This is a genomic window from Pseudoalteromonas sp. Z9A5, from assembly GCF_011378875.1.
Lineage (GTDB): Bacteria > Pseudomonadota > Gammaproteobacteria > Enterobacterales > Alteromonadaceae > Pseudoalteromonas.
In genome coordinates this window covers 230,685-288,355 of sequence record NZ_WTLC01000001.1, presented here as the reverse complement: position 1 = coordinate 288,355, position 57,671 = coordinate 230,685, and the positions used below count along the sequence as shown (strand labels likewise).

Below are 57,671 nucleotides of genomic sequence, written 5' to 3'. Positions count from 1 at the left end.
CTTAGTCCAGAAACACTCGCTTTTATAAACAAAAAAACCACTCAATGAGTGGTTTTTTGATATAACTCAGTAAATTACTCAGTTATTTATACTTGTTGATTAAGCATTGCCCGGATTAGGGTTAGACTTTTCAGCTTGTATACGCATATAAATCTCTTCACGATGCACTGATACGTCTTTTGGTGCATTAACACCGATTCGAACTTGATTTCCTTTTACGCCTAAAACAGTAACGGTTACTTCGTCACCAATCATTAGGGTTTCACCTACTCGTCGAGTTAGTATTAGCATTCTATTGCTCCAATGTTCTAGTAAAAATTATAAGATTCCGCTAAACATTTTAATGAAAATTAGACTGAAAAGTAAGTAAAAACTCCCAAACTATCTATTTTCTGTTAAAAATGCCTTATGTAATGCACGAACTGCCAACTCTAGGTACTTTTCGTCTATCAAAACTGAAATTTTAATCTCTGAAGTAGAAACCAAAACTACGTTAATATTTTCTTGCGCTAATGCATCAAAAAATAAACTAGCGACACCAGAATGCGATTTCATACCCATACCAACGGCAGACACTTTTGCCACCGTTGTTGATCCACTAACATGTTGAGCACTTAACTGAGCTTTTTGCTCAGTTACTAAGTCAAGCGCTTGCAGATAATCGTTCAGGTGCACAGTGAAAGCATAGTCTATTTTTTCAAAGTTATGATTAACTTGATTAATCATATCTATTTCGATGCCATTTTCGGCAAAAAGTTTCAAAATTTTTGCAATATATTGTGTACCACTTGGCACACCTTTTACTTCAATTAAACATTCATCACGATTAAATGCAATTCCTGATACTACATTGCTTGGCATATCGCTTTCCTCAAAACTTATTAACGTGCCATCGTCAGGACTAAAACTAGAAAGTACCCTAAGTGGCATATTATGCTTTCCTGCAGCTTCTACTGAACGAATATGCAAAACTTTTGCCCCTAAACTTGCCAGCTCTAACATTTCAGCAAATGTAACCTGGCTTAATCGTCTTGCATTAGGTTCAACACGAGGGTCTGTAGTATATACGCCGTCAACGTCTGTGTAGATCTGGCACTCGTCAGCTTTTATAGCTGCTGCAATTTCTACAGCCGATGTATCAGTACCACCGCGTCCAAGCGTTGTAATGTTACCTTCTACATCACGCCCCTGAAATCCTGCAATAATAGCAATGCGATTATGTTCAAGTTCATGCTTTAAACGTGTTGCAGCAACATCTTCTATGCGGGCTTTACCAAACATGTTGTCGGTAAGAATATTTACTTGATCGGCTAATAGGCTTACAGCTGAATGCCCACGTTTAATAATAGCCATAGCCAATAGAGAAATAGAAACCTGTTCTCCGGTGCTAATTAGTACATCTAGTTCACGGTTACTCGGGCGAGTATCGATTTGCTTGGCGAGATTAATTAAGCGGTTGGTTTCTCCCGACATAGCCGAAAGCACTACAACCACTTGATGTCCTTGTTGTCTGGTTTTAACAACAAGGTCGGCGACTGCTTCAATTCGCTCTATTGAGCCAACCGAAGTGCCACCGAACTTTTGAACAATGAGTGCCACTTAAACTTAAGTACGCTCAGTTAACCAAGCTGTTACGCTATCTAGTGCAGCAACAAGGTTTTGTGGCTCACTACCACCAGCTTGTGCCATATCTGGACGACCGCCACCTTTACCACCTACTTGACCTGCCATATGGTTAACTAACTCACCGGCTTTTACTTTGCCTGTTAAGTCTTTAGTTACACCGGCAATTAGGCTTACTTTGTCGCCACTGGCAACACCCAGTGCAATAACACCTGAGCCAATTTTGTTTTTAAGGTCGTCAACCATACCGCGAAGCGCTTTAGATTCAGTACCTTCAACGTTTGCTACAAGTAGCTTAACGCCGTTAATTTCTACTACTGAGTCAAGTAAAGACGCACCCGCTGCACTTGCTAACTTATCGTTAAGTTGCGCAATTTGCTTTTCAAGACCTTTAGACTTTTCAAGTAACGCAGTTACTTTTTCAAGTACCGATGCGCTATCGCCTTTAACTAAAGCAGCTACATCATGTAATTGTTGCTCTTGCTCGCTAACATAAGCAACTGCATCTGCGCCTGTTACGGCTTCAATACGGCGAACGCCAGCGGCAATACCGCTTTCAGATACAATTTTGAATAAACCAATATCGCCTGCGCGCTCAACGTGAGTACCACCACAAAGCTCAATAGAGTAGTCGCCAATGGTTACTACACGTACTTCGTCATCGTACTTTTCGCCAAACAACGCCATAGCACCTTTCGCTTTAGCATCATCAATAGCCATAAGCTCAGTATTAAGTGCAAAGTTACGACGAATTTCGTCATTAACTACACGCTCAATTTCACGTAATTCATCTTTTGTAACCGCTTCAAAATGCGAAAAGTCAAAACGTAAACGATCAGGTTGAACAAGTGAGCCTTTTTGACCTACATGGTCGCCCAATAACTGGCGTAATGCTTCGTGTAAAATATGCGTAGCTGTGTGGTTTTTCTTAATACTATCGCGGCGCGTATCATCAATAGTTGCGTCAACTTTATCGTTAACACCAATACGACCTTGTACAGTACCGTGATGAGCAAAAGCATTACCAAGCTTAGTTGTATTAGTAACATTAAATTCGCCACCAGCAACCGTAATAGTACCAGTATCACCCGTTTGACCACCTGATTCAGCGTAAAACGGTGTGCGGTCTAGTACTACAATACCTTGTTGACCATCTTCTAATAATTGTACAGCTTCGCCACCGGCAAAAATTTCAATAACGGTCGCGCTGTAATGTGTGCTGTCGTAACCTTTAAAGTCAGTGTGTTTATCAGATTTTAATTGGTCATTGTAATCAGCGCCAAATTTACCTGCTTGCTGCGCTGTTTTACGTTGTACAGCCATGCATTCTTCAAAGCCCTGATGATCAATCGTCATCTGGCGCTCACGCGCAACATCGGCCGTTAAATCAGCTGGGAAACCGTACGTATCGTAAAGTTTAAATACTAAGTCGCCTGGTATAATATCGCCTTTAAGGTCACTTAAGCTTTCTTCTAAAATAGCTAAGCCACGTTCAAGTGTTTTACCAAACTGTTCTTCTTCAATGCGTAATACTTTTTCGATAATTTCTTGTTGCTTAGCAAGCTCTGGGTACGCTTGACCCATTTGCTCAATTAGCGCAGCAACTAATTTATAGAAAAACGAACCTTGTGCACCTAACTTGTTACCGTGGCGCACAGCACGACGAATAATACGGCGTAATACATAACCGCGGCCTTCGTTAGATGGCATAACACCGTCTGAGATTAAAAACGCACACGAACGAATATGATCCGCCACTACGCGTAGCGACTTGTCGTCCATGTCTTGTGCATTTGTAACACTTGCAGCAGCGGCAATTAAGCCTTGAAATAAGTCGATTTCGTAGTTTGAATGCACGCCCTGCAAAATAGCAGAAATACGTTCAAGACCCATGCCCGTATCAACAGACTGCTTAGGTAATGGTTCCATTGTACCGTCGCTTTGACGGTTGTACTGCATAAATACAAGGTTCCAAATTTCGATAAAACGGTCACCATCTTCTTCAGGTGAACCAGGAGGTCCGCCCCAAATATGCTCGCCATGGTCATAAAATATTTCAGAGCAAGGACCACACGGACCAGTATCGCCCATAGACCAAAAGTTATCTGAAGTCGCAATACGAATAATACGATCCTCTGGCAAACCAATTTCGTTAGCCCAGTAACCAAACGCTTCTTCGTCATCGTGATAAATAGTTACTAAAAGTTTTTCTTGAGGTAGGCTTACTACCTCAGTTAAAAACTCCCATGCAAACTTAATCGCGTCTTGCTTAAAGTAATCACCAAAGCTGAAGTTACCCAACATTTCAAAAAATGTATGGTGGCGAGCAGTGTAGCCTACGTTTTCTAAATCGTTATGCTTACCACCAGCACGTACACAGCGCTGCGAGCTTGTCGCACGTGTATAAGGGCGGCTTTCTGCGCCTAAAAATACATCTTTAAATTGCACCATGCCGGCGTTATTAAATAACAACGTGGCATCGTTACCCGGAATAAGCGAGCTAGAAGGTACTATTTGATGTTGTTTACTGGCAAAAAAGTCTAAAAACTGTTGCCTAATTTGTGCGGTAGTCATGTGCTGCATTTGAAAGTCTCACCTGTATTTACTGTGCTTGCATTGCAAAATTAATTTCATCGTAGCTAAAACCTCGGTACATCAAGTAGCGCACGCGCTTGGCCTTGTCTTTGTACTCGAGATCTGGCGGTGTATTTGAATATTTTTTATTGTACGCATCCTGCGCAAGCTCAAACCAATCTACTTCAAGCTCTTCGACTACCATTTCAAGTAGCGAACGATCAATCCCTTTGCCCATAGCTTCGCTTTGTATTCGCTTAAGCCCGTGGCATTTAAATATATGTTTTCTTACAAAGCCTTCACAGTAACGCTGCTCGTTAATAAAATTGTGCTTTTCGCACCAATCAAGCAGCGTTTCAATAAACTCTTCTGTGGCTTCTTTTTGCTGTAATTTTAGCGTTAATTCACGGCGCGAATATTCTTGGCGCCCTAGTAGCCAAAGTACATAGTTTTTTAGTTTTTGCTTTAACTTATCATCCATTAAGCGTCAAAACGTCCGCTTTCTTCACTGCTAAGAGGTTTAACATTACTATCGTCACTTGGTGGAACAACAGGCATAAAAATGGCTTGATAAGATACAAAAAAGCTAATGTAGCAAATCGGCATTAAAATCAACAGTGGTAAGAACGATAAGAACATCGAAAGCGACATAAATATTGCGCAAATAACGCAGTAAACGCTCAGTGGTAAAATATTATAATAAAACACCATAAATGAGTCTTTAAGCGCATTTAATATACGTTTCTCTTTATTAAAATAAACAAGAGGAACCGCATAAGCAAATGCCGTAAAGTAAATCGACATCGCAATTAAAAATAAAATTACGCTAGCACCCGAAATACTTTCAACCATTTACTCAAGGGCGACATTAGGATCAACATTTGGCTGGGTCATAATAGCCACTGCATCGGCAAATAAACCATTTGCTAGCAAAGCCATTAAAATACCCGCACCCATTTGATACAGCGCTAAACGTAATAGTCCTAAGCGATTCCCTTTTGCCGTAAACGGCTTGAGAATATCAGCAAGCATAATTTTTCCGCCTTGCTGCTTTGTAAGTACCGCTTGGTAAAACCCTGCGGTTAAAAATGGCGTAGCAAGTGCTGCGACTACTTGCAGCAATGGTAAAAATAACGACAGTAGTCCTACAATACCAATAAACAAATGCATAAAAATAAAGGTTGCTGGTTGGGTTTTAAAAATAAGCCACCCTGCTTTAAACCACTTTAGCCCGGCATCGGCTTTAAAAACGCGTAATTGTGTAGACATACTTACTCTTAATTTATAACGAAACACGCCAAGTATAACTTGGCGCTGGGTGGGATCACAGGGTTGGAGTATTAATATTAAGGTTTTTTAATCTTTTTAATATCTAACATGTGCGCGCCATGCTTAATTTTAGTTTCTAAATATGCTTTATTACCCGCAACACCCGCTTTAATGTGCGCATGCGTCCCTACAACTGAGTCAACCTTAATACCGGCATCTCTCAGTGCGTTAAGCTTTTTAGGATTATTGGTCATTAATTTAACATGGCTTAAATTAAGCGCACCAAGCATTAACACCGCATCCGAAAAATCACGCAAGTCATCAGCAAAACCTAAGTGGTTATTAGCCTCGTAAGTATTCATCCCTTGCGATTGCAATACATAAGCGTCTATTTTATTGTACAAACCAATGCCGCGACCTTCTTGGCGCAAATACAACAAAACACCGCCTTGCTCGTGCATCATTTCAATACATTCATTTAGCTGCTCGCCGCAATCACAACGCGATGAGTAAAACACATCACCTGTTAAACACTCTGAATGCATACGAATAAGTGGAACATCCTGTTCTGTATCGGCGTTGTTAAACACCATAGCAACATGTTCTTTGCCATCTTTTAAATCACTAAACGAGATTATTTCTGCAGGAATATCACTATTTTTGCCAACATTAAGCTGGACTCTTGCTCTTACTTGCGCCACGACAAATCCAAATATTTAAGTAACTACGACACGTCAATAAAGTGATAATATCACAAAATAGGATTAATACACCGTAGTACAACACTGTTTATGCCAAATATATGGCGACGGCAGCCCCTATTTTCAATGCTTATAACGAATAAATAAGTCTATAAAAGCAGCTTTATACTCACTTTTATTTACCCAATTTCATGACAAAATCAATGCTATTTGCTAATGTACCTAAAAGTATAATTATAAATAATAGGGATCATTATGAAACGCAAACAACTCGCCTTAATTGTAGGTATGAGCTTATCTATTCTCAGTACTACAACATTTGCAAGCCAATCAACCGACTCTCAAGCTATTTTTTCACAGGCATACCAAGATTATTTAGCTGCAGTAAAAGCAAACGAAAACGTAAAACAAGCAGCTAAACTTGCTTATACAACAGGCTTAGATAATTACGAAAAAGACTCCGATAACATCGCAAGCCTTGCTATTAACTATGCAAAGTCTATTGATGCAATCAGTGATAACTACGATCAACGCTACGCTCTTTACAAACAAGCATACGATATTTTAGTTAAAAACAATGGTAAAAAATCAGTAGAAACAATTGATGCAATATTTGGCATGGCAAATAACACTCAATCAGCCCGAACAGCCCATAATCATTTAAAACAGGTGATTGAAATAGCCCTTGAGCAAGACAAGCCAAAATTTGTTGCAGATATGAAATTTGAAGCTGCATCGTTACTGACTCAAAAATTTGTAAGCAAAAAGTACCGCCAAGCTAAAAGTTACTTGGAAGAAGCCGACGAGTATTATCAAAAAAACTTACCAGAAAACTCACTGGATCGCATAAAAGCAGATTTTTTAATGGCTTCATTTGCACAAGGTCGTAAAAAGTACGACGAAGCAATTAGCCGATTAAACCGCGTTGTTAGTGTGTTTGATAACAATTTTGATTTTGATCATAGCGCAGAACTAAGTGCACATTCTAAGCTTATAGAACTTTACGAAAAACAAGGTAAAAGCGAAGAAGCAACAAAGCACTGCCTAGCTATAGCTAAAATGATGCCGTGGAAAGAATCGCAAGAGCAAACACCACTCTATCGTGTTAATCCTAGATACCCAGTGCAAAAAGCCAGATTTAGTACCGATGGTAGCGTTGTTATGGAGTTTGAGGTAGACGCAGCTGGCTTTGTAAAAAACCCAAAAGTACTTAGCTCTGAAGGCGGCAGCGCATTTGAAAAGTCAGCCAAAGCAGCGCTTGAGCAATGGCGTTACGCGCCAAAGTTTGAAAATGGCAAACCCGTTAGCGCTATTTCTCAGGTAAAACTCGACTTTAAAATTAACCGCCACTAAAAGCGGCTCATTAAAAAAGGCGCTTTATGCGCCTTTTTTAATACCAACTAATACAAATCCTACGTAGTTAAAATTCATAACTTACGCTAATACCGCCATCGGCTCTTTTTTCGTTGCTGTCGCTTGCTTTACCATAGCCCACATCTAGCTCTAATCTAAAACCAGCGCTGTTCAATCCATTAAAGTTATAGCTGTAAGTAAGCCCTATGCCGTTTGTTGTTTCTTCATCAAAAATACCGCCAATTACACAACCTAGCGTATTAGCAAAGTCAGTTGCTACATCATTTGTTAAACTTTCACACTCTTGGTCTGTATCTCTTGCGCCAATAGCACCCACAAGCGCGCCAAAAGCATGCTTTTTATTATCGCTAACTGCTTGTTCAAAACCCGCAGAAAATCCATCATCAAGACCTAGTTTATAGTTAGCATACCAGCGTTGTGTGTCGTCGTTAGCCGATAAAGACACTTCAGGTATAACCAAATAAGGATAACCACCCCCAATCGAAAAACTAACCTCGTTGGCAGCACTAGAGTAAGAAGCAATAGATAAAGTGAGTAGTAATATTTTTGTTTTCATTAAGTTCCCTTTGAGTAAGCATAAAATGTACTCACTTTAGGAACTTGATACAATACGAAAAAAGCCTAGTTATATTTTAAACTAGTCGTTATTGGTGATTAAATTTTTGACAGAATTTTATCACTCGCCGCTTCAATTAAATTGAGTACATTTTCAAAGCCGTCATCTCCGCCGTAATAAGGGTCAGGAATTGCACTAACGCTCTGTTCACCAAACTCTAAAAACAACGCTAATTTATACTGTAAATGCGCTGGGCAACGCTCTTTTAAATCAGTTAAGTTTTGCTTATCGGCGGCTAAAATTAAATCAAATTCAGTAAAGTCGCTGGTGCGTACTTTGCGCGAATAAATACCTTTAAAACTATAACCACGTTTTTCGCCAGCAGCCATTGAGCGACTATCAGGCGCTTTACCTTCGTGGTAACCAATAGTCCCTGCCGAATCGACTTTAACGTTAACGCCTAGCTTTTTAGCTCGGGCTTTTAATACCGCCTCTGCCGTAGGCGAGCGGCAAATGTTACCTAAACAAACTATGAGTACTTTTTTCATTAAGGCTCCTCTAACTAATTTAAAAACCTAAGCTTTAAAACTGTTTTAAAATACTTGCGTCGTAATCTTCAACGTTAAGCGTTACGTTATGCTGCGCTGCAACAGATTCAAGCTCAGCTTGTTTAATGGCTAAATCGTCCATAGTGATTAGGTTATCGTCTAGTTGCCACAATAACCGAGAGCCCGCGTAGCTATAATGAATCGCTAATAACGCATCGGCATTACCTTCACGACCAGCGGCTTTTAACTTAGCCATTTTACGAGTTATTTTATTAAGTGCTTTTTTAAGCTCCCACACATAAACAACTTCAGTCATAAACGTATGAGTACGGTATTTATGAAGTAACCATGCAAGCCCAACGCTAGTAATAGCAACACCTATTAAGTTCCAATGAAAATGACTACCACTTTCATCAGGAAATAAAGCAATCAGCGTTTGCGATATAGCCAAGCTGCCTACAGCCAAACCTACACCACAACCTGCAATAACACGGTTTAAATGTTTACGGTAACGTGCTTTATTTATTTCAATGAGTTGCATAACAGCCTAAAAATTTGAGTTTTAATATTTTCGAATGGCTATTGTAACTAAACCCCGCATTTTTTATAAAACTATTTCACCCCTTTTTGATTTGCCACCCGTTATAGCTTTGAAAACACCTTAATGAGTTAATTTGGAGCGGCTTATGCACACACTTGAAGTACCTAACAATCCAGTATTTATTAAAACATCGACCGCTGTTATTGGCGGCGCCGCAATGACCTTTGCTGCTTTTGCGTTTATGCAGTATTTAATCAGTGGCGAGCAGCGTGCACCGGTTAAACCTGTCGGCGATATTATAGTAGAGATTTTTCAGGCGCCTAAGGATTCAAAGCTAAGGCATATACAAAAAATACAGCCGCCACCGCCAATGCCTAAAGTGCCGCCTAAAGCACCACCACTCGATTCATCGCCCGATCCTGTTCTAGCAATTAGCGACTTTACGCCGGTTACAATTGACGATTTTGATGGCGACATTAACAACACCATTAATCGCCCAACGGGAGATGCAACACCCATTGTGCGCATAAACCCTAAATACCCAACTACAGCCGCGCGCGATGGTATTGAAGGTTGGGTGCAACTAAGTTTTAGTATTTCGCCAACGGGGGAAGTAATCGACCCAGTGGTCATTAACGCCGAGCCAAAACGTACCTTTGACCGCGAAGCAATAAGAGCCATTAAACGCTGGAAATATCGCCCCAAAGTAATTGAAGGTGTGGCACAATTACAAACAGGTCAAACCGTACAGCTCGATTTTAAATTAGATAACTCTATTTAACGGACTAAACGCCTATGCTACTAAGTATTAAGTCATGGTTATTTGAAACGCCAAGCAAGGACTGCATGGCAAGTTACGCAAAAAGTGGCGACAATCGTTACTTAGAGCAGCTTATTGCCCTCTACAGTAACGACTTATACCACTACCTTGTTACTCAATCTAATACGCATTTAGCATACGACGTAAGCCAACAAACATGGCTAAAAGTAATCGAAAAACGCCACCTTTACCAAGCGCAAACCACGCCAAAAGCGTGGTTATTTAAACTTGCCCGCAACACACTCATTGACGAATACCGCAGGCAACAACGCTTTGTAGAGTTTGACGAAAACACGCACTTACCAGCACAAAATGACAAAAGCGAAAACGACTTAAATAGTGGTGGCTTAACTAGTGGAGACTCGCATATAGATAACTTAAATATAGGCAGCTCAAACATAAGTTATGAAGCATTCAACATCGCGCTAAAACAACTTAGCTTTGTACAGCGCGAAGCCATTACTTTGCAACAAGAAGGCTTTTCGCTCGCCGACATAGAACTCATAACGCAAAGCAATACCGAAACCATTAAAACAAGGCTGCGTTATGCCAAGCAAAACCTTAAACGTTTATTAGGAGCAAACAATGAACAAGCCTGATGAGCCGTTTGATCAAAAGCTCACACAACACTACAAAGAGCGAAAAGCACGCACTACACTCAGCGCTGCCCAACAAAAAGCGTTACTTAAAAAAGCCACACACATAAAGCCTAAAAAGCCCACAAGGCTTAGTTTTACGCTACAACTAACTAGCCTAGCCTGCGCGCTTGGTGTGTTCGCCTTTATTGTGCTTAATAATAACGACGTAATAAATATAGAGCCTAAAACAGTGCTTAACACAAAGCTTAACACCATAGACATTCACGACTATTCATTTATAAAAACCCACGAAATAAACCAAGCTGGTAGCTATGCAAGTTCCATTACAGAGCAAAAGCACGCGCTCGACAGTCAATTAGCTAACGACTTACGCCGCCATCAACAACGCATTGTAGAATATGGCACGCTCGTAAAGGTCGATAACGACTGGTACATAGCCAGCTGTAATGACGAGGTGCTAGTGCAAATTAAGCATTCACTGCTCAGTGATTTAAAAGGTAAGCACGCGGTAGAAAGTAATATAAATACGGGTGATATGCTGGCTATGGCGCATAACGGTAAGGGGCAAATTATTGCACTTAAACATGCGAGGGCTGGGGTTAGGCAATGTGGGGCTTAGATTGCAATGAGTTTATTCATTTGAATCTATTTTCTAACATAGGTAGACCAAGGGTTCGAGAAGATTAAAAAATTTAATTTGTGTAAGATAAAGAAAACAACAGAATAAAAGTATAAATAAGCTAAAGGAAAACTATGGGTAAGTTCAAAATATGGTTTCAACGGTTAACATTTGCTAATTTTATTTTATTACTTTTAGTATTTATTTCCTATATTCTTTGGGTACCTAACGGAAGCTGGGGGACATTAAGCGATGTAATTATAGCTACATTCACTTTTATAATAGCGTACACAACTACATTACTTTTGGTCGCGGCTTACACAGCGGGAAACTCTTGGTTTGACCAATTTAAATATCAAAAAGAAAATGAATTTATCGAAACCTTAGTATCTATATTTATATTGAATCAGATTATCAGAGAGTACAACAATCGCTTAAGTATGTATCAAGACTTAATCAACAAAGTAGAAGGTGATCAAAAAAAATTTCCAAGTGAAGCTGAAGGTTTTTTACAAAGTAATGGGATAGATACTTCGGTAAAAATGTACTCAATATCAGATATTATTAATTTCAAAAAGAATTATGATTTCATACAACCTCGAAATAGAGAAAAAATTATCGAATCAATAGATGAGATTAACAATAAGAAATATAAAGCTATATCTTTAGCATCTACTTTAAAGCTTGGTATATCAAGTGAAGAACTTAATGATGATATAAGCCTACTTAGAAATTCAGAAAAAGAAGATGATCATTCATCATCAAAGAAAATTATAGAAAAATATGCATATAGTTTGGGCCTAAAAGACTTTACCTTAGTAACAACAAATAGATTCGAAGAATATAAAAAAGGTAGCTTTTAGTACCCACTTTTTAAAAACATAGACTTGTGTTCATCAATCTAGCAAAAACTGATTAAGTTTTTACGCACTTATTTCCGGCTAACGCCCGACGCGCCAGCAAGCTGTTCACCTACAATAAACACTACATATAACTAGCTTTGGGTGTACTCATTGCATTGGAGATCCGTTGGGTTTCGTGTCACTCAACCCAACCTACGTCCGTTAAAAATGTGATCTTAGCGCTAAATAAATCATTGTTAATAATTACTGCTTTAAAAGCCGCTTTTCTGGATTATTTAAGTACTTTAAGCCAATGGTAACTATGCGCGTATGTACCATTGTTATAACGCGTATTTGCACATTACCAATAACAACAATAGAGCCTTTACTGACTTCTCCTGAAAGCTTTTGGTTAATCACTTCTTCCAAGCTTATCTCTTCTGGGGCGTCTATTTGCATGTGATAAGAGTAAAATATATCGCCTACCAACGTCACCCCTTTTACTTTAAGCTCGTTGTGGGCTAAGTGGCTATCTTGATGGTTTGTTTTATCGGTTGCTGTAAAAACTAAATCAACAAAAGGTCTGTTATCTGGTTTTAAAACAACAAATAAGTGATCGTTTGCTTTTAACTTAGTTGAGCCTCGTGGCGGTATGATTGACGGACCCCGTGTGATCATAGCAACAACCACACTCTCAGGAAGTGCCGCATGTGACAAACTGCGCTCAGAAACGCGGGAAACGTCACTTAATGTGTATTCTACAATCTCTATATCAATATCGTTTAGCGCTGTAATTTCGAGCGTTGCAGCAGCTAAATCAGGTGGCGACTCTACTAAATTTAGTTTTTTAGCCATCCAAGACATTGTTGAGCCCTGTAACGTTGCTGAAATTAATACCACGAAAAAAACAACATTAAAAATAAGCTCAGCCCCTGAAAGGCCAAAGAGTAATGGGAATATAGCTAAAATAATGGGCACTGAGCCCCTAAGACCAACCCAAGATACAAACAAGGTTTCGCGATTGTTAAAACCAAATAGTTTTAAAATAGGCGCTACAGCTAATGGGCGAGCAACAAAAATAAGTGCCAGTGCAATAAGCAATCCTTCTAGCCATACATCAACCAACGACGATGGATTAATAAGAAGTCCTAATACAACAAACATGGTTATTTGCCCAAGCCATGCTAAACCGTCATGAAAAAGAAAAATACCGCGTTTATATACAAACTTACTGTTACCTAAAATTACGCCCGTTATAAATACAGCTAAAAACCCACTACCGCCGAGCGTTGCTGAAAGGCCAAAAGAGAGCAGTCCAAATGCTGTTACCATCACTAAATATAAGCCCGATGCATTTAGCTTAATTCGATTAATAAACCAAACAGATACCTTACCAATTAAAAGACCACAAATAGCGCCCACACCCATTTGTTGAGCAAATAATTGTAGTAAACCCAGCCCTATTGGCATGTCATTAACAAGCATTTCTAACAAGCCGACCGTTAGAAAAATAGCCATTGGATCGTTAGACGCACTTTCAATTTCAAGAGTAGACTTAAGCTTTTTATTTAAGTGAATGCCCGCACTTCGTAAAAGTGCAAACACTGCGGCGGCATCTGTAGAGCCGACAATAGCGCCCAGTAAAACACCTTGCAATATAGGCAGGTCTAAAATATAAGTAGCTACAAGGCCGGTAATTACAGCGGTAAATAACACCCCAACGGTCGCTAAAGCGGAAGCGGGTTTCCACACTTGTTTAATCGAACTAATAGGCGTTTGTAAGCCACCATCAAATAAAATAATGGCTAGTGCTAAAGTACCCAGAGCATGCGCTGCCTCTGCGTTATCGAATGAAATACCTGCAATACCATCTTCACCTGCGAGCATTCCTACAAGTAAAAATAGCACCAGCACAGGCAAGCCAACGCGTGCAGATAATTTACTCGATATTACTCCGAGTAAAATCAAAATAGCACTTACAAGAATGATATTATCAATTACAAACATAGTGTGGGTTTACAGCCTTATATAAGTTAAAAAGTAGAGTTGCCAGCTATTAAAAAGCTTAAAGCGCTTGCTATACAATAACCTAAAAAATATAAATATGGGTACTTAAGTCTATATTTAGATAGTTTAAATGGAAGTTAGATAATCGTTGGATTTAATATTACTCAGCTCAACTTAGCTCAACTTAGCTTAGCTTTATTTATTTTTAAAACAAAAAGCCTGCAATTAAGCAGGCTTTTCAATAACTGTAAGCAATAATAAAAGGTATAACGTGCTTTAGCGCATCATACGCGTTCTTTTAAAACGCTATTTACAGTCTGATTTTATGAAAATCCATGCTCAATATCTCGAAAATTCCATTGTCCGTTTGGATCTGCTATATCAATTAATTCACACGCTTTTTTATTCCAAGCAGCTAGCCATGTAATATAATTTGTTAGCTGATGGTAAGCTCGGTCTGGCGCATCAGAGCGAATTCTCGACATTGAAAAACCAGAATAAGTAGCACCACTTCCAATCCAGCCAACAATTGATGATACAGCTCCACCGCCTGGAACTATAAAGCCTGCAGTTGTTGTTACTAACCCTAATATAGTCGCTGTTTTTTCAACACTATTACCTGTTTTCATTATGTCGCCACTTATTACGGGGTGTAATAAAGCGAGTAAATTAACAGCTTGTGGTTGATTAGAAGCAATTGCAACATCGTTTGAAGTTTTTGAAGTGTTTGTAGGAGCTGCTCTTCCTCGCATTGCAGGAAGTAAGCTATTAAAAGATTTTTGGCTATTATTACTTGTAGAAAATTTAACTGATTCAGTACTCAAACCACCCGCTTTAACACGCTTTTGATCTCTTGGTGTTATATTTGATTTATAAGTTCTTTGTAATCGACGATAAACAGCTGCGCTACATTGTGTCATTTGTATTGCTAAAGCAGCTTGATCTTTAAAGGCTTTACCAATTGCACGTTCAGAAAGTTGCATTAATTGAGATTTTTTCTTAAGTGCGTGTTGCCCGATAATTATATCCACTAAAATATCCTTATTAATCATTTTATGGTCAAAATTATATCATGTTGGTCAATAATATTAATATCTAAAAACAAATATTTGGATTGTTTTTTATTCAACTTGTATAAATTGATATTAAATACTAAACAATTTTACAAACGTAATATTCTTCAAAGTATTACTGATATTTAGAGTGGAAGATTTTAACGCATTAAAAAGCCTGCATAGTTGCAGGCTTTTAGGTAATTATTATTGCTCGTTTATTAAAGCATTACTTCTATAGTACGCTCTTACAAAACAATTATGCTTGTAACTAAGTAGGCTACAAATGTAAGACCACCACCAAATAAGGCATACGGTAGCTGCGTTTTAACGTGTGTGAGTAAATCACACCCCGATGCAATAGCCGATACGGCGCTGGTGTCGGATATAGGCGAGCAGTGATCGCCAAATATACCACCACCCAAAATAGCACCAACAACAAGCGACGGCGGTAAACCTAGCGCTTGAATAAGTGGCACACCGATTGGGATTAATATAGCAAACGTACCCCACGATGTACCTGTAGTAAACGACATTACCGCGCCAGTTAGAAACAGCACCGGTACGATTAAGTAAATAGGTAAGTAGTCGCCAACAAGTGATGCTACAAATACGCCAGTGCCAAGCTCTTTAAGGCTTGCACCGAGTGTAAGCGAAAGCAGCACAATGGCGACTAGCGGCATTAATTCGCCCATACCTTTAAAACCGGTATCAACTAATTGATGGTGCGTAAATTTACGTGAGCCAATCATTAAAAAGTAAGCTACAACAATGGCTAAAACTGTTGCGTACAATACTGATTTAGAACCGCTACCCTCGGCAAGTACACCATTACCGGTGTAATACATAAAACCAACCATGCTGGTAATTAGCGTAATAAGCGGGATTAACATGTAACGCGCTTTAGAGGCTTTTATATCATCTTTTAAGTCGGTTGTTTGAAGCTCTAGTTTTTCTTCGGCTTCTTTCATTGGACCGTGCACTTTATCAAACGCGATTGTGTAAAAAACAATGGCAAGGGTAATTATGGCGTAAAAGTTATACCCTACGCTGCCCCACAATACCGATACAGCCGACTCACCTAGCTCGTAGTTACCTAACAAACCAAGTACAAATGCGCCCCAGCCATTAAGTAGTATTAAAATACACACTGGCGCACTGGTGCTGTCAATAATGTAAGCTAGACGCGCTCGGCTCATTTTAAATTTGTCGAATAAGCCACGCGATAAAATACCGGAGGTAAGTACGCTCAGGTTAGATTCTATAAATACTGCAATGCCGGTAAACATGGTTAAAAAGCCTACTTGGCGCTTACTTTTTGCAATGCCTTTATTCATTAGCATATTAACAGTTGCTGCAACGCCGCCAGATTCACGAATATAGGCAAGCAGTGCACCAATTAAAATACTAAATATTAATATGCGTGTATTACCTGGCGAGCTTGCAACCGAAATAATACGTTCAATGGTATTTAAAAAAGTGTCAAACAAGCTATTACCTTCGCCCTGAAAGGCGAGTAAAAACTCAGAAGAAGCAACAGCAACAAGTAGCGCCATAATTACTTCTTTTCGCCAAAACACGATAGCAATCGCTATCAACGGCGGTAAAATAGAATACCAATGCATAAAAAGTTAACCTTAATTATCAGCGAGTGATACTCGCTTTGTACGCGCTTTAACGCTTATTTGTTAAGCCTAACAACATAAACCGGCTTAGTTTTATAGACCGCTTAGCTTAATGGATTGCCTTACTCAAGTCACCTGTAAATAAATCACTTAAGGTGGCACAGTTAGCACGTTTTAACCTATACGATAGCTTATTGATTTAGTAACGCCTCATAAATAAGCGACACTACCGATCCGTACTGTGCGGTTTCGAATTGTTTACCTGTAAATTCGTAACGTTTTTGCGAACCTTTAATTGCGCTATGGCGAGCATTAGTAAGTAAAACAATAGCCAAATCGTAAGCGGGGTCGATTACGGTTACTGTCCCCGTCCAACCTGTGTGCCCGTATGCTTGTGCGCTTGCATAAGGACCAAAGTGCCAACGCCTCGCTTGGTTGTTACCAGCAAGCCTAAAGCCAAGCCCGTAGGTTTCATCGCTGCTTTGAGGCGTTAAAAATTGTGCTAAGGCACTGGCACTAAATAATTGTTGGTCGCCGTAACCACCGCTATTTAATAATAGCTGACAAAGCACGGCTAAGTCGTGGGCATTACTAAATAATCCCGCATGCCCTGCTACGCCATCAAGTGAGTAGTAAGCGCGCTCGTCATGTACTTGCCCTTGTAAAACACCGGTGCGAATATTATCAAACTTAATGCGCCCGTCTCGCGTGTTACCGCTAAGCTCGGTGGCTGCAAATTGATTATGCTTAAAGCCTTTTTTAAGTGGATTAAATAACGTGTTAGTTAGTTTTAATGGCGCATAAACTTGCTGCTCTAGGTATTCGTCAAGAGGCTGCCCAGTAATGCGCTCAATCAGCACGCCTAAAATCATGTAATCAATATCTGAATAAACATGCTGCCCAGATGATTTATTACTAAAAGGTACGCTGGTAAGTAATAGCTGTTTGGTGGTTTTGCTATTTTGAGAATAAAACGCTTCACCATAACGACCATCTTTGCGATGAAAGTCAAATACTGGTGGGTATCCGGCGCTGTGAGTGAGTAAATCTTTTATTGTACGCTCAGTTCGCCCTTCACCTTTATATTCGCTTAGGTAGCTTTGCACGGGTTTATTAATATTCAATAACCCTTCGCTTACTAATTTCATAAGTGCAAAGTTGGTTGCGAATATTTTGGTGTTTGAGGCAAGATCGAACAAGGTATTAGTTTGCATTGGCTCTGGCCGAAGTAACATTAAATCACTTTGCTGATATTGTTTTGCATCGCCATAGGCGGTTAATTTTATTAGTTCACCATTTTTAACAACAGCCAGTACAGCCCCAGGAAAACCCGCTTTTACATCACGCTCAATAAGTGCATCTACTTCACTAAAATCAACAGGCTTAACAGGCTGACTATTTAAAGTAGGGAATGCAAAACGCAGCGTTAAACTTGCGCCTTCAGGAATTATATTTTCAACCTTAAATGTATTAACACCATTGTGAGTGCTTTTTGCCAAGCTGTAATTATACAAAGTATTTGCGCTTAATTGGCTAACGTCGAGCTTTTGATTATTAATATAAATATCGGCGCTTTGTGCGTTATGGTTTTGTATCAATAATTGACCGCGCCCTTTGTAAGCTTTAAACGTTCCTCGGTTATTTACATAAAACCGACTACTTGGGTTTACCTCAGGAAACGTAACAACTACTTGTGCGTTAGGTAATTCTACAAGTTGGCTTTTTGTTAGTAGTGGCAGTGAGCTAATAGGCTGCGGTGGTGTAGTGCAACCCACGGCAATAAAGCTTAAAGCCACTATAAATGCTTTTTTAATGCAGCCACTCCTTTGGTTTTTTAAAGCAACGAACATGGGATGCCCTTATTTATATAGCAAGTAAGGCGCTCTTTGCGCTTTAAATTGCGAAAGCCCCGCCTGCCAGCTTTGTTTTATTTGCGCTTCTGATTGTCCTGCTTCAATAGCTAAGCGTAGTTTATTAGTACCCGCTAGTTTATCCATAAAGTCAGCACGCTCAAAAAACGAGATGTTGTTTTTACTAAGCTCCGTGTACACATTTATTAAGTAAGTTAAATTTAGACCTGTGATGTTTACTTGTCTTAAATCGAGCCCTTGCACGGTTTGGTTTTTAAATTTAGGGTTTAAAGCAGCGCCTTTAATTGCACGCGGCGTAAAATTAAAATCACCTAATGCAACTGGCGAATAGCCAATTACTTGAAACGCAAAGTCGGTACCTCTGCCAATACTGATAGGCGTTGCCTCAAAAAAGCAAAGCGACGGATAAAGCGCAATGGCTTGATCGTTAGGTAAGTTAGGACTTGGTTTTACAGGCAAACTATAAGCACTTTTGCGAGTGTAATGATCAACAGGGATCACGGTTAATTTTAAATCGGGCGCTTTATTGATCCAACCCTCGCCTTTGATCATTTTGGCAAGTTCGCCAACGGTCATACCGTGTAACACAGGAATTGGGTGCATGCCTACAAACGATTTAAATTGTGGCTCTAATATTGGTCCGTCAACGTAGGCAATATTTGGATTGGGTCTGTCGAGTACTAAAAATTCTATCCCCTGCTCTGCTGCGGCTTCCATCATGTAGTGCATAGAGCTTATGTAAGTATAAAAGCGCACTCCCACATCTTGAATATCAAAAATAATGACATCAACATCGGCTAAAGCAGCTTGGCTTGGTTTTTTATTTTTACCGTAAATAGAAATAAGCGGAATACCGGTTTTGCTATCAACGGCATTTTTTACATGTGCGCCTGCATCGTGATCGCCTCTAAAGCCATGCTCAGGTGCAAAAATTTTAGTTATATTTATGTTTTTAGTCAGCAGAGCATCTACTAAGTGAGTTTGCCCTACTGTTGATGTTTGATTAACTACCAGCCCTACGCGTTTATTTTTTAACTGCGGTAAATATTTAGCATATTGCTGCGCACCTACAACAAGTGAGTTATTAGCCTCGTTGGCTTGGGCACTGGAAATAAAAATAGCGCTAATAATAAAAAACAACGTAATAAATAGGGTTTTAAACATACTGTAATATCCTTTTAAACAAGACGTTTAAAGTAACATAGGTAATATTAAAGAGCAGCTTTAGAAAGGGGTTAAGTAGGCTTGAGTAGATATAGTGATTAGAAGCTGGCGCTTCTCACGCGAGCAAGCTCAGCGTCTACAACGAATGAATAAGCTCGAAGTTTAAATTAAAGATTAGAGCTGGTTTTATTTGTAGGCGTACAGCTTGCTGACGCGTTAAAGCGAAGCTCGTAAATAAAGTATCAGTTATATCGGTGGTAAGTAATTAGAAGCTAGCGCTTCTCACGCGAGCAAGCTCAGCGTCTACAACGGATGGATAGCTCGGAGTATGGATTTAAGGGTTAGGGCTGGTTCTACTTGTAGGCGTACAGCTTGATGACGCAACGAGCAACGCTTGTAAATAAAGTATCAGTTATATTGGTGGTAAGTAATTAGAAGCTACGCTTCTCACGCGAGCAGGCTCAGCGTCTACAACGAATGAATAAGCTCCGTGTTTGGATTTAAATATTAGAGCTGGTTTTACTTGTAGCCGTACAGCTTGCTGACGCGACGAGCAACGCTTGTAAATAAAGTATCAGTTATATCGGTGGTAAGTAATTAGAAGCTACGCTTCTCACGCGAGCAAGCTCAGCGTCTACAACGAATGAATAAGCTCGGAGTTTAAATTAAAGATTAGAGCTGGTTTTACTTGTAGGCGTACAGCTTGCTGACGCGACGAGCAACGCTCGTAAATAAAGTATCAGTTATATCGGTGGTAAGTGATTAGAAGCTGGCGCTTCTCACGCGAGCAAGCTCAGCGTCTACAACGGATGAATAAGCTTGGTATCTACAGGATAGCAATCTGTCAGCTTCACTTTATTTTAGGCACAAAAAAACCGACTTAATGTCGGCTTGTTATGAAAGTGGTGGGCGCAGGACGTATCTTGTAAGAGTGAACCTCCGACTTCTTGGTTCTCAATCCTCCTAAACTCTACACTTCACTTTATTTCAGTCACAAAAAAACCGACTTAATGTCGGCTTATTTATGAAAGTGGTGAGCGCAGGACGTATCTTGTAAGAGTGAACCTCCGACTTCTTGGTTCTCAATCCTCCTAAACTCTACACTTCACTTCACTTTATTTTAGGCACAAAAAAACCGACTTAATGTCGGCTTGTTATGAAAGTGGTGGGCGCAGGAGGATTCGAACCTCCGACCGCTCGGTTCGTAGCCGAGTACTCTATCCAGCTGAGCTATGCACCCACTTTCATAGATTGCTTATTTAAACTCTAAGCAGAGCGTATAAATTCAGACATAAAAAAACCGATTTCCATCGGTTTATTTTTCTTACACTTTAAAAGCGTATGAAAACATGAAAGTGGTGGGCGCAGGAGGATTCGAACCTCCGACCGCTCGGTTCGTAGCCGAGTACTCTATCCAGCTGAGCTATGCACCCACTTTCATTTTTACTTTACTCGTTTTTACTCTAAGTGAGAGTCTATAAAGTGGTGGGCGCAGGACGTATCTTGTAAGAATGAACCTCCGACCGATTGGCTTTAGCCAATACTTTACTTTTTTATACTCTAAGTATGAGTCTATAAAGTGGTGGGCGCAGGAGGATTCGAACCTCCGACCGCTCGGTTCGTAGCCGAGTACTCTATCCAGCTGAGCTATGCACCCACTTTATAGTTTACTTATTTTAACTCTAAGTAGAGCTTTTGCTTATTTAGACTCTAAGCGAGTTATTAAAGTATGGTGGGCGCAGGAGGATTCGAACCTCCGACCGCTCGGTTCGTAGCCGAGTACTCTATCCAGCTGAGCTATGCACCCATACTTTAAAACTTTACAAAACACGCCATTAAAAGAAATGGTGGAGAGGGAGGGATTCGAACCCTCGATAGAGCTACAAACTCTATACTCCCTTAGCAGGGGAGCTCCTTCGGCCACTCGGACACCTCTCCGTCTTGTGGGGCGTATAATAAAGATTTCAGAAAATATGTCAAACACTTTTCTACCAAAAGTGGCTATATGGTTATAGATTGTCCACAAGGTTGGCTTTTAAGTGTAATTAGTTTGAAAATTAAACGTTTCCTGAATTTTTATCGGTGTTATTTACACCTAACACAGGGATTAAATCATCCGATAAGTTTGCAAGGTACTGCTCTTGGTATCCTAATTGCTGAAACTCAGCAATGCAGGCTCTATAATAATTTTGTCGAGCTTGCTCTGTTGTACAAATATCTGGCAATTCTTCAACACGTTTGTTTTTCATTTTATTATTCTAAGTCCGTTTAGTATTTATATTTAAAACCCTGAACATCTGAGGGCATCTGAATTTCAGTCATAGTGTAGTCAAAATCGATACAAACACAATATTGAATTTGAAAATAGCTATACCAAAAAGTTATAAGTATCGTTGTCGCTGATTCTAAACAACTGCACATAACAATAGGCTAATGAAACTGAATGAAATATTAACTAATACCTATAACTACTTTTAATTATCTATCTCATTTTATGCAATGAAAAGTAATTAGGGTTAGTTAGAGAGATCTCTCACAACTAATAAATACTTCTCGTACAATTCTCTATTAAACACACACAAAAACGCCGCTATTAAGCGGCGTTTATTAACTTATTTTGTTTTACCTAAAGCTTAGTCGGCTTGCGGGCGCATATGCGGGAACAAAATAACATCTTTAATTGTTGATGAATCAGTAAACAACATAACTAAACGGTCAATACCAATACCTTCACCTGCAGTTGGCGGTAAGCCGTACTCAAGTGCGCGTATGTAGTCTTCATCGTAATGCATTGCTTCATCATCGCCTGCGTCTTTCTCTTCAACTTGACGAGTAAAGCGCTCAGCTTGGTCCTGTGCATCGTTAAGCTCAGAGAAACCATTTGCAAGTTCACGACCGCCAACAAAAAACTCAAAACGGTCTGTAACAAATGCATTGTCGTCGTTACGGCGAGCTAGTGGAGAAACTTCCCACGGGTAGCCAGTAATAAACGTAGGTTGAATAAGCATGTGTTCTGCTGTTTCTTCAAATATTTCACACAAGAACTTACCTGGGCCCCAAACACAATTTTCAGGAATTTTAACGTGTACTTGTTTAGCGTACGCTTTTAATTCGTCAAAATGGTTTTCTGGGTCGTTAAATACCGCAGCATCAAACTCAGGATTATATTTTAAGATTGCGTCGCTCATGCTTAAACGTGTAAACGGTTGACCAAAGTCGTACTCAACTGAGTCAATTACTTCGCCGTTTTCGTCTTTAGTTGTATTAACTACAACAGCGCTACCTAGTACGTTTTCTGCAACCGTACGTAGCATGTCCTCGGTGATGTTCATCAGGTCGATGTAATCAGCGTATGCTTGGTAAAATTCAATCATTGTGAATTCTGGATTGTGACGCGTAGATAACCCTTCGTTACGGAAGTTACGGTTAATTTCGAATACACGGTCAAAACCACCTACCACTAAGCGCTTTAAGTAAAGCTCAGGCGCTATACGTAAGTACATGTCGATATCAAGTGCATTATGGTGAGTTACAAACGGACGTGCAGATGCACCGCCAGGTATAACCTGTAGCATTGGTGTTTCTACTTCCATAAAGTCACGGTCTGCTAAAAAGCGACGAATGCCTTCAACTACTTGTGAACGAATACGGAATGTTTCGCGCGTTGCTTCGTTAGTAATTAAATCAACGTAACGTTGGCGGTACTTTGTTTCTTGATCCGATAAGCCATGGAATTTTTCAGGTAACGGACGAAGTGACTTAGTTAGTAGTTGGTACTCAGTCATTTCTACGTATAAATCGCCTTTACCCGATTTATTTAGTGCACCTTTAACACCAATAATATCGCCAGTGTCTAGTTGACCATATTTTTCTTTAAGATCTTTTTGAACGTCTTTAGATGCATACGCTTGTACACGACCTTTCATGTCTTGAATTACAAAAAACGGTCCACGCTTTGCTAAAATACGTCCAGCAATAGACACAACTTCTTGCATCTCTACTAATTCTTCTTTGCTCTTATCACCAAACTGGGCTTGCAAGTCAGCCGTGTAATGCTCACGACGGAATTGGTTTGGATGACCGTTGGCTGGGCAATTTTCGCGTATAGCATCTAACTTGCCGCGACGCTCAGCGATTAACTTGTTTTCGTCTTGGATTTTATCAGTCATTTTTTAGCTCTTTATTAGCTTGGTGGTTATAAGCCAGATTTAAGGCTGGCTTCAATAAATTTATCTAAGTTACCGTCAAGTACCGATTGGGTATTGCGGTTTTCAACGCCTGTTCGTAAATCTTTAATGCGTGCGTCATCAAGTACGTATGAACGAATTTGACTACCCCAACCAATATCAGATTTAGCATCTTCTTGCGTTTGTTTTTCAGCATTTTGCTGTTGTAGCTCAAGCTCAAATAATTTAGCTTTTAACTGCTTCATCGCTTGGGCTTTATTTTTATGCTGTGAACGCTCGTTTTGACACTGCACTACGGTATTTGTTGGTACGTGAGTAATACGAACCGCCGATTCGGTGGTGTTAACGTGCTGACCACCCGCACCCGAGGCACGGTAAACGTCTATACGTAGGTCTGACGGATTCATATCAATTTCAATGTTATCGTCAACTTCTGGGTATACAAACGCAGAAGCAAATGATGTATGACGACGACCACTTGAGTCAAACGGGCTTTTACGCACTAAGCGATGCACGCCAGTTTCGGTACGTAACCAACCGTAAGCATATTCGCCAACAAAGCGAACTGTTGCGCCTTTAATACCGGCTACGTCGCCGTCGGTCGCTTCAACTAGCTCAACTTTAAAGCCTTTAGCTTCGCCCCAGCGTAAATACATACGTAGTAAAATATTACACCAGTCTTGAGCTTCAGTACCGCCAGAACCCGATTGTAAATCAAGATAAGCATCGTTTGAGTCGTGAGGACCTGAAAACATACGACGAAACTCTAAACCTTCTAACTGCTCGTTTAAATCAGCAAGCTCAGTTTGCGCTTCAACAAAGGTGTCTTCGTCTTCAGCTTCTACAGCTAACTCAAGTAAGCCTTCTACATCGTCTGTACCGGCCACAAGGTTGTCGATTGTTTCAACAACCGCTTCTAATGCTGATTTTTCACGGCCAAGCGCTTGTGCGCGTTCGGGCTCATTCCATACGGCTGAATCTTCAAGTTCGGCGTTAACTTCTTCTAAGCGTTCTTGTTTAAGAGCGTAGTCAAAGGTACCCCCGAAGCAATTCAGTACGTTCGCGAATTTCCTTGATTTGATTAATCACAGGATTCACTTCAAACATGTACATCACTCCAAAATGGCTAGGTAATTGCGCCCATTTAAACGGGATTTTCGCAATAAATTATCGTCAAATGATAAAAACGCCCGATTTTAACAAAAAACCGCGCGCTTTATTAGCCTTTTATGCATGATATGTGCATATTTTTTAGTGCACTTTTTCAAGCTCTCGAACAATTAGTTGCAGGGTAAATTTACCTCTAAACTCATTTATATCGAGCTGGTACGCTACTTTTACAAATTTAGCCTCGGTATCTGGCCATTCTTTTACATCAATACCAAATGCGATGGCGTCAACTAATCGACCTGATTGATGTTTTAACACCAGCTTTAAATGCTTTTCGCCGACTATGCGTTGCTGTATTAATTCAAATGTATGCTCAAACACCGGTTCAGGAAATTGCTGCCCCCACGGACCTGATTGCTTTAACAGCTGTGCAAATTCCATCGTAAAACAGTCGTTTGGCAGCTCACCATCGGTAAACACAATACAGCGTTTACTTTCTTCGCTGAGTTGCGCGCTAACAGCAGCGTCAAACGCTTTTTTAAAGTCGTTAAAGTGTTGCTCGTTAATACTTAAGCCTGCAGCCATTGCATGACCACCAAATTTATTAATTAAATGCGGATCGGCAGTGTTAAGCCCTTCAAGTAAATCGCGCATGTGCAGCCCTTCAATAGAGCGGCACGAACCTTTTATTTCACCGTTTTCTCCACCAGCAAATATAACAGTCGGGCGATGGTATTTTTCTTTTAAGCGACCAGCTAAAATACCAATAACCCCTTGATGCCAATCATCTTGAAATAAACAAATGGCATCAGGAATGTTGCTGTCGTTAAATGCGAGTCTATCGAGTACAGCTTGCGCCTCTGCTTGCATACCCTGCTCTATTTCGCGCCTTGCAAAGTTTAAGCTATCGAGTTCGCCTGCTATGCTGCGAGCTTGATTTATATCAGTACTGAGCAAGCACGCTATACCCAAACTCATGTCGTCTAATCGCCCAGCTGCGTTTAAACGCGGGGCAAGCGAAAAACCAAAGTCGCTAGCACTTAAACGTGCAGCATTACGATTTGCCACTTCAATAAGCGCAGTAATACCTGGACGCGTTTTACCACTACGAATACGTGCTAAACCTTGATGCACTAAAGTACGATTATTTGCATCAAGCGCAACAACATCGGCAACCGTACCAAGTGCTACAATGTCGAGTAAGTTAGCTAAGTTAGGTGGCGATTGCTGCTCAAAATAACCTAAATCTCGCATTACGCTTCTCAGTGCTATTAACAAGTAAAAAGCAACGCCAACGCCTGCAATCGATTTAGACGGGAAATTACATTCATGCCTATTTGGGTTTACTATTGCATCAGCATTAGGTAATTGCTCACCTTGTAAGTGGTGATCTGTTACCAGCACTTTAATGCCAACCGCTTTTAAAATATCAATACCGGCAATACACGATATACCATTATCTACGGTGATCACTAAGTCAGGTTTTATTTGTACTATTTGCTCTGCAAGCGCGGGGCTCAAGCCATAACCTAAGCTAAAACGATCCGGAATTAAGTAATCTAAATGCTTAAAACCAAACATTTCCAAACCTTGCATTAAGGTTGCAGTACTGGTTGCACCATCAGCATCAAAGTCGCCAACTATTAAAATATGGCTTTGTGCTTTTAATGCCTCAATTAATAAGTCGCTAGCTTTGTCTATGTCTTTAAACAATTTAAAGTCATGAAGCGTTGCTACACTATTGTTTAGCTCATCGGCATTGAACACATTACGATTGGCATAAATTTGTTTAATTACAGGGTGTAAATGACTCGGTAAATGCGAATCGTCAATATTTTCTCGCGCAATGATCAATTTTTTCATGCAGGATTTTTACTTATTTAGTCGTATTTAAAAGACAAAAAAAGGCCATTAAGGCCTTTTTAATAATAACTAAGCGTTTAATTACGAAGCTTTGTTAGCTTCTAATGCCGCTTTTAGTGCTGCAGCTGGCTGATAACCTGGGATCATCGTACCATCTTCTAAAACAATTGCTGGTGTACCGCTAATGCCAAAGCTTTGACCAAGCTGATAATGCTCAGCTACAGGCGCGTTACAACCTTTAATTACTTTAGTATCTACGCCCGATTTAGCTTCTGTAAGTGCTTCTTGCTGATCTTTAGCACACCATACATTCATTAAATCTGCATAACCAGAACCTTGCAACCCACCACGTGGAAACGCAAGATACTTAACAGTTATGCCTTCATCAAGTAAGTCGTCTAGTTCACGGTGCAATTTACGACAATAGCCACAACTAATATCGGTAAATACAGTGATGCTGTGTTTTTCGTTTGGTGCTTTGTACACAATCATCGAATCTTCGTATTCTTTAAGACCTTCAACACGCACACCGTTAAGCGCTTGCTCTGTTAGGTTATTACGATTATTTAAATCGATGAGTGTACCTTGCATTAAAAATTGACCATCTGGGCTTGCATAAAGCACGCCTTTATTAGTGATCAGTTCTTTTAAACCCTCAACAGGGCTTGGATTAATTTGCTTAACGGTAACACCAAGCTCGGCAAATTTAGTAATAATAGGATCATTAGCATCTGGTGTTACAGCAACGCCATTTGCAAATGCACTAATACTTGTGCACAACATGGCACTTGCTAACATTAATTTTTTCATAATTCTCTCTATTCTAAAAATACTTATAAATTGACCGGCTTAGTGATAATAAATTTCAAATTAAGCGCGCGGATGATGCTGCGCGTGTACGGATTTTAATCGTTCATTAGCAACATGAGTATAAATTTGCGTGGTTGATAAATCGCTATGGCCCAACATCATTTGTACCACACGTAAATCTGCCCCATGATTTAATAAATGCGTAGCGAAAGCATGGCGCATAGTATGAGGCGATAATGGAGACTCAACCGATGCCAAAATAGCATAGTGTTTAATTCTATGCCAAAAAGTTTGTCGAGTCATGCCTACACCACGCTTAGACGGAAATACGAAATCGGTAGCGTGTTTTATCATTTGCGCACGGCCAACCTTTAAAAATTGCTCAAGCCAGTACATTGCTTCTTCGCCAAAGGGCACTAAACGCTCTTTATTACCTTTACCTTTTACAAACACTACCGCTTGGCGCAAATTAACTTGCTCCATTCTAAGCCCTACTAATTCGCTAACACGCAAACCCGTTGCATAAAGTAGCTCAAGCATGGCTTTATCGCGAAGTCCCATTGCTTCATCTGTATTTGGGGCAGCAAGCAATGCCTCTACCTCAGCCTCAGACAATGTTTTAGGTAACGACTGCCCCGCTTTTGGCTGTGAAATATTCAGCATAGGGGTGTCACTAATTACTTTTTCACGCACAAAGTATTGATAAAAGCGCTTTAGCGCACTAATGCTACGCGCAGTGCTACGAGGTTTTAATCCTAAATCGACTCGGTGTGCTAGGTAGCTTTCTACATCAAGCCCGGTTACCGTCATTAAGTTTTCGCCTTTTAAAAACAGGCAAAATTTATCTAAATCACTTCGATAAGCACTTAATGTGTTTTCGCTTACACCTTGCTCTAAGTACAGGCTGTCTAAAAAATTTTCTAGGTAGTCGCTGTTACTACTCATGCCACTATTATTTTCGGGGAAATTATCAGATAGCGTTGTCACATTGTGCTCTCATGCTTTGCTAAGGTATCAATTAAAAATACCTTACGGTAAACTTGAGCTTATCATATCAGGCAATTACACAGTGATAAATACGATGCAAATTGGTTTATTTTTTGGTTCTACTACGTGCTACACCGAAATGGCTGCAGAAAAAATTCGAGACATTATTGGCGCCGATATAGTTACCTTACATAATATTAAAGACGAACCACTAAAAAATGCAGAGCAGTACGACTTCATCATTTTTGGTATTTCAACATGGGATTTTGGTGAAATACAAGAAGACTGGGAGTCAAAGTGGGACGACATTGCAGACGTAAACCTAAATGGTAAAACCATTGCCTTATTTGGCATGGGCGATCAACAAGGTTACGGGCAGTGGTTTCAAGATGCGCTAGGCATGCTACACGATGAAATAAATACACAAACATTTACCCAACTTGGTTTTTGGCCAAACGATAGTAGCTACGAGTTTGAAGCTTCAAAAGCGCTAACGCCCGACAACAAACAATTTGTAGGGCTCGCACTCGACGAAGATAGCCAGTACGAACTAAGCGACGACCGCATTGCAACATGGGTTGAACAGGTAATGACTGAATATGGCGAAACGCTTTAATTAATAAGCTAATAAATAAAAAGCAAAAAGCAAAAAGCCCGCAACTAGTTTAGTTGCGGGCTTTTTAGTTAATATTAATTAAAAATTTACTTAAACGTCATCACGTTTGTTGTTTGTGGGTAATATCCATCAGCCATAACAATATACGGCACTAAATTACTTAACCATTTTTGCTGTACGCTTTCGCTGTAGTTTAAGTAAAGCTTATCTTCATGAATATAAAATGCTTCAGGGTCTATACCTACAGCGTTACCTTCATCAGCCATTGCATAAGCACACCATCCACCATATTGCGGTGCATAACGTTTTGGCTCTTTTTCAAATAGTGCTTTATTTTCTGCGCTTGCAAAATGCCAGTCGGCACCTAAATAGCTTACAGAGTAATTATCATTGCCTTTAACTGCTTTATTTTGCGTAAAGTAAGCAACGGTATCGTAGCCTTTAATGGCTGTGTTATTAAACCAACCTGTATTAACAGCGTCATCTTTTGCATTTGCTCCACCGCTTATTAACAGCGTGCTTAGCATTATTAAAGCAACTACGTACTTAATCATATTTTATCCTTTATTATTTGTTCAAAATTGAATGCCAATTAAATATAGCTGGCTTAAACAAGAAGAAAGGCAAAACGAATAAATGATTTCATACAGAGATTAATTTTTTATATAGCAGCAACTTTAAAGTCGATTTAAGAGTACCGAATAAACTTTCTTGTAATAAGCCTTATTCAACTTTTAACCAATATTGGTTACGGTAAAAAAAGCCAATATAGCCACGTACTTCAAGTGTTTTACCATCAGCTTGTGGCGTTAGTTGTACGGTGTAAGTTTTACCATTAGTGGGGTCAAGTATTTCTCCGTCGCCCCATACGCCATCATCCTCAGCTTTAACATCCTTAATAATAGTCATACCTAAAATAGACTGGTATTTTAAATTACCCTCGCACTCGGTGCATTTATCTTTTTGTTTTGTTGGATCAATGATTTTGTCAACGGTGCCGCTTAATACACCATCAGTTTGTGTAATACGCACATACGATTTAGCTTGGTTTGTATCCTCGTCAATCGTTTTCCAAAGCCCTACTGGAGTGGGTGCAGAAAACACGCTTTGACTTACAAAAACGATAGTTGACAATGCACCAACTAAAGCTACTTTATATAACATTTTCATTGTGTTGCCTTTGTTTTAAGTGGCTAATAATTCAATCATAACAGTCGTTATATAAATACACTACAAAAGAGCAGACTAAACAAAACACGGTATGTTTTGTTTAGGCTTAAATTTAAAGTACGTAAAATAAACTACCTAGACATTTCAAAATAAACATCACCTATTTTCAAGTCTGAATATTCGGGTTCAACTATAAATATTTCATCGTTATCAATAATAGTTTTAAGTAATTTAACGTGTTCTGGGTTTTCAACATTAATATATCTTGAGACCCAAACTCCAGAGTCGAGTGACCAAAAATATGCAGATGTATAGTCATTTCTCTCATTAATAAGGATAAATTCTAATTCGTCATCTTTATTTAAATCGATCCCAATAAAATAAAAGCTACTTTCTTTTAGTGAATTACGACCGTGAGAATAATACTCAGAAAAAGCCATCTCAATTAAATCTTGAGGAATTAGATCTCGTGAAGGCCAAAATGTACTTTGTTTAATAAAGTCATCGACAGTACCCATTTGTGTTGAGGTAAATTCATCATTTGCATACATTCTATCAATAGTAGTGTGCTGCTCTGGGTGACTCGTTTTAATCTTCTGTTTTAATAACTGCATAGCCAAATAACCTTGACGACCCAAGCTGTGCTCAAAATAATAATAATCAAACTCTTCAATTGTTACTTTACCGTCATCTAAGCGCCCTATTTGGCTTTGAGCAGATAAACTTTGAAAATTTAATAGAGGAGAATTAACAGCAAGCATACTTACAAGTACAACCCAGCCCATCACAATATTTATTTTGCTAAGCGGCTCTAGCCAATTGTCTCTTTTTGCTATAATTCCAACAAGATAACTAAACGAAAAACACGCCAACAAAAACCAAATTAAAATACCCCAACAACGATCTACCGTTAGCCCATGCTGTTCAATTCGCTGATAAATACCATAAGCCGAAATAACACTATAAACGGGAAGTAACGCAACGCTTATAAAAACAAGTCGATGTAATATTAGGTGATAAGGACGAACTGATGACTCATCTTTATAAACGGTATTAACAAAAAACAACGTAAGCACTTGCAACCACATGACTAATAAACTGCCACTTCCGGTTTCCCATAATTTACTGAGTCCGGTAAAAGGGAGTGTTGCTAAAAAACTAAGAGAAATAACCGATAAAACAGGCAGTAAAAACTTAATTAAAGTTTGCAGTAAAAAAGCGATATTATCTTCAACGTTCAAAAGCTTTCTAAATATGACACTCGCAAAGGCAAATGCGAGCGTTAAAGTCGGGATCCAAAACCACTCATTTCTTAATAACTCAGAGAAAAAATTAATATCTAAAATATCAAATAAAGCGGCACCTAAATTGAGTATTCCCCAAAAAATAAGTACAAACAGCCAACATTCTGCAAAAATTATAAAATTACGCCAAGACAGCTTAAATAAGCTGCTGTAGCTAATACTTACCGAGCTGCCAAATTGCTGTATGTACATTAAGCCTTTAAAGCCAGCTATAAGCACTGTAAAAATAAAAACAGAAGTTAAATCGCCATTGATCACATACTCCTGAGGTTCTTGCTGAAAACCAACATAGGCACCGAGCAAAGACAACAATAAAGAAAAGGGCAAAATTAAAATTAATGCACTTTTTATATTGCTCTTATTAACGCTCATCAACACTAATAAAGGAAAACTCATAGAAAATGTAATTAACGATATTAACCACACAGGGTTTGTTGCTGGCCACATATTGTTTTCTATACTGCTATACAAAAGAGTAAGCGCAATAGCTTGCAGTACTGCAAGTGTAATTATAAAGGGTTTAGGTAACTGATTGTCCATATCTGTTCTCTGTCATAAATTTTGATCAGTTTGCGTTATTTGTTCCTATTATACAATTACCCTACATTTTCAAATAAAATGCTTTGCACAGTGCTGTATAATCAACGCTATAGCTATTATCAATCTCTCGAATACAGAGGGTTGATTCACTTAAATCACCGTCAATATAACTAAATGTCATTAAACTGCGGCTAACGTCTTTATTAGGTGTGGCTTTTACTTGGCAGTGCGTATTTAAATAAAGCCCATTTTGACTAGCAAGCTCAATAAACAATGCACCTTCAACACTCGGTAATATTAAGCTAAAACGAGATTTATTATGGCTTAAACGTTTAAACGCATTTATTAACTCTTCAAAACTTAACCCATCAGTATGGCGTGCGGTATTACGCGCAGCATTATTGCCTTTTAAACTGTGATTAAAATACGGCGGATTAGAAATAACCACATCAAACAAAGTGTCACTGTTAAAACTTTGGATGGTTTGATGCTTAACATTTATTGTTGGCCACGGACTACTCGCTACATTTTGCAATGCTTGAGTATGGGCACTTTTGTCAATTTCTACTGCGGTGATAGCGAGTTCTGGATTGCGCTGTTTACACATTAACGCCAACAAACCCGTGCCTGTACCTATATCAAGTAACGACTTTGCATTGTTTAAATTAGCCCATGCACCAAGTAAAATTCCATCCGTAGAAACCTTCATTGCACACTGTTCGTGTTCAACCTTAAATTGTTTAAATGCAAAACCAGACATTTTTTCACCTTTTCGTTCACCAACTGGTGGATAGCGCGTATAATTGCAGGTAATTGTCCCTTATTTTAGACACTCTATGCAATTTTCTGACTTTGATCTTGATAACAAGTTACTCGACGCGATTAATAAAATGGGGTACGAAACCCCAACAAGTATTCAGCAACAAGCTATTCCTGAAGCGCTTCAGGGGCGTGATGTTTTAGCATCTGCACCGACTGGCACAGGTAAAACAGCTGCATTTTTAATTCCAGCTATTCAATATTTATTAGATTTTCCACGTCGTGATCCTGGTTTTGCACGTGTACTTGTAATGACCCCAACACGTGAGCTAGCTTATCAAATTCATGAGCAATGTGAGCTTCTTGCCAAGCGTACAAACCTAAAAGTAGGTGTGGTAACGGGTGGCATTAACTATGGCACGCACAAAGAAATTTTTGAAAAAAATAACGATATATTAATCGCCACACCAGGGCGTTTAATGGAATACCTAGAAACCGAAAATTTTCATGCTGAACATGTAGAGATGCTTATCATTGATGAAGCCGATCGCATGCTAGACATGGGCTTTAAAAAAGAAATGAAACGTATTTGTGACGAAGCTAGAAATCGTCGCCAGTGCTTTTTATTCTCAGCAACGCTTGAGGGCGATAGCGTTGAGCGATTTGCAGAAACAACGCTAAACGATCCAGCATTGCTTGAAGCAGAATCATCTCGCAAAGAAAAAGCAAAAATTCATCAGTGGGTACATTTAGCCGACGATTATCATCATAAGCTTGAGTTGTTAGTTAATACGCTCAAAAACCCTGACGTTACTAAAGCAATTGTATTTGTTAAAACACGTGAGCGCCTAGAAACATTGATTGGTGAACTTACAACCAATGATGTAAAAGCGGCTTGGTTACGTGGCGAAATGCCGCAAGACAAACGTATGAAAGCTATGGAAAACTTCCATAGCGGTAAAACACGTATATTAGTTGCAACCGATGTAGCTGCGCGTGGCATTGATGTATCTGACATTAGCCATGTTATTAACTTTGATTTACCACGTACTGCCGATATATACGTACACCGAATTGGTCGTACTGGTCGTGCTGGTAAAAAAGGCATCGCTATATCAATGGTAGAAGCACACGATATTGGCATTTTATATAAAATAGAACGCTATATTGAGCAAAAGCTTAAACGTCGTGTAATTAAAGGTGTGGAGCCCAAGCATAAAGAAGCTAAGCCACCTGCTAAAAAGCGTAAAGATCCAGTAAAAATGAAAGCCAAGAAAAAGGCTAAGGTTAAAAAGAAAAAATAACCTAAAACATTTTTATACTAAGCCGGCTTTTGTCGGCTTTTTAATGCGACTAGCTCATTTATTATAAGGTTTTTTCTGTCCACTTTTCAAAACGTTCAGCTGCTGACTCAGCAACAACTACTTCAACTGGATTAACCCAGCAAGGAATACGATTTCGATTAAGTATGGCTATTTCTAGCTTTTCCCCTGATACAGAAGTACACCGAGAGCCCCCAAGTCCTCTTAAATTTCGCAGCCATAATTCACCTTGAAAGTAATATGAATGCCCATTTTTAGTTAACTTTATGAGTTCAATAGTAACTTTTTTATTTTCCCAACCTATATAGGCTAAAAGCTCACGGTAATTATGCGCCATATAAATAATCCATTACATTGTATAAGCGTATATTTACACAAAGCTTTAGTGAAAAAAAGCTTGCCGTTAAAAGCTTCGTATCTACAGAGACAGTGCCTACAGAAACCGCATCTACAAATACAAAGCCTGTAAAAACAGTACCCACGAAGCCTACACCCATTATATTTGTACCTGTAACAAATGTAATCAGATCATGTAACCCATACTCACTTTTATGTAAAAATTGCCCACCTGAATTCTTCCTTAATAAAATGTCTTTTAATTTCAAGCAATTAAATGTGGCACTGAAATTGTAATAACAAGGATAACTCAGTCGTTAAAATTTAAAAGATGGCTGCACTCTTTAACCGTAATGTAAGGATTAAGTTATGAACCGCTTCAAGTTAACTATCGCTTTAGTATCATTTTGTTGTTTATTTTTATTAGCTTGCGCTACAAAAGTAAGTGCAGCAACAAGCGTGATCCTAGTAAGCACTGTTGCTACGCAACCTAACTTGCAGCAAACAATTACTCAGACCTTACGTACCAATCCTAACTTAGTGTTAAGCGATATTCGTGTGCAGGTAAAAAACGGTGAAGTAGATTTATATGGCGAAGCGCAAACCGGCTTTCAGCGCGCATTAGCTCAAAAGTTTTTAGAAAATATGGATGGGGTAAAAATCATTCGTAACAAAATTAGTGTTATTTAATATGCACCACATATACCTATTCGTAAATTAATTTATAAGCGCGGCTTGTTACTCCAACACAAGCGGCGCTTTTTTATTGTGTATAGTTATTTTAATTCTTCTAATTGTTTAGCCACATCACTTATTTTAAAGCTACTTTTTTGCGAATTAAAACTTTCAACTAAAACTTTTTCAAAACTGCTTACTGTAGAATCTTCATTTAGCTCAAAGGGAAAACCCTTAAGTTCCTTTGTTTTTGGGTTAAACTTATAAACAAAATTGTCACCACTTAAACCCGCTGAAAAAACGTAATGATGATTATCAACCCATCCTGCCGCGCCATGAAATAGAGCAATATTTATTTTATCGTTTTTAGTATGTACGCCAACTTTAACTACATTATTTTTATTGAATGCGGCTTTTGTTATTTCTTTACTGGGGATAAACCAAAACCCTTTTGTATTACCCACAAACACAGCTAAATATTCATTATCAGGTGACCAAGTGATAACGTTACTTTCATAACTTTTTCTAGGACATAAAACATCACCTGAGCTACAAAATTCTCGTAACTTCTGTTTTTCAATATATACCGCTTTATTTGGTAAGATTAATGTAGAGATAAGGTTTTTGTTTTTATCGAGAAAAAGTATTTCAGCGGTATTGTTATCTATATTTAATTTATAACTCACATCATATTTAGCATTATATTCGTTACCTACTGAAACAAAGCTAATAACTAGGCTTGAAAATAAAATTATTTTTGTAAACCATTTAATCTTTAACTTCATTTGTTTGTAATCCTAATATCTAAAAAATACACCTTGTATAACCAATAATTGCATAATAAATAGATAAAAGGGAAACTTACCTTATAAAAAATACGTAATAAAATCTGCTGGAGAAAATAATTAATGAATAAAGAAAAGTTACTTGAACTAATTACAAATCCGATTGAAAGCGATTACTTCCCTAGTAAATTTTTAGATGAATGCAAAGCATTTAAAGACTTAGATTATAATGAGCCTGTTACTCTTAAAAATGAAATATTTAACCAGTTTCGACAAACCGTAAACAATAAATGGCACTCTTGGCTAGAAGCATACATTCAGCTAAATAATGCTGGTAAGTTCCCTTTTCTATGGCCATTCAGTCAAAGTATGATTGGTTTTGACTTTAAATATGAATTAGACGACTTTAAAAGTGAAGACGAGTTTTTTTCTTTAGGCTCAGATCCCTCTGGCGACTGGTTTGTCATGGCAACACAAAATGAGTCGACAATTCATTTGTGTGATCATCACGTGTACGATCTATATGATATGTGGATAAATCCAAATCATTTACTTGCATGGGCAGCACGTTTAGTTATAGCTGATGAAAATAAACTAACTCAAAATGAGATACTTGCTTACTGGGATAATAGAGACGATAAAGTAGAAAGAGGAACTATTGAGCGAATAACGTGTGAACTAAACTAATTAAAAAGCGCATTTTTACTCTGTAAAAATGCGCAGTTACTAAGTAACTATTTCCCAATACTTTTGCCTAATTAGTTTTAGCTAAGTTACTCACTTTGGTTAGAGTCAGCCCACTCACCACTTTCTTTATTTGATGACTGCTGACTTATTTTATCGCTAATCATAGCATCGAGTTTTTCACCCCCTTTAATACCAAAATCTAAAGTACGAATTGGGAATGGAATGCTAATGTCAGCTTCGTCTAGTGCTTGCTTAACGGCAACTATACCTTTATGGCGTACCGTCATAAAATCAGGCTCGCCTGGGTACTTAATCCAAAACCACACCAGTAAATTAATACTGCTATCGCCAAAACTCTCAGCGTATACAGCGGTTTCGTCTTTGCGTATTACAAAGTCGAATTCATTCATTTTTTCGACTATGACGTCTTTTGCTTTTTCTATGTCGTCACCGTAAGAAATACCCACTGGCACTTCTATGCGCCTAACACCTAAAGTGGTGTAATTTTTTAGTACATTTCTAAATAACACTTTATTTGGTACGAGTATTAATTGCCCGTAAAAGCTCTCTATTAGCGTGTTACGTAGGTTTATAGAATGTATTGAACCAAACACATCATCGGTTTCTATTACGTCACCAGTTTTAAATGGCTTGCGTACACCCATTGCTATGCCGGCAATCAGGTTCTCGGTCATATCTTGAAACGCAAAACCAATGGCTAAACCCACAATACCCGCACCAGCAAGTAGCGAGGTAACAGTGCCTTTTAGCCCAACAAAATCGAGCGCTATAAATAAACCTATACACAACACAATAACTTTAAATATTGACGCCATTAAATCGGCAATTTGTTTTGAGTCGAGTGAACGGCGTAATACGTTTTTCATCAGCTTGCCAGCAAAGCGCGCCAATATTGAAAATACTATGGCAATTATAATTGCCACTATAAAATTAGGGATATGGCTGATAACAATATCAAACCAGCCTCCGAGCTTTTCTTCTATTAGTTTTTCGGCTTCGCCAACTGACGGAATGCTGATCATTTTATTTGCACCTCTGTAATTAGTAATCTCATTAATATTAGATGAAGTTGCAAATATAACGCCAGCATCAAAAAAGCCATGCGGTGCATGGCTTTTTAACTATTTAATTAAGTGAACTTTACGCTCAGTTTAATTTTGTTCGTCGCGCATAAATACCGGCTCAAGCTCTTTAGCTGTTGCCTCTTGGCTAAAGTAATAACCCGCCACAGTAAACTCTTTAAGCTGACTTAACTGCGTTACTTTATTTTCGATAATGTAGCGCGCCATCATGCCGCGTGCTTTTTTAGCATAAAAGCTAATTACTTTATATTGACCGTTTTTACAGTCTTTAAAGTGAGGGGTAATAATTTGTGCATTAAGCGCTTTTTTATCTACCGCTTTAAAGTATTCGTTTGAAGCAAGGTTAACTAAGTATTGCGCGTCTTGTGCTTTTAATACGTCGTTAAGTTTATTCGCTATTACGCTGCCCCAAAACTCGTATAAGTTTTTACCACGTGAGTTTTCGAGCTTGGTGCCCATTTCAAGGCGATAAGCTTGCATTAAATCAAGTGGTTTTAATAAACCGTATAAACCCGAAAGTATACGTAAATGGTTTTGTGCGTAATCAAGCTCGCTAGCTTTAAGCGTGCTTGCATCTAAACCGCCATATACATCACCATTAAAGGCAAGTGCGGCTTGTTTTGCATTACTTTGAGTAAACGGCTGCGCCCACTCGCTAAAGCGTGCTGCGTTAAGCCCTGATAGCTTATCGCTAATTTTCATTAAACTGCCAATTTGCGCTGGTGTTAGTTCACGGCATACTTTCATGAGCTCTTCGCTGTGCTCTAGTAATTCAGGCTGAGTGAACTTATCTGTTGCGGGTGGCGTTTCGTAATCAAGATTTTTTGCAGGTGAAATAACAGTGATCATAGTTAGCTATTGACTTGTAATTTATTTAGTGTCAATTTCAACATTAAATGAAACGAAAAGCACGTTTTGTTTAAATAAATCCTCTCTTAAAATCCATGCATAGCCGTTTTTTTATTGATCAGGACATAAGACCTATCAAGCATTGTCACACTGTTGCAGTATGGATTGAATATATTAAGAGTGTTTAGATTATTCTTTTAACTTGCTTGGAATGAGGAAAGCAAATGACTTCAGCTCTACAAAGGCTAAAACAACATTCATCTATCGTGGCCGACACTGGCGATATTGAAGCGATCAAAAAGCATCAACCAGAAGATGCAACTACAAACCCGTCGCTTTTATTAAAAGCGAGCGAGATTGAAGCTTATAAGCCTTATCTAAATAAAGCTTGGAGCTATGCAAAAGAAACCGAGCAAGAGCCAGCTAAACAACTTGAACTAGCATGCGATTACTTTGCCGTATTACTAGGTAAAGAAATTAGCGAGATTGTACCTGGTTATATTTCTACTGAAGTAGATGCACGCCTTTCGTTTAATACGCAAGCTACAATTGATAAAGCACATACCCTACTTAGCCTTTACGAAAAAGAAGGCGTAAGCAAAGACAAAATTTTAATTAAAGTTGCGTCTACGTGGGAAGGTATTAAAGCCGCTGAGCAGCTAGAAAAAGAAGGGACTAAATGTAACCTTACTTTATTATTTAGCGATGCCCAAGCCCGCGCGTGTGCCGATGCAAACGTATTTCTAATTTCGCCATTTGTTGGTCGTATTTTAGATTGGCACGTTGCTAACGGTATGGAAAAACCAACCGATCCGCTACAAGACCCAGGTGTTCAGTCTGTACGCAGCATTTTTGAATTTTACAAACGCCATGACTACAAAACAGTTGTGATGGGTGCAAGTTTCCGTAACACAGGCGAAATTATTGCACTTACCGGTTGTGACAAGCTAACTATTAGCCCTAATCTTTTAGAAGATTTAGGCAACCTAGAAGGCGCACAAGAATACTTGCTAGAAAGCGATGTTCCACAAGAGCCAAAGCCTGAGCCTTTAACAGAAGCACAGTTCCGTTGGTTACATAACCAAGATCCTATGGCGACTGAAAAACTAGCCGAAGGTATTCGCTCTTTTGCTGATGCACAAGAACAACTAGAAGCGCGCTTTAAAGCAATGTAATTTGCTATAAACGTACTTTAAAAAAACGTCGCAATTGCGGCGTTTTTTTATGTCTATAATTTTTTATCTGCTAAATACTTGAGCTTTAACTAGTCAAAACACTAAAAAACCTTCACCAATTCATCACATCCTCGTAACATAACTGTCACTTTTTTATTCTATTTTAGCTATGCCTGTGGTATAGGTATTCTTGAGGTCAATAAAATCAATAGGAGAAGTTCATGGATAGCCTAAACGATGTATTAGAGATATTAGAAGGACCAGATACAACAAGGAAAACCTCTCAGAAAAATAAAAAAAGAAAATGGCGGGAAATAGAAGCAATTAAAGACAAGCACCGCTTACGTAAAGAATTACAAGAATATGATTTTTTTGCAGACAGTATTGCGATTGATGAGTTAAATTTTTAATCCAGTACACACCAACTAAACAAAAAGGCTTCCATAGTATGGAAGCCTTTTTTAATGCGTTGAAAATAGCTGCATGAGATAAATTTATTATTCAGAGCTCAGGTTATTTACACCTGCCAGTTAATCGGCTTTTCACCTTGGGCTTGTAATAGCTCATTCGTTTTTGAAAAATGCTGACAGCCAAAAAAGCCTCTATGCGCCGAAAGCGGCGATGGGTGCGGTCCTTTTAAAACATGATGGCGAGCGCTATCTATGCCTTTCCCTTTTTTTTGTGCATGTGCACCCCATAAAATAAATACCACACCTTCGCAGCGCTTATTAATATGCGCAATTACATTATCGGTAAATTGCTCCCACCCTAAATGCTTGTGAGAATGCGCTTGACCTTGCTCAACGGTCAATACTGTATTAAGTAAAAACACGCCCTGATCTGCCCAGCTTTGCAGGTAACCACGCTCAGGAATAATAAACCCGCTGATATCGGTAGCTAACTCTTTGTACATATTTTTAAGCGACGGCGGCAGCTTTTTTACATCAGGCAATACCGAAAAACACAAGCCGTGCGCTTGCCCTTCTCCGTGGTATGGGTCTTGTCCTAAAATTACAACGCGGATGTTATTAAGCGCTGTGGCATCAAAAGCACTAAATACTTGAGCTTCAGGCGGATAAACAGCAACACCTTCATTGCGGCGATTAGCCACATACTCTAACGTTTGCTGCATGTAAGGTTGCTGTAATTCACTTTCTAAAAATGTAGCCCAATCGCTCATTGTGTACTCTTAATCTGTTTACGTGATGCGTCTATTTTACCACACATATCCGCAAGTCCATCTAGCATGCGCGGAGTAAAACGATGTAATAAATCGGCATTTACGCTAATAAATTGATCATTTTTAATGGCGGGCACTTCTGGCCACTTTTGCCAATTAACAACCGGTTGTGGTGTTTTTGATTTTTCATCAGGAATAATGATAACTTGTGGCTTAGTAACAATGACATTTTCGATACTAATTTGCGGGTAATCTGTAACGCTCTGTGCAAATACATTGCTTACATGGCATGTTTCAATCAGCTGATTTATCCATGTATTTTTGCCTACCGTCATCATCGGTCCTGACCATAATTGGTAAAACGCTGTTATATTTTTTTTATTCTGCTGGCTTTTAATAATCGCGTTTAGCTTTTGTGTAAATGCGTTTGCCGCCTGCTGGCTTTGCTCAATATTCCCTGTAAATTCACCAAAAGTCAGTAACTCGTCGGCTACACCAGCGATTGTGGTGGGATTACTCAAATATACTTTTATACCTAAGCGCTCTATTTGGGCTAAATCTTCGCTTTGATTTCCGCTTTTCCACGCAATTACTAAATCAGGTTTAAGCGCCAATACTTTTTCAAGCGAGATGCCGTAATAACCGCCTATGCGCTCAATACTTTGGGCCTCACTTGGGTAGTCGGCGTAATCAACGGTGCCCACAATATTATCGCCCGCCCCTATGGCAAATAGGTTTTCGACTATATGTGGTGCAAGCGCGATTATTCGCAGTTTTTTAGAATCATTAACCTGCTCTGCAAGTGCATCACCCGATACACTAAAAAGCAGCAGCCCAATAAAAAACGCTTTAAACATTAGTAATCAAACCCTTCAAGCGCTTTTATGCCTGAGTCGAATGCGTGTTTTACATTACGCACTTCGCTTACAGTGTCGGCAAGGTCGGTTAAAGTACGGTGCGCTGCACGCCCTGTAATAATAACTGACTGCATTGGTGGGCGATTATTAAGCGCTGTTACTACTTCATCTAAATCAACGTAGCCGTAGGTCACCATATACGTAAGCTCATCGAGTAATACTAAATCAATACTGCTATCAGCAAGCATGCGTTTTGACTCTTGCCATGTTGCTTGGGCGGCTGCGGTATCAGCTTCTTTATTTTGCGTATCCCAGGTAAAACCGGTGTTCATTACAACAAACTCAACGCCTGCACCTTGTAATAAATTACGCTCGCCACACTCCCATGTACCTTTAATATATTGGCAAACAGCCGCTTTTTTACCATGCCCTACGCAACGTGCGACAACGCCAAAGCCCGAGGTTGACTTACCTTTACCGTTACCCGTAATTACCTGAAAAATACCTTTTACATCTTGTGCTGCAGCAACACGCGCATCCACTTGATCTTTTACTTTTTGTTGGCGCTGCTTGTGCTTATCGTTGTTTTGTTCAGTCATTATTGTGCCCTTCATAAATCGAGATAATTTGCTGTATGTTTAAATGCGTTTCGCACATGGTTGCTAATCGTTCTAACTGCTGCTCGCGATGAGTGGCAATACTAATTGGGTTAATTGAGGCGCTTGGTTTTACCCATTTTAAAATTTGCGATGTAGCATCGGCTTCATCAAATAAGCCATGTAAATAAGTGCCCGCAATGGCGTTATCATCGCTAATAAAGCCATCAAACGTAAAGCCATGTGGGTGGCTTTCATCAAAGGTTAAAAATGGCTTATCAAGCGCTGCACCTTGGCTAATTCCTGCATGTATTTCGTAACCACTACAGGGTGTTTGTTGGTTATTTAAAAGCAGTGTAGCGGTTATTTTAGTTAATACTTTTTGCGCTGTCAGCGTGGTTTCAAAGTCGCATAGAGCAAGCCCATTTACTTGCTTTAATGACGATTCAATACCGTCGGGATCGTTGAGCGTATTACCTAGCATTTGCATGCCGCCACAAATACCAAGTACTTTGCCACCATAGCGTAAGTGGCGCTTAATTTGAGTGTCCCAGCCTTCATTTTTCAAAAAATTTAAATCGCCCAGCACGTTTTTACTGCCTGGGATAATTATCAGATCAACGTCTGGGATCGTTTGCGTATGGCGCACGTAATTTATATTAATGTTTGGGTGCAAACGCAGTGCATCAAAATCGGTGTGGTTACTAATGTGAGGAACAAGTAGCACTGCAATATTAATTGTGGCGTTGGTTACGTTATTATCAATTGCGACGGCGTCTTCGGCATCAAGCGCAAGGTCGTGCAAATAAGGTAATACGCCAAGTACGGATTTGTTTGTATATTCTTCAAGCCAATCAAGCCCACCTTGCAGCAAACCTATATCGCCTCTAAAGCGGTTTATAACAAAGCCTTTTACGCGCGCCTGTTCTGACTCGCTTAACAACGCAAGCGTACCTACCAAATGTGCAAACACACCACCTTTATCAATATCGGCAATAATAATGACAGGGCAATCTACCTCTTCGGCGTAACCCATATTGGCAATATCGTTTTCACGCAGGTTTATTTCAGCAGGACTACCCGCCCCTTCAACAAGGAGTAAATCAAAACGTTTAGCTAAGCGGTTATGTGAGGTTATTACTGCATCCATCGCCACTTTTTTATAGTCGTGATACTTGCCCGCTTCCATATTGCTAATGGCTTTTCCGTGAATAATCACTTGTGCGCCCGTATCGCTATTAGGTTTAAGCAAAATAGGATTAAAGTCTATTTCGGGCTCTACTTTAGCTGCTATTGCTTGCAAAGCTTGCGCCCGACCAATTTCGCCGCCATCTTTTGTTACTGCGCTATTAAGTGCCATATTTTGTGGTTTAAAAGGTGCAACCTTTACCCCACGCTTAGCAAACACTCTGCAAAGGGCGGCAACTAGGGTACTTTTACCGGCGTCGGAGGTAGTGCCTTGCACCATTAAGGTTTTCATAGAGTTACACCTTTCGCTTTCTAAAAAACAATAAACTTAAAAAGAACACGCTTCCAATAGCAGCAGTAATAACACCTACGGGCAGCTCTTGGTTTTTTAGTAATGAGCGCGAAAGTACATCAACCCACACCATAAATGTACCGCCCACGAAGCTGGTTACCAGTAAGCCAGCGATGGTGCCTTGGGAGATAAAAAAGCGCACAATGTGCGGTACCATTAATCCTACAAACCCAATTCCACCACACATAGCCACCAGCACAGCGGTAATTAATGAGCTCAAAACCAGCATAAGTATTCTAAAGCGCTGAACCCTAACACCTAATGTAATTGCGCTTTCATCGCCAAGTAACATGGCATTGAGTTGTCTTCTAAAGCTCAGCATTACAAACGTACACAATGTAATTACCAATAAAGGTAACCAAAGCGTAGCCCACTGCGCACGAGCAAAGCTGCCCAGTGTCCAAAATAAAATAGCGGCTACCGCCTGAGGATCGCTCCAATAAAGCAACAGGCTGGTAAACGCACTAAATAAAAACGACAGAGCAACGCCAGCTAATAACATTGATTCTACCTGTGCACTTTGCTGCCTACCTGCAATAAGTATTAATAAACTCATAGCGAGTAAGCTGCCCAGCAGTGCTGCTGCCGATAACATAAAGCCTGCGCTAATACCTGCTAGCGCCATAAGTAACACCACGCCAAATGAGGCACCCGACGATATACCAAATAAGTAAGGATCGGCTAAAGGGTTGCGCGTTACCGTTTGTAAAATAAGCCCCGCAATTGCTAAGCCAGAGCCTGCTAAAAAGGCGAGTAATGTGCGTGGCATTCTTAGTTCAAAAATAATACGCGTATTAAAAGACGCATCATTTGAGAGTAAAAAGCTATTAAATACATCTTGAAGTGAGGTCTCTGCTGCGCCAAAACTAAGTGCTGCAAATAAGCTAAATAAAGCAGCTAAAGTACTTATAAAAAGCGCAAATGAGTGGCGATTATTAACTGCGCTCATATTATTTGTAACCATAAAAGTAAGTGATATGAGGGATGCTATTTCCCGACTTCGATATTTGCGGGTGGTCATTTACTTGGGCGCAGACACCAAAAACGTCGCCTAACATGTTTTCGGTTAATACCTCACTTGGCGTACCTGTATGTGTAATTTCACCGTTTTTAATAACCACTAGTTCATCGCACATTGCCGAAGCTAAGTTTAAATCATGAAACGATGCAAACACCGTTACACCCAACGATTTAGCAAGCTCCATTACCTGTATTTGGTATTTAACATCTAAATGGCTAGTTGGCTCATCCATTATTAACAGTTGAGGTTGCTGGACTATGGCGCGGGCTATCAAGGCACGTTGCTTTTCACCGCCTGAGAGCGACTCAAAGCTTTGATCACTATGATCTTCCAACCCGACTGTATTGATTGCTTGAATGATTTTTTGTTTATCAATGTTAGTTATTGAGCTAAATAACGATTTATGAGGCGTTAGCCCAAGCGCAATAACATCAAATACGCTTAAGTTAAATTGCGACGGAGTTTCTTGTAAAACAACCGCTACTTTTTTTGCGTACTCATCGCTTTTTAGCTGCCAAATGTCGGTGTTGTTAAACTCTACAACGCCATCACTTGGTTTATTAAAACGATATAAACAACGCAATAAGCTCGATTTACCTGCGCCATTAGGTCCAATTAAACCAACAAATTTACCTGTGGTTATTTTAAGGTTTATTTTTTTGAGAATCGTTTTATTGCCAATACCCCACGATACGTTTTTAACGTTTAGTAATGGTTTATTTAATGGCGTTTGAGTGTGCAATAGTCAGTCCTAGGCTAGGTTAAACTCACTAAAAATGCGATAAAAATACTAATGCACTACAAGAAAAAATGAGTAAACCCGCTCGTTAAAAGAATTCATACCAATTGCATTAAATTAGTGATTTATTATAGCGACAAATAAATAGCTTAATAACAAGGCGGAAATTATGACATATAGTTGTTATATATGAATAATTTTTAACGAAGTTAGTAAGTTATTTAATTCGCTAGAAAGATCATGTTTTTAATAAAATTGGTATTATACCATTTGTATCTGACTTACAGCTCAGCTGCTTACAGTTGCGGGAACAGTCGAGGACTCGCACCTCATTCCAAATGAATCTCTATTATGGGCGGCTAGGTAAATAATTTAAAGCAAAAAAAACCGCACTCAAAAGAGCGCGGTTAAAAAGGGAGTGTTTTAACTAATCGTTAAAACTTGTATTCAATACCCAAGCCTACGTAGTCTTGGTCAACGTTGTTGTCCATATCGAAGCTTGAATAAAAGCCAAATACTTTAATGTTTTTATTTAATTTGTGGTCAAGACCAACTGAAATTGCTGACTTATCGTCGCTGTCGTCAAAGTCCATATCTTGGTATTGCACTTTAAATGTGTTGCTACCCATGCTGTAAGCAGCATTTAGCAAGTAACCATCCGCTTCTGCGCTGCCATCTACTGCTTCTTGTGTTTGGTACATTGCACCCAATTTAAAGTTTTCGATTTTACCTTGGATTGATGCACGTACTACGTCGTAGCCATTTACTTCACTATCGGCTGCAATAGAGGCGTATACCGCGCTCTTTTTAAGTGCCACGTCACCGTATGTCACCGCCATTGAATAACCGTTATCAGCGTCTACATCATCTTCAGCTACAAAAGTAGCAAGTACTTTAAAGCCTTCGTATGAGTTTGATGAATAACTAACTGTATTTCCTAAGCGGTTTTCACCTTTAAATACATTTTTAATATCGCCTTCAAGGTCGTTAAATAAATCTAACTTACCTTGAGATTGCTTAAGCGCAGTATCGTTACGACCAATTACAACCTGACCAAACGCACCTTTTAAACCAACATATTGGTTACGCGCAGAAATATTGTCGTCGTTATCGCCTTTTGAATCAGCATCAGACACATCAACTTGAAACTCAAACTTATATACCGCTTCTAAACTATCATTTATTTTTTCAGAACCTTTAACACCAAGACGAGATGCATTACTTTTTATCTCGGTAAAAGACCCTTCGCCATCATCAGATGATTGCACTGTTACATTCGCTTTACCGTAAATGTCTACGTCGGCAAGTGCATTAAAAGATAAACCACTTAATAGTGCTAAGCATAAGCTCGATTTTACAAATTTCATGTTATTTCCTTGGATAATCACAAAAGACTAATTTTTAAAGCTGCTGCATTTTGTCATTCCTAAATGACAGTAATATTACAACGGAAATATTAATGTCTTTTTTTGTTAATAAAAATGCATTAAATGTGAAATCAAAATAACATGAATATTTAATCAGCAACCTTACTGACCTTGTTTTAACGATAAGCTAGGCGTCATTTGCGATAGTAAATTAACTAACGTTTCTATTAGCTCTTTTTGCTCGTTGTCTCTGTGATACGCAATAAATACATCCCGTGAGGTGTTTTCTACATCTTTAACATGAAACAACTCACCTTTTTCTAAATGCCCTTCTACCAATACTTGAGGTATGAATGCACTACCACCACATTGCAGTATTAAATCAAGCGCAATACGCCCTGTACTGGTTCTAAAGTAAGGGGGTGTTTTACCAGTAAACTGACGTGCATGCCAAAGAGAAAAAGTAGTTCCCCAATCAACATACACATATTGATTATCAAAAAAGTTTTCGTTAGTTGCCGTGTCGTATCCGCTTACTGGAATAATTGGCAACTCACAAATTCGCTCTACTACTAATTCATCTACTTTTGGTGGATCAAACAATATTGCTAAATCGAGCGTACGCTCTAATAAAAGTCGAGTGCTCTCTTGTTGCGCTTTAACTTCAGCAACCAACGACACGCCCGGCATCGCCGATACAATGTTAGTAATACCAAACTGTAAAAAAGCATCCCAAATATTAGGTGTTCCTGCTAAGCTAATTTGCTTATGCATATTATCAGCAAGTGCAACATCTACTTTGGCGCGCTGCATGCCCGTAATAATCATTTGTGCGTGCGGCAATAAACGCTCGCCAGGTGCGGTAAGTTGAATATTATTGCGCTGACGAATGAATAGATTAACACCAAGTCCTTGCTCTAATTGGCGAATTCTAAAGCTCACTGCAGACTGCGTAATATAAAGGTTTTCGGCTGCTTTACCAAAGTGACGCGTACGCACTACTTCAACAAATGTTTTTAATAAATCGATATCCAATTTTTTATCCTCACGATAAAAATAACTTGTTTAATAAATTGCCAAACTTGCATCATACTCCAGCTAATTAATAGGGTATGAGGATAAAGCTATGAGCAATAACATTTCATTACTACGCCAAGCATTTGTTAGCCAACGTCAATTTTATGATGATCAGAATTTTCCACGTGGTTTTAGCCGCAGCGGAAACTTCACCTTATTAGAAGCCAGTATATTAGAACAACACGGTGTTGTTTTAAGAGGCTTATACAGTAAAACAATTGAGCCGCAAAACGAACATCAAGAACAGTTTGTAGCAGTAGTAACTGGCTCACAAGAACCAACAAACCCAATAGAACGAGCTTGGGTTAAATACTTAAAGCTAACGACCTGTAAAACTAAGTTTCATACTTTATTTGGTCGCTCAAAAATGTCAGGGCCAGCACCGATTAGCCAAGATTATTATTCAGAAGCGGATAATCTGTAAGTACTTAAGTTATTTGCTTTTTTGCGTTTTAACAGTTACAACTTGTATAAGCAAATATTTTTGCAAAATATAAACAAGGTTGTTACGTGACGCGAAAAATACTAATAGTTGAAGATACACCTGCAATGGCGCGAGTGCAAAAGCACATCGCGCTTAAAGCAGGCTATGAAGTTGATGTAGCAGAGTCATTAGCACAAACAAAAGAGCTTATAAGTAAAAACAGTTATTTTTGCGCTGTAGTCGACTTTATTTTACCTGATGCCCCTTTAGGTGAAGCAATTCCTTGTACTGTTATGGCAGACATTCCTACTATTGTAATGACTGGCAATATAGACAAACAAACGCGCGACACAGTAGAAAAATACCCAATCATTGATTACATCATTAAAGAAAACAAACAAGCGTACCAGTATCTAGAAAGACAATTACTTAGACTAACTCGCAACGAAAATGTAAAAGTGCTTGTTGTTGACGACTCAGCATCTACACGTACCTACATATGCAGTTTGCTTGCACGCCATAAATATCAAATTCTACAAGCTGCAGATGGCGTAGAAGCACTCGCCGCACTTGAAGCCTCACCTGATATATCGGTAATTATTACTGATAACGAAATGCCAAACATGAATGGTGATGAACTATGCACCGAAATTCGTCGTTTATATGACAACGATGAAAAGGCAATTATTGGTGTTTCTGCTGCAGACTCATCTGATTTATCAACTTTATTTTTAAAAAATGGCGCAAACGACTACCTTCGTAAACCTTTTAACAATGAAGAGTTTTATTGTCGCCTAAGCCAGAACGTCGATATGCTAGAACTTATGGCTACAATAAAACGCCAAGCAAACACCGATTATTTAACTAATTTACCTAATCGTCGTTACTTTTTTGAAGAGACGGGTAAATCACTCCAAAAAATTAAAGGTGAGCAAGGATGTGGGTCGTTAGCCATGCTTGATATTGATCATTTTAAAGTGATTAATGACACACACGGACATGATGTAGGCGACGAAGTATTAAAAGGGCTTTCTATTTGCTTTAGTAAATATTTTAAAAAGTATTTAGTAGCGCGTTTAGGTGGTGAAGAATTTGCAGTGTACTTTGCCGACACTGATAAACAAGAAGCGCTAAAAAGGCTTGAAGGTTTTAGGTACTTTATAGAAGCAAATAGCCAAGAGTTTAGTAAAGCTAAAATTAAGTTTACACTTTCTATTGGCTTTGCTTTTGGACCTGTTTATCAAATTGATGAATTATTAAAACAGGCCGATTTAAAGCTTTACGACGCAAAAGAATCAGGTCGCAATAAAGTAGTTAGCTAACAGATCTATTAGTTATACTTCTGCGGCTGTAATAGCCGCTTTTTTACGTTTGCGTGATTGATGGTAAGAGTCCCAACTAAAAATAGCTAAGGCACTCCAAATACACGCAAACGTTACTACACGCTCTGCATCAAACACTTCACCATAAAATACTACCGCAAGTATAAACATTAAGCTTGGTCCAATGTACTGAAAAAAGCCAAGTGTAGTGTACTTCAAACGCTTAGCAGCACCAGTAAAGCAAAGCAGCGGCAATGTAGTTACAATTCCGGCACTAATTAGTAATGCATTAGTATGCCAATCATTAGCAGGCAAACTTGATGTTGTTGTAGGCACCATTAACCACCAATAAATAAGCGCAACCGGCAATAATATAAGTGCTTCGAGTAATATCCCAGGCAGAGCTTCTACGGGTAGCTTTTTACGTAATAAGCCATAAAGTGCAAATGAAACCGCTAACGAAAAAGCCACTACCGGAAACGAGCCAAAACTAATTAATTGTAATACAACACCTGTAAAAGCAAGCGCTACAGCAACACCCTGAAATTTACGTAAGCGTTCACCTAGAAATAGCATGCCCAATAATACATTTAAAAGAGGGTTTATATAGTAGCCTAAGCTGGCATCAAGCATGTGGTTGTTATTTATAGCCCATATAAATAAACCCCAATTAAACCCTAACAACGAAGACGTTATAACAAGCATGAGTAAAAGTTTAGGCTGAACAATGATGCGTTTAACTTTATCCCAATAATTTAAAATACTCACCACTAATACTAAAAATACAACCGACCAAATAACCCTGTGCATTAATATTTCAAAGGCAGAAACATGCTGAATCAACTTAAAATATATTGGCGCAAGACCCCACATAAAAAAAGCAAGACAAGCAAAAATAGCACCTTTACGCTGCTCGGTATCAATCGACATAATAAACACTTAGTGATTTAAAAGGTCGCTAGTTTACTTGCCATAGGTGTTTTATCCAACTAAATACGTGCCTGTACCAAAAGCAATTTGAACTGATTGATCATTATGTAATTCCATTCGACAAACACACACTTTATTACCTGAGCGAATAAGTGTGGCACTTGCTGTAAAGCTCTCTCCTTTACCTGGGCGTAAATAATCAGTGCGTAAGTCTATGGTCCCTAGCGTTGCTAATCTTTTTTGCACACTTCCTATATCTAAATCTGTTAGTTTATCTATTACGCTTGCAGCCGCTAACATACCACCAACGTTATCAAGTACTGCTGAAATAACACCACCATGAAGTATTTTTTTGGCGGGGTTTCCTATTAAAATATCTTGCCACGGGAACGTAATTTTTGCCTGCTCAGGGCTAAGTGACTCTACCGATATTTTTAAAAACTGATTAAACGGCATACCGTTTACAAACATTGCACCTACTTGCTCAATTAACATTTCTTTATTCATTATTATTCTCTATGTTTAAATTAGTGATATGAGTAAAACACAGCTCGGATAAAACTACGAGGTTCATGTTAAATCATTTATTAATACCAATTTTATTAAAAATATCGTCATTCTATCGCATTAAATAGCTCACTCACTGCGTTAAAAATTATTCATATAGAACAACTATATGACATAATTTTTGTGTTGTTATTGAGCTGTTTTCTTGGTGCTATAATAAGTCACTAATTTAAAGCAATTGGTATAAGCAACTCAGCTAAAGACATCCTGCTAAAAAACCACTAAAATACCGGCGATGAATACATTAACAACACCACCTAGTACGCTTGTGCGTAAACCCGAAACTGTTCTCAAACAAGTGTTTGGCTACAGCGAATTTCGCGATGGTCAAAAAACAGTTATCGATGCAGCCATAAATGGACAAGATTCGCTTGTATTACTGCCTACTGGCGGCGGGAAATCGGTTTGCTATCAAATACCTGCTTTAGTGCTTGAAGGCGTAACTATTGTTATTTCTCCGCTCATATCGCTAATGCAAGATCAGGTAAGTCAACTTCAAGCACTTGGGGTAAAAGCCGCTTACGTTAATAACAGCTTAGCGCGTGAAGAACAGCAGTTGGTGTACCAGCAACTTCATCAAGGACTAATTAAGCTCTTATATGTGGCACCTGAAAAAGTACTTCAGCGAGAGTTTTTAGAACGTTTATCACATTTAAATGTAAGCTTATTTGCCATCGACGAGGCACATTGTGTATCGCATTGGGGTCACGACTTTAGACCTCATTACTTTCGCTTAAACGAACTAAAGCAACGCTTTGCGCATGTTCCAATGATGGCACTTACCGCCACCGCCGATAAAGCCACTCGCTTTGATATAGTCGAGCAGTTAAAGCTACAGCAGCCTTATATTCATACTGGCAGCTTTGATAGACCTAATATTCGCTACACCATTGAAGAAAAATTCAAACCAATGGTGCAACTACTTCGCTACCTAAAAGAACAAAAAAGCCAAAGTGGTATTATTTATTGCACCAGCCGTAAACGTGTAGACGATATAGCTGAAAAAATTGCTGATGCAGGTATTAATGCCGCTGCCTACCATGCAGGTATGAGTAATGAGCAACGCCAATTTGTACAAACAGGTTTCGCTCGCGACGACATACAAATAGTGGTTGCCACAGTTGCCTTTGGTATGGGGATTAATAAACCCAATGTGCGCTTTGTATTACATTACGACATACCAAAAAGTATCGAATCGTACTATCAAGAAACAGGGCGTGCTGGGCGAGATGGACTTGCCGCAGAAGCCATAATGTATTTTGATCCAGCTGATATTGGTCGCGTTAGGCGCTTTTTTGAAGACATAGACGACGAACAACGCCGCCGTGTAGAAGAACAACGCTTTAACGCAATGGCAAGTTTTGCAGAAGCACAAACGTGTCGCCGCCAAATTTTGCTTAACTATTTTAGTGAGTATCAACGCGAACCTTGTGGTAACTGCGATATTTGTCTAAATCCACCTAAAAGCTTTGACGGTACATTGGTTGCCCAACAGGCGCTTTCTTGTGTGTATAGAGCTGACCAACGCTTTGGTCTTGGTTACATTGTTGAATTACTTCGCGGTGCAAACACTAGCCGCATACGAGATAACAATCACCACGAACTAAGTACATACGGTATAGGCAAAGATAAAAGCAGTGAGTTTTGGCTCAGTATTTTACGCCAACTTATTCACCAAGGTTTATTAAGCCAAGATATTACTCAAGGTGCTTCTCTTAGATTAACCGAAGCTGCACGTGCAATTTTAAAAGGCGAGTACGCACTGCAATTAGCCGAACCACGCTTGCAATCTAAGCATGTTTATCAAGATAAATTAGCCCAATTTAATTACGATAAAAAACTGTTTGCTCGCTTACGAGCGCTGCGAAAAGAGCTTGCCGATGCCGACGATGTTCCACCTTATGTTGTATTTAACGATAAAACATTAGCCGAAATGGCGCAGATTATGCCAACAAACGACAGTGAGTTTTTAAAAGTGTCTGGGGTTGGCTTTACTAAATTAAATAAATACGGCGGCGCATTTTTAACTGCAATTCGCAATTATCTAGCTACAAATTAAGAATATTATGACCCAAATAGAATACGACCATATCCATAAATGCATTGTAGTTACACCTGTTGAACCTCCACATGATGATGACTTTGAGCTATGGAGTACATTATTTTTACATTCAGCTGATGTGACTATTAATGAGTATTCTGGCGGCGCTGATCGTCATCAGGTTCGCTTTACTTACAATCAGCAAAGCTTTAATTTAAATTACGAGCATTACAGTCAAAGTATTTGGATTAATGGCGAGGGCGTTGATGCTGATCACTTACTTGCTGCACTAGCCTACTATTTAAGCTAGTTTGTTTTTTCTGATTTATTAACGTTATTTTATTTTCAAACTCCATACTTTTTGCTTACATTTAAATAACAATGATGTAAGCTGATATTACAGTAGTAAATTGCTACGTAGCAGTAAAGGGTTTGAATGGTCAATAATAAGTGGATTACGCAATTTTATATAGCCTTAAGTTTTTTAGGCTTATTTATGCCCAGTGCATTTGCACAAGAGCAACCTACTACCTTAAATAATTGCCCTATTGAAAAATCCAAACAATCAAGCGATAAAAAACTACGTCGCCAACTAGACGACGAAACCATTCTTGTCGCCGCTAAACCCAACGCCAAAATTGCCAATATAACTCTTGAACAACTCAACGTATTTAATACCGAAATTGAAGAAGAAAATAACGCCCTATTTCGCTTTGCTAATCGTGCGCATATTCAAACAGAACCTGATGTAATAAATAACCTATTATTATTTGCCGCAGGCGATAAATACGATGCGAGAAAGCTATCTGAATCAGAGCGTCTTTTACGTAAAGAAAGTTATTTATATGATGCTGAAATTAGTGCAACCGAAAACTGTGACGGCGACGTGAATGTAAAAGTAGTTACCCGCGACTTATGGACTTTATTACCAGAGATAAGCTTTAGTCGCAGTGGCGGTGAAAATAAATCGAGTATTGGCTTTAGAGAATCGAACTTATTTGGCTGGGGGAAACGCTTATCCTTTTCACGTACTACAGACAGCGATCGTAATGGTTATTTATTTGTGTATGACGACCCAAATATTTTTTCTACGCGTTACCGAGGTCGATTAGAGTATGCTGATAACAGCGATGGCAAGCGTCATTTACTTGAGCTCACCTATCCATTTTACGCAATAGATACTCCTTTTAGCTATGGCATATTAAGCTACTCTGAGCAACGCGAAGAATCGTTATATCAACGTGGTGAAGAGTTTAGCGAGTTTGATCAAACCACCGATTTAAATAGTGCATTTATTGGTCACTCTAAAGCTTTGAGTAATAATTGGACCCAACGTCTTACATTAGGTTATGTAGATCAACAAGACACTTTTAATGCAATAGACACCACCTTTGCGCCTTTAGCCGAAAATAGAAGCTTGAGCTACCCTTATGTGAGCGGGCATTGGTTTGAAGATAACTATATAAAAGTACGTAACTTCGACAGCATCCATCGAACAGAAGATTTAAACCTTGGCTGGAATGTCAAAGCGTTACTGGGTTACTCAGATGAATCGTTAAGTAATGATGATACTCGTGCGGTTTACTCATTTAACTTTAAAAAAGCACATTTTAGTGGCGATAATACATTATGGCGATTTAGTACTGATATTGATGGTTACTGGAATAAAGAAGACAAAAAACTCGAAAACTTTAAAGCAACGAGTCAAATTCAATATTATTTAAATACCAGCATTGATCAGTCTTGGTATGTAAAAGCGCGTGTGCAATATGCTAAAAACTTAACTGCCGATCAACAACTTACTTTAGGTGGAGAAACTGGCTTGCGCGGTTACCCAATGGATTATCAACATGGCGACCGTAGCTTTTTATTCAGCCTAGAAAAACGCTATTACTGGGAATACGATTTACTACAGTTATTTAAAGTGGGTGCGGCTGGATTTGTTGATGTTGGTAGAGCATGGTTTAACGACCAAGATAACGGCGAAAATGACCATGTACTTAAAAATGTTGGTATAGGTTTGCGCCTAGCACCGAGTCGTGCAAATGCAGGCACCATGATCCATATAGATATTGCCGCCCCACTTGATAGCTACGAAGATGTAGATTCTGTTCAATGGCTAGTAAGTGTAAAAAAATCTTTTTAAATAACCAAAACGCTAATTAAATAGCTATTTCGTATCAGACTAAAACGTTAAACTAATCACTTAATTATTGCTTATAACTCATGTGAGAATATATTTTGGAACCGTTAGAGATTTTAGATTTTTTTGGTGCGCAATATAAATTGATTGTAACCATAATTGCCTTGCTACTTTATCCGTTGCTACTAAAACTTACTAAAAAGCTTCTCGAAAAAACCATAAAAGGTAAAGTTGATTTACACCATAAATCGCGCGCAGAGCTGCTGCTTAAAATAATACTTGCCTGTGTGATGTTATGTTTAGTACTGGTATTTTGGGGTATTGAGCTACGCGGGTTGCTAGTACTGGGCTCATCGTTGTTTGCCATGCTAGGCGTTGCACTTTTTGCGGCATGGTCGCTATTAAGTAACTTAACCGCGTTTTTGCTTATGTTTATCCAAAATGATTGTAGAGTTGGGTATTGGGTTCGTATTATTGATGGTGCTAATAATATCGAAGGTCGTATTGTAGAAATGGGCTTAATGAATGTAGTTCTTGAACATATAGACGGGCACCGTGTTATTTATCCTAATAACCTTTTTGTTACTCGCCCCGTCATGGTTTTAAATAAAGAACCTAAACCAACAAAAGCACCAACGATAAAACGTATTATTGGACCTAAAAAATCTTAAATTAAAATAAACATACAAAAAAGCCGTTTTAGTAATTACTAAAACGGCTTTTTTACAACAGTATTAAAATTAATTATTTAGTTCGGCTGTTTTAAGCTCGTCATCTAAATCATTTATTTCGTCAATAAAGTTCTCTAGTTGCTGCTCTACTAAACTATTGTCATTTGCAAAGTAAGCAAGGTGGAATACGGCATCACCTTCATTTACTAATGGCATAGTTTGCTGACCAATAACAATACCGCCTTTAGGAGATAAAAGCTCCAGTTCAGAGTCACCCAGAGGGCTGCTTATATAAGCAAGCACTTGCCCTTTAGTTACATGCTCACCGAGGGATACTTGTGCACGCACAATGCCATCAACTTCAGCACGAATCCAACTAGTTGAACCTGCAATAATAGGATCTGGTAACTTTTTAGGACGCTTGCCACGAATCATTTTTAAATGACGCATAACATAATCAACGCCTTGCACACCGGCTGCTATTGCGATTGGATCAAAACGCAATGCTTCGCCTGCTTCATAAGTTATAACTGGTATACCTAAGTTTGCAGCTTCACTTCGTAACGAACCGTTTCGTAGTGACGCATCGATTACTGCTGGCGTGCCAAATGCTTTAGCCATGTCGGCTGTTGCTTCATCAGCTAAGTTAGCGCGAATTTGCGGTAAGTTAGTTCGATGAATAGCACCGGTATGTAAATCAATTATGTGCGTGCAATGTACCGCCACTTGATTGAAAAACATATAAGCCATGCGCCCAGCTAACGAGCCACGCTCAGACCCAGGAAAACTACGGTTCATATCGCGTCTATCGGGTAAGTATCGTGACTTATGAATAAAGCCAAATACATTCACAATAGGTACCGCTATTAACGTGCCACGTAATTGGCTAGGATCTATTTTAGCAAGCAACTGACGCACAACTTCTACGCCGTTTAATTCATCACCATGAATAGCCGCACAGACCATTAGCACTGGTCCTTCCATTACACCATTAACCACTTCGATAGGAATATTAAGTGGTGAGTGGGTGTAAAGCTTAGCAGCTTCCAAGGCAAGAGTTTTACGCTCACCTACGCCAATACTTTCACCTAATAAGGTAAAAGGACGGTTAATTTTAACCTTTGCCACGTGTT

General features: G+C 39.0%; 58 protein-coding genes, 5 tRNA genes, 1 pseudogene and 1 riboswitch (2 of these 65 cut by a window edge). Of the genes and pseudogenes, 18 read left to right on the top strand and 46 right to left on the bottom strand.

Features of this window, described 5'->3' with window-relative positions; translation table 11 throughout:
- Positions 1–48, top strand: the 3' portion of a protein-coding gene (locus GQR56_RS01350) for a YcxB family protein (RefSeq protein WP_024612199.1). 420 nt of this gene lie to the left of the window's left edge; the window shows 48 of its 468 coding nt (coding positions 421–468); its start codon lies beyond the left edge, outside the window; its stop codon occupies positions 46–48.
- Between the two features lie 51 nt (positions 49–99).
- Here the strand turns inward: GQR56_RS01350 and csrA are convergent, their stop codons facing one another.
- The 6 genes and pseudogenes from csrA to ribA all read right to left on the bottom strand — a co-directional run bounded on the left by csrA (position 100) and on the right by ribA (position 6,167).
- A complete protein-coding gene (gene csrA / locus GQR56_RS01345; protein WP_004587515.1) occupies positions 100–291 on the bottom strand; it encodes a carbon storage regulator CsrA in 192 nt (63 codons plus the stop codon).
- Between the two features lie 90 nt (positions 292–381).
- Positions 382–1,599, bottom strand: a complete 1,218-nt coding sequence (locus GQR56_RS01340; protein WP_166108900.1) for an aspartate kinase — start codon at positions 1,597–1,599, stop codon at positions 382–384.
- Positions 1,600–1,605: 6 nt separating this feature from the next.
- Positions 1,606–4,206 carry an alanine--tRNA ligase gene (gene alaS / locus GQR56_RS01335; protein ID WP_166108899.1) on the bottom strand — a complete coding sequence of 867 codons (2,601 nt, stop codon included), beginning with the start codon at positions 4,204–4,206 and terminating at the stop codon, positions 1,606–1,608.
- Positions 4,207–4,225: 19 nt separating this feature from the next.
- A complete protein-coding gene (locus GQR56_RS01330) occupies positions 4,226–4,678 on the bottom strand; it encodes a regulatory protein RecX (protein WP_166108898.1) in 453 nt (150 codons plus the stop codon).
- A pseudogene (locus tag GQR56_RS01325) lies at positions 4,678–5,466 on the bottom strand (BPSS1780 family membrane protein). The gene GQR56_RS01330 and the pseudogene GQR56_RS01325 overlap by 1 nt, the downstream one beginning before the upstream one ends.
- A 77-nt stretch (positions 5,467–5,543) precedes the next feature.
- The gene (ribA, locus tag GQR56_RS01320; protein WP_166108897.1) at positions 5,544–6,167 is read right to left on the bottom strand and encodes a GTP cyclohydrolase II; all 624 of its coding nucleotides are present in this window, start codon (positions 6,165–6,167) and stop codon (positions 5,544–5,546) included.
- Between the two features lie 255 nt (positions 6,168–6,422).
- On the opposite strand from ribA, the gene GQR56_RS01315 reads away from it, so the two are divergent.
- Positions 6,423–7,520: a TonB family protein gene (locus tag GQR56_RS01315; RefSeq protein ID WP_024612194.1), complete on the top strand. Its 1,098-nt coding sequence runs from the start codon at positions 6,423–6,425 to the stop codon at positions 7,518–7,520.
- A 67-nt stretch (positions 7,521–7,587) separates the two neighbouring features.
- On the opposite strand, the gene GQR56_RS01310 is transcribed toward GQR56_RS01315, so the two are convergent.
- The 3 genes from GQR56_RS01310 to GQR56_RS01300 all read right to left on the bottom strand — a co-directional run bounded on the left by GQR56_RS01310 (position 7,588) and on the right by GQR56_RS01300 (position 9,186).
- Positions 7,588–8,097, bottom strand: coding sequence for a hypothetical protein (locus GQR56_RS01310; protein ID WP_166108896.1), 510 nt, complete (start codon positions 8,095–8,097; stop codon positions 7,588–7,590).
- Positions 8,098–8,195: 98 nt separating this feature from the next.
- Positions 8,196–8,645 (bottom strand): low molecular weight protein-tyrosine-phosphatase, encoded by a 450-nt coding sequence (locus GQR56_RS01305; protein ID WP_166108895.1) that lies wholly within the window; start codon positions 8,643–8,645, stop codon positions 8,196–8,198.
- Between the two features lie 34 nt (positions 8,646–8,679).
- The gene (locus GQR56_RS01300) at positions 8,680–9,186 is read right to left on the bottom strand and encodes a DUF3087 domain-containing protein (RefSeq protein WP_024612191.1); all 507 of its coding nucleotides are present in this window, start codon (positions 9,184–9,186) and stop codon (positions 8,680–8,682) included.
- 145 nt (positions 9,187–9,331) lie between these two features.
- On the opposite strand from GQR56_RS01300, the gene GQR56_RS01295 reads away from it, so the two are divergent.
- The 4 genes from GQR56_RS01295 (at position 9,332) to GQR56_RS01280 (ending at position 12,087) form a co-directional block, all read left to right on the top strand.
- Positions 9,332–9,967 carry an energy transducer TonB gene (locus GQR56_RS01295; protein WP_166108894.1) on the top strand — a complete coding sequence of 212 codons (636 nt, stop codon included), beginning with the start codon at positions 9,332–9,334 and terminating at the stop codon, positions 9,965–9,967.
- 14 nt (positions 9,968–9,981) lie between these two features.
- A complete protein-coding gene (locus GQR56_RS01290; RefSeq protein WP_166108893.1) occupies positions 9,982–10,605 on the top strand; it encodes a sigma-70 family RNA polymerase sigma factor in 624 nt (207 codons plus the stop codon).
- Positions 10,592–11,224 (top strand): hypothetical protein, encoded by a 633-nt coding sequence (locus tag GQR56_RS01285; RefSeq protein ID WP_166108892.1) that lies wholly within the window; start codon positions 10,592–10,594, stop codon positions 11,222–11,224. The genes GQR56_RS01290 and GQR56_RS01285 overlap by 14 nt, the downstream gene beginning before the upstream one ends.
- A gap of 134 nt (positions 11,225–11,358) precedes the next feature.
- Positions 11,359–12,087, top strand: coding sequence for a hypothetical protein (locus GQR56_RS01280; RefSeq protein ID WP_166108891.1), 729 nt, complete (start codon positions 11,359–11,361; stop codon positions 12,085–12,087).
- A gap of 243 nt (positions 12,088–12,330) precedes the next feature.
- On the opposite strand, the gene GQR56_RS01275 is transcribed toward GQR56_RS01280, so the two are convergent.
- The 16 genes from GQR56_RS01275 to xerD all read right to left on the bottom strand — a co-directional run bounded on the left by GQR56_RS01275 (position 12,331) and on the right by xerD (position 28,742).
- Positions 12,331–14,073: a potassium/proton antiporter gene (locus GQR56_RS01275; RefSeq protein ID WP_166108890.1), complete on the bottom strand. Its 1,743-nt coding sequence runs from the start codon at positions 14,071–14,073 to the stop codon at positions 12,331–12,333.
- A gap of 323 nt (positions 14,074–14,396) precedes the next feature.
- Positions 14,397–15,104, bottom strand: a complete 708-nt coding sequence (locus GQR56_RS01270) for a hypothetical protein (protein WP_024612415.1) — start codon at positions 15,102–15,104, stop codon at positions 14,397–14,399.
- Positions 15,105–15,373: 269 nt separating this feature from the next.
- Positions 15,374–16,750, bottom strand: a complete 1,377-nt coding sequence (locus tag GQR56_RS01265) for a Na+/H+ antiporter NhaC family protein (protein ID WP_166108889.1) — start codon at positions 16,748–16,750, stop codon at positions 15,374–15,376.
- A gap of 191 nt (positions 16,751–16,941) precedes the next feature.
- Complete coding sequence (gene pbp4b, locus GQR56_RS01260) at positions 16,942–18,600, bottom strand: penicillin binding protein PBP4B (RefSeq protein WP_166108888.1); 1,659 nt, start codon at positions 18,598–18,600, stop codon at positions 16,942–16,944.
- A 9-nt stretch (positions 18,601–18,609) separates the two neighbouring features.
- Complete coding sequence (locus GQR56_RS01255; protein ID WP_166108887.1) at positions 18,610–19,785, bottom strand: DUF1343 domain-containing protein; 1,176 nt, start codon at positions 19,783–19,785, stop codon at positions 18,610–18,612.
- A 1,163-nt stretch (positions 19,786–20,948) separates the two neighbouring features.
- A tRNA-Arg gene (locus GQR56_RS01250) sits at positions 20,949–21,025 on the bottom strand.
- A 116-nt stretch (positions 21,026–21,141) separates the two neighbouring features.
- Positions 21,142–21,218, bottom strand: a tRNA-Arg gene (locus tag GQR56_RS01245).
- A 147-nt stretch (positions 21,219–21,365) separates the two neighbouring features.
- A tRNA-Arg gene (locus tag GQR56_RS01240) sits at positions 21,366–21,442 on the bottom strand.
- 73 nt (positions 21,443–21,515) lie between these two features.
- Positions 21,516–21,592 (bottom strand) — tRNA-Arg (locus GQR56_RS01235).
- Positions 21,593–21,630: 38 nt separating this feature from the next.
- Positions 21,631–21,723 (bottom strand) — tRNA-Ser (locus tag GQR56_RS01230).
- A 119-nt stretch (positions 21,724–21,842) separates the two neighbouring features.
- A complete protein-coding gene (locus GQR56_RS01225; protein ID WP_166108886.1) occupies positions 21,843–22,034 on the bottom strand; it encodes a hypothetical protein in 192 nt (63 codons plus the stop codon).
- Between the two features lie 384 nt (positions 22,035–22,418).
- The gene (lysS, locus tag GQR56_RS01220) at positions 22,419–23,954 is read right to left on the bottom strand and encodes a lysine--tRNA ligase (protein WP_024612780.1); all 1,536 of its coding nucleotides are present in this window, start codon (positions 23,952–23,954) and stop codon (positions 22,419–22,421) included.
- Between the two features lie 26 nt (positions 23,955–23,980).
- Positions 23,981–25,079, bottom strand: a protein-coding gene (gene prfB, locus GQR56_RS01215) for a peptide chain release factor 2 (RefSeq protein ID WP_165727224.1) whose coding sequence is annotated in 2 segments (ribosomal slippage) — positions 23,981–25,003 and positions 25,005–25,079 — 1,098 coding nt in all. Because the reading frame shifts where the segments join, the coding sequence is not laid out codon by codon here.
- Between the two features lie 144 nt (positions 25,080–25,223).
- On the bottom strand, positions 25,224–26,945 hold the full coding sequence (gene recJ, locus GQR56_RS01210) for a single-stranded-DNA-specific exonuclease RecJ (protein ID WP_166108885.1): 1,722 nt from the start codon (positions 26,943–26,945) through the stop codon (positions 25,224–25,226).
- An 81-nt stretch (positions 26,946–27,026) separates the two neighbouring features.
- Positions 27,027–27,755, bottom strand: a complete 729-nt coding sequence (dsbC, locus tag GQR56_RS01205) for a bifunctional protein-disulfide isomerase/oxidoreductase DsbC (protein WP_166108884.1) — start codon at positions 27,753–27,755, stop codon at positions 27,027–27,029.
- A 60-nt stretch (positions 27,756–27,815) separates the two neighbouring features.
- A complete protein-coding gene (xerD, locus tag GQR56_RS01200) occupies positions 27,816–28,742 on the bottom strand; it encodes a site-specific tyrosine recombinase XerD (RefSeq protein WP_024610013.1) in 927 nt (308 codons plus the stop codon).
- 94 nt (positions 28,743–28,836) lie between these two features.
- On the opposite strand from xerD, the gene fldB reads away from it, so the two are divergent.
- Positions 28,837–29,358 (top strand): flavodoxin FldB, encoded by a 522-nt coding sequence (gene fldB, locus GQR56_RS01195; RefSeq protein ID WP_024610014.1) that lies wholly within the window; start codon positions 28,837–28,839, stop codon positions 29,356–29,358.
- An 86-nt stretch (positions 29,359–29,444) separates the two neighbouring features.
- On the opposite strand, the gene GQR56_RS01190 is transcribed toward fldB, so the two are convergent.
- The 4 genes from GQR56_RS01190 to GQR56_RS01175 all read right to left on the bottom strand — a co-directional run bounded on the left by GQR56_RS01190 (position 29,445) and on the right by GQR56_RS01175 (position 33,132).
- A complete protein-coding gene (locus GQR56_RS01190) occupies positions 29,445–29,912 on the bottom strand; it encodes a YHS domain-containing (seleno)protein (RefSeq protein ID WP_024610015.1) in 468 nt (155 codons plus the stop codon).
- A gap of 169 nt (positions 29,913–30,081) precedes the next feature.
- On the bottom strand, positions 30,082–30,528 hold the full coding sequence (locus tag GQR56_RS01185) for a DUF2147 domain-containing protein (protein ID WP_166108883.1): 447 nt from the start codon (positions 30,526–30,528) through the stop codon (positions 30,082–30,084).
- Positions 30,529–30,659: 131 nt separating this feature from the next.
- A complete protein-coding gene (locus GQR56_RS01180) occupies positions 30,660–32,372 on the bottom strand; it encodes a DUF4153 domain-containing protein (RefSeq protein WP_166108882.1) in 1,713 nt (570 codons plus the stop codon).
- A 61-nt stretch (positions 32,373–32,433) separates the two neighbouring features.
- Positions 32,434–33,132, bottom strand: a complete 699-nt coding sequence (locus GQR56_RS01175) for a methyltransferase (RefSeq protein WP_166108881.1) — start codon at positions 33,130–33,132, stop codon at positions 32,434–32,436.
- A 76-nt stretch (positions 33,133–33,208) separates the two neighbouring features.
- Here GQR56_RS01175 and srmB point away from each other — a divergent pair, with 76 nt between their 5' ends.
- Positions 33,209–34,435 (top strand): ATP-dependent RNA helicase SrmB, encoded by a 1,227-nt coding sequence (gene srmB, locus GQR56_RS01170; protein ID WP_024610019.1) that lies wholly within the window; start codon positions 33,209–33,211, stop codon positions 34,433–34,435.
- A 61-nt stretch (positions 34,436–34,496) separates the two neighbouring features.
- Here srmB and GQR56_RS01165 read toward each other — a convergent pair whose 3' ends face one another.
- Together GQR56_RS01165 and GQR56_RS01160 are read right to left on the bottom strand one after the other, a co-directional pair.
- Positions 34,497–34,790 (bottom strand): hypothetical protein, encoded by a 294-nt coding sequence (locus GQR56_RS01165; protein ID WP_024610020.1) that lies wholly within the window; start codon positions 34,788–34,790, stop codon positions 34,497–34,499.
- Positions 34,780–34,950: a hypothetical protein gene (locus tag GQR56_RS01160; protein ID WP_166108880.1), complete on the bottom strand. Its 171-nt coding sequence runs from the start codon at positions 34,948–34,950 to the stop codon at positions 34,780–34,782. Before GQR56_RS01160 ends, GQR56_RS01165 begins: the two co-directional genes overlap by 11 nt.
- Positions 34,951–35,158: 208 nt before the next feature.
- On the opposite strand from GQR56_RS01160, the gene GQR56_RS01155 reads away from it, so the two are divergent.
- Positions 35,159–35,479, top strand: coding sequence for a BON domain-containing protein (locus GQR56_RS01155; protein ID WP_166108879.1), 321 nt, complete (start codon positions 35,159–35,161; stop codon positions 35,477–35,479).
- An 86-nt stretch (positions 35,480–35,565) separates the two neighbouring features.
- On the opposite strand, the gene GQR56_RS01150 is transcribed toward GQR56_RS01155, so the two are convergent.
- Positions 35,566–36,249, bottom strand: a complete 684-nt coding sequence (locus GQR56_RS01150; protein ID WP_166108878.1) for a hypothetical protein — start codon at positions 36,247–36,249, stop codon at positions 35,566–35,568.
- Between the two features lie 123 nt (positions 36,250–36,372).
- Between GQR56_RS01150 and GQR56_RS01145 the strand changes: the two genes are divergently transcribed.
- Positions 36,373–36,936 carry a hypothetical protein gene (locus tag GQR56_RS01145; RefSeq protein ID WP_166108877.1) on the top strand — a complete coding sequence of 188 codons (564 nt, stop codon included), beginning with the start codon at positions 36,373–36,375 and terminating at the stop codon, positions 36,934–36,936.
- Between the two features lie 86 nt (positions 36,937–37,022).
- Here the strand turns inward: GQR56_RS01145 and GQR56_RS01140 are convergent, their stop codons facing one another.
- Positions 37,023–37,979 carry a mechanosensitive ion channel family protein gene (locus GQR56_RS01140; RefSeq protein ID WP_166108876.1) on the bottom strand — a complete coding sequence of 319 codons (957 nt, stop codon included), beginning with the start codon at positions 37,977–37,979 and terminating at the stop codon, positions 37,023–37,025.
- Positions 37,980–38,108: 129 nt separating this feature from the next.
- Entirely contained in the window at positions 38,109–38,888 is a 780-nt protein-coding gene (yaaA, locus tag GQR56_RS01135) for a peroxide stress protein YaaA (protein ID WP_166108875.1), read from the bottom strand.
- A 224-nt stretch (positions 38,889–39,112) separates the two neighbouring features.
- Here yaaA and tal point away from each other — a divergent pair, with 224 nt between their 5' ends.
- Together tal and GQR56_RS01125 are read left to right on the top strand one after the other, a co-directional pair.
- On the top strand, positions 39,113–40,063 hold the full coding sequence (tal, locus tag GQR56_RS01130; RefSeq protein WP_166108874.1) for a transaldolase: 951 nt from the start codon (positions 39,113–39,115) through the stop codon (positions 40,061–40,063).
- A 221-nt stretch (positions 40,064–40,284) separates the two neighbouring features.
- Positions 40,285–40,473 (top strand): DUF3545 family protein, encoded by a 189-nt coding sequence (locus GQR56_RS01125; protein ID WP_024610028.1) that lies wholly within the window; start codon positions 40,285–40,287, stop codon positions 40,471–40,473.
- 107 nt (positions 40,474–40,580) lie between these two features.
- Here the strand turns inward: GQR56_RS01125 and ung are convergent, their stop codons facing one another.
- From ung to GQR56_RS01085, 8 genes are all read right to left on the bottom strand, one after another.
- Positions 40,581–41,243 carry a uracil-DNA glycosylase gene (gene ung / locus GQR56_RS01120; protein ID WP_024610029.1) on the bottom strand — a complete coding sequence of 221 codons (663 nt, stop codon included), beginning with the start codon at positions 41,241–41,243 and terminating at the stop codon, positions 40,581–40,583.
- A complete protein-coding gene (locus GQR56_RS01115) occupies positions 41,240–42,100 on the bottom strand; it encodes a cobalamin-binding protein (RefSeq protein WP_166108873.1) in 861 nt (286 codons plus the stop codon). The genes ung and GQR56_RS01115 overlap by 4 nt, the downstream gene beginning before the upstream one ends.
- On the bottom strand, positions 42,100–42,699 hold the full coding sequence (cobO, locus tag GQR56_RS01110; RefSeq protein WP_024610031.1) for a cob(I)yrinic acid a,c-diamide adenosyltransferase: 600 nt from the start codon (positions 42,697–42,699) through the stop codon (positions 42,100–42,102). Before cobO ends, GQR56_RS01115 begins: the two co-directional genes overlap by 1 nt.
- On the bottom strand, positions 42,692–44,176 hold the full coding sequence (locus GQR56_RS01105; RefSeq protein ID WP_166108872.1) for a cobyric acid synthase: 1,485 nt from the start codon (positions 44,174–44,176) through the stop codon (positions 42,692–42,694). Before GQR56_RS01105 ends, cobO begins: the two co-directional genes overlap by 8 nt.
- A 4-nt stretch (positions 44,177–44,180) precedes the next feature.
- Positions 44,181–45,185 carry an iron ABC transporter permease gene (locus GQR56_RS01100; RefSeq protein ID WP_166108871.1) on the bottom strand — a complete coding sequence of 335 codons (1,005 nt, stop codon included), beginning with the start codon at positions 45,183–45,185 and terminating at the stop codon, positions 44,181–44,183.
- A gap of 1 nt (position 45,186) precedes the next feature.
- The gene (locus tag GQR56_RS01095) at positions 45,187–45,999 is read right to left on the bottom strand and encodes an ABC transporter ATP-binding protein (RefSeq protein ID WP_166108870.1); all 813 of its coding nucleotides are present in this window, start codon (positions 45,997–45,999) and stop codon (positions 45,187–45,189) included.
- Positions 46,000–46,245: 246 nt separating this feature from the next.
- Positions 46,246–46,384: riboswitch (cobalamin riboswitch) on the bottom strand.
- Between the two features lie 46 nt (positions 46,385–46,430).
- Positions 46,431–47,363 carry a porin gene (locus tag GQR56_RS01090; protein WP_166108869.1) on the bottom strand — a complete coding sequence of 311 codons (933 nt, stop codon included), beginning with the start codon at positions 47,361–47,363 and terminating at the stop codon, positions 46,431–46,433.
- Between the two features lie 162 nt (positions 47,364–47,525).
- Positions 47,526–48,398, bottom strand: coding sequence for a LysR family transcriptional regulator (locus tag GQR56_RS01085; protein WP_024611471.1), 873 nt, complete (start codon positions 48,396–48,398; stop codon positions 47,526–47,528).
- A 91-nt stretch (positions 48,399–48,489) separates the two neighbouring features.
- Between GQR56_RS01085 and GQR56_RS01080 the strand changes: the two genes are divergently transcribed.
- Together GQR56_RS01080 and GQR56_RS01075 are read left to right on the top strand one after the other, a co-directional pair.
- On the top strand, positions 48,490–48,864 hold the full coding sequence (locus tag GQR56_RS01080; protein ID WP_024611472.1) for a DUF413 domain-containing protein: 375 nt from the start codon (positions 48,490–48,492) through the stop codon (positions 48,862–48,864).
- Positions 48,865–48,950: 86 nt separating this feature from the next.
- Positions 48,951–50,186: a response regulator gene (locus GQR56_RS01075; RefSeq protein ID WP_166108868.1), complete on the top strand. Its 1,236-nt coding sequence runs from the start codon at positions 48,951–48,953 to the stop codon at positions 50,184–50,186.
- A gap of 12 nt (positions 50,187–50,198) precedes the next feature.
- On the opposite strand, the gene rarD is transcribed toward GQR56_RS01075, so the two are convergent.
- Complete coding sequence (gene rarD / locus GQR56_RS01070; RefSeq protein ID WP_024611474.1) at positions 50,199–51,116, bottom strand: EamA family transporter RarD; 918 nt, start codon at positions 51,114–51,116, stop codon at positions 50,199–50,201.
- A 51-nt stretch (positions 51,117–51,167) separates the two neighbouring features.
- A complete protein-coding gene (locus tag GQR56_RS01065) occupies positions 51,168–51,623 on the bottom strand; it encodes a thioesterase family protein (RefSeq protein ID WP_206018051.1) in 456 nt (151 codons plus the stop codon).
- A 295-nt stretch (positions 51,624–51,918) separates the two neighbouring features.
- Here GQR56_RS01065 and recQ point away from each other — a divergent pair, with 295 nt between their 5' ends.
- The 4 genes from recQ to GQR56_RS01045 all read left to right on the top strand — a co-directional run bounded on the left by recQ (position 51,919) and on the right by GQR56_RS01045 (position 56,538).
- Complete coding sequence (gene recQ, locus GQR56_RS01060) at positions 51,919–53,742, top strand: DNA helicase RecQ (RefSeq protein WP_166108867.1); 1,824 nt, start codon at positions 51,919–51,921, stop codon at positions 53,740–53,742.
- Positions 53,743–53,749: 7 nt separating this feature from the next.
- Positions 53,750–54,034: a DUF3630 family protein gene (locus GQR56_RS01055; protein WP_024611476.1), complete on the top strand. Its 285-nt coding sequence runs from the start codon at positions 53,750–53,752 to the stop codon at positions 54,032–54,034.
- A gap of 126 nt (positions 54,035–54,160) precedes the next feature.
- Positions 54,161–55,870 (top strand): ShlB/FhaC/HecB family hemolysin secretion/activation protein, encoded by a 1,710-nt coding sequence (locus tag GQR56_RS01050; RefSeq protein ID WP_166108866.1) that lies wholly within the window; start codon positions 54,161–54,163, stop codon positions 55,868–55,870.
- Between the two features lie 95 nt (positions 55,871–55,965).
- Complete coding sequence (locus tag GQR56_RS01045; RefSeq protein WP_024611478.1) at positions 55,966–56,538, top strand: mechanosensitive ion channel domain-containing protein; 573 nt, start codon at positions 55,966–55,968, stop codon at positions 56,536–56,538.
- A 69-nt stretch (positions 56,539–56,607) separates the two neighbouring features.
- Here the strand turns inward: GQR56_RS01045 and GQR56_RS01040 are convergent, their stop codons facing one another.
- Both GQR56_RS01040 and rimK read right to left on the bottom strand, forming a co-directional pair.
- Positions 56,608–57,666 (bottom strand): succinylglutamate desuccinylase/aspartoacylase family protein, encoded by a 1,059-nt coding sequence (locus GQR56_RS01040; RefSeq protein ID WP_024611479.1) that lies wholly within the window; start codon positions 57,664–57,666, stop codon positions 56,608–56,610.
- On the bottom strand, positions 57,653–57,671 hold the 3' portion of the coding sequence (rimK, locus tag GQR56_RS01035) for a 30S ribosomal protein S6--L-glutamate ligase (protein WP_024611480.1). The gene runs 887 nt beyond the window's last position; the window shows 19 of its 906 coding nt (coding positions 888–906); the start codon falls outside the window, past its right edge; the stop codon is at positions 57,653–57,655. Before rimK ends, GQR56_RS01040 begins: the two co-directional genes overlap by 14 nt.

Coding starts and splice junctions, on each gene's coding strand:
- GQR56_RS01190 (WP_024610015.1), bottom strand. CDS start 29,912: ATGATTAAGTACGTAGTTGCTTTAATAATGCTAAGCACGCTGTTAATA.
- GQR56_RS01265 (WP_166108889.1), bottom strand. CDS start 16,750: ATGCATTGGTATTCTATTTTACCGCCGTTGATAGCGATTGCTATCGTG.
- lysS (WP_024612780.1), bottom strand. CDS start 23,954: ATGACTGATAAAATCCAAGACGAAAACAAGTTAATCGCTGAGCGTCGC.
- GQR56_RS01180 (WP_166108882.1), bottom strand. CDS start 32,372: ATGGACAATCAGTTACCTAAACCCTTTATAATTACACTTGCAGTACTG.
- GQR56_RS01115 (WP_166108873.1), bottom strand. CDS start 42,100: ATGTTTAAAGCGTTTTTTATTGGGCTGCTGCTTTTTAGTGTATCGGGT.
- GQR56_RS01225 (WP_166108886.1), bottom strand. CDS start 22,034: ATGAAAAACAAACGTGTTGAAGAATTGCCAGATATTTGTACAACAGAG.
- alaS (WP_166108899.1), bottom strand. CDS start 4,206: ATGCAGCACATGACTACCGCACAAATTAGGCAACAGTTTTTAGACTTT.
- GQR56_RS01315 (WP_024612194.1), top strand. CDS start 6,423: ATGAAACGCAAACAACTCGCCTTAATTGTAGGTATGAGCTTATCTATT.
- GQR56_RS01050 (WP_166108866.1), top strand. CDS start 54,161: ATGGTCAATAATAAGTGGATTACGCAATTTTATATAGCCTTAAGTTTT.
- rarD (WP_024611474.1), bottom strand. CDS start 51,116: ATGTCGATTGATACCGAGCAGCGTAAAGGTGCTATTTTTGCTTGTCTT.
- dsbC (WP_166108884.1), bottom strand. CDS start 27,755: ATGAAAAAATTAATGTTAGCAAGTGCCATGTTGTGCACAAGTATTAGT.
- GQR56_RS01300 (WP_024612191.1), bottom strand. CDS start 9,186: ATGCAACTCATTGAAATAAATAAAGCACGTTACCGTAAACATTTAAAC.
- GQR56_RS01165 (WP_024610020.1), bottom strand. CDS start 34,790: ATGGCGCATAATTACCGTGAGCTTTTAGCCTATATAGGTTGGGAAAAT.
- GQR56_RS01065 (WP_206018051.1), bottom strand. CDS start 51,623: ATGAATAAAGAAATGTTAATTGAGCAAGTAGGTGCAATGTTTGTAAAC.
- GQR56_RS01275 (WP_166108890.1), bottom strand. CDS start 14,073: ATGTTTGTAATTGATAATATCATTCTTGTAAGTGCTATTTTGATTTTA.
- GQR56_RS01105 (WP_166108872.1), bottom strand. CDS start 44,176: ATGAAAACCTTAATGGTGCAAGGCACTACCTCCGACGCCGGTAAAAGT.
- GQR56_RS01310 (WP_166108896.1), bottom strand. CDS start 8,097: ATGAAAACAAAAATATTACTACTCACTTTATCTATTGCTTCTTACTCT.
- tal (WP_166108874.1), top strand. CDS start 39,113: ATGACTTCAGCTCTACAAAGGCTAAAACAACATTCATCTATCGTGGCC.
- GQR56_RS01145 (WP_166108877.1), top strand. CDS start 36,373: ATGAATAAAGAAAAGTTACTTGAACTAATTACAAATCCGATTGAAAGC.
- GQR56_RS01125 (WP_024610028.1), top strand. CDS start 40,285: ATGGATAGCCTAAACGATGTATTAGAGATATTAGAAGGACCAGATACA.
- GQR56_RS01140 (WP_166108876.1), bottom strand. CDS start 37,979: ATGATCAGCATTCCGTCAGTTGGCGAAGCCGAAAAACTAATAGAAGAA.
- yaaA (WP_166108875.1), bottom strand. CDS start 38,888: ATGATCACTGTTATTTCACCTGCAAAAAATCTTGATTACGAAACGCCA.
- GQR56_RS01100 (WP_166108871.1), bottom strand. CDS start 45,185: ATGAGCGCAGTTAATAATCGCCACTCATTTGCGCTTTTTATAAGTACT.
- GQR56_RS01290 (WP_166108893.1), top strand. CDS start 9,982: ATGCTACTAAGTATTAAGTCATGGTTATTTGAAACGCCAAGCAAGGAC.
- GQR56_RS01155 (WP_166108879.1), top strand. CDS start 35,159: ATGAACCGCTTCAAGTTAACTATCGCTTTAGTATCATTTTGTTGTTTA.
- fldB (WP_024610014.1), top strand. CDS start 28,837: ATGCAAATTGGTTTATTTTTTGGTTCTACTACGTGCTACACCGAAATG.
- GQR56_RS01090 (WP_166108869.1), bottom strand. CDS start 47,363: ATGAAATTTGTAAAATCGAGCTTATGCTTAGCACTATTAAGTGGTTTA.
- cobO (WP_024610031.1), bottom strand. CDS start 42,699: ATGACTGAACAAAACAACGATAAGCACAAGCAGCGCCAACAAAAAGTA.
- pbp4b (WP_166108888.1), bottom strand. CDS start 18,600: ATGTTCGTTGCTTTAAAAAACCAAAGGAGTGGCTGCATTAAAAAAGCA.
- GQR56_RS01150 (WP_166108878.1), bottom strand. CDS start 36,249: ATGAAGTTAAAGATTAAATGGTTTACAAAAATAATTTTATTTTCAAGC.
- csrA (WP_004587515.1), bottom strand. CDS start 291: ATGCTAATACTAACTCGACGAGTAGGTGAAACCCTAATGATTGGTGAC.
- GQR56_RS01295 (WP_166108894.1), top strand. CDS start 9,332: ATGCACACACTTGAAGTACCTAACAATCCAGTATTTATTAAAACATCG.
- GQR56_RS01330 (WP_166108898.1), bottom strand. CDS start 4,678: ATGGATGATAAGTTAAAGCAAAAACTAAAAAACTATGTACTTTGGCTA.
- GQR56_RS01255 (WP_166108887.1), bottom strand. CDS start 19,785: ATGTTTAAAACCCTATTTATTACGTTGTTTTTTATTATTAGCGCTATT.
- GQR56_RS01285 (WP_166108892.1), top strand. CDS start 10,592: ATGAACAAGCCTGATGAGCCGTTTGATCAAAAGCTCACACAACACTAC.
- recQ (WP_166108867.1), top strand. CDS start 51,919: ATGAATACATTAACAACACCACCTAGTACGCTTGTGCGTAAACCCGAA.
- ung (WP_024610029.1), bottom strand. CDS start 41,243: ATGAGCGATTGGGCTACATTTTTAGAAAGTGAATTACAGCAACCTTAC.
- GQR56_RS01280 (WP_166108891.1), top strand. CDS start 11,359: ATGGGTAAGTTCAAAATATGGTTTCAACGGTTAACATTTGCTAATTTT.
- recJ (WP_166108885.1), bottom strand. CDS start 26,945: ATGAAAAAATTGATCATTGCGCGAGAAAATATTGACGATTCGCATTTA.
- GQR56_RS01305 (WP_166108895.1), bottom strand. CDS start 8,645: ATGAAAAAAGTACTCATAGTTTGTTTAGGTAACATTTGCCGCTCGCCT.
- GQR56_RS01080 (WP_024611472.1), top strand. CDS start 48,490: ATGAGCAATAACATTTCATTACTACGCCAAGCATTTGTTAGCCAACGT.
- GQR56_RS01160 (WP_166108880.1), bottom strand. CDS start 34,950: ATGGGTGTAGGCTTCGTGGGTACTGTTTTTACAGGCTTTGTATTTGTA.
- GQR56_RS01055 (WP_024611476.1), top strand. CDS start 53,750: ATGACCCAAATAGAATACGACCATATCCATAAATGCATTGTAGTTACA.
- GQR56_RS01175 (WP_166108881.1), bottom strand. CDS start 33,132: ATGTCTGGTTTTGCATTTAAACAATTTAAGGTTGAACACGAACAGTGT.
- srmB (WP_024610019.1), top strand. CDS start 33,209: ATGCAATTTTCTGACTTTGATCTTGATAACAAGTTACTCGACGCGATT.
- GQR56_RS01185 (WP_166108883.1), bottom strand. CDS start 30,528: ATGAAAATGTTATATAAAGTAGCTTTAGTTGGTGCATTGTCAACTATC.